Annotated in this window: 52 protein-coding genes, 1 pseudogene and 1 riboswitch; of the genes and pseudogenes, 24 read left to right on the top strand and 29 right to left on the bottom strand. The window is 61.6% G+C overall.

Annotated features, from left to right (window positions below; all coding sequences use genetic code 11):
• Positions 1–199: 199 nt before the first annotated feature.
• The gene (locus KVT38_RS09245) at positions 200–2,320 is read right to left on the bottom strand and encodes a catalase (RefSeq protein WP_217593418.1); all 2,121 of its coding nucleotides are present in this window, start codon (positions 2,318–2,320) and stop codon (positions 200–202) included.
• A gap of 284 nt (positions 2,321–2,604) precedes the next feature.
• Between KVT38_RS09245 and KVT38_RS09240 the strand changes: the two genes are divergently transcribed.
• The 3 genes from KVT38_RS09240 to KVT38_RS09230 all read left to right on the top strand — a co-directional run bounded on the left by KVT38_RS09240 (position 2,605) and on the right by KVT38_RS09230 (position 5,674).
• A complete protein-coding gene (locus tag KVT38_RS09240; RefSeq protein ID WP_217593417.1) occupies positions 2,605–3,717 on the top strand; it encodes an NADH:flavin oxidoreductase in 1,113 nt (370 codons plus the stop codon).
• Positions 3,718–3,853: 136 nt separating this feature from the next.
• The gene (locus tag KVT38_RS09235) at positions 3,854–4,807 is read left to right on the top strand and encodes a nucleoside hydrolase (RefSeq protein ID WP_217593416.1); all 954 of its coding nucleotides are present in this window, start codon (positions 3,854–3,856) and stop codon (positions 4,805–4,807) included.
• A gap of 135 nt (positions 4,808–4,942) precedes the next feature.
• Positions 4,943–5,674, top strand: a complete 732-nt coding sequence (locus KVT38_RS09230; RefSeq protein ID WP_217593415.1) for an SDR family oxidoreductase — start codon at positions 4,943–4,945, stop codon at positions 5,672–5,674.
• Between the two features lie 32 nt (positions 5,675–5,706).
• Here KVT38_RS09230 and KVT38_RS09225 read toward each other — a convergent pair whose 3' ends face one another.
• Positions 5,707–6,720 (bottom strand): HD-GYP domain-containing protein, encoded by a 1,014-nt coding sequence (locus KVT38_RS09225; RefSeq protein ID WP_217593414.1) that lies wholly within the window; start codon positions 6,718–6,720, stop codon positions 5,707–5,709.
• On the opposite strand from KVT38_RS09225, the gene KVT38_RS09220 reads away from it, so the two are divergent.
• Positions 6,712–7,074, top strand: coding sequence for a hypothetical protein (locus tag KVT38_RS09220; RefSeq protein ID WP_217593495.1), 363 nt, complete (start codon positions 6,712–6,714; stop codon positions 7,072–7,074). The two genes, KVT38_RS09225 and KVT38_RS09220, sit on opposite strands and share 9 nt — an antisense overlap.
• Positions 7,075–7,097: 23 nt before the next feature.
• Positions 7,098–7,259 carry a hypothetical protein gene (locus tag KVT38_RS09215; RefSeq protein WP_217593413.1) on the top strand — a complete coding sequence of 54 codons (162 nt, stop codon included), beginning with the start codon at positions 7,098–7,100 and terminating at the stop codon, positions 7,257–7,259.
• A 101-nt stretch (positions 7,260–7,360) separates the two neighbouring features.
• Here the strand turns inward: KVT38_RS09215 and KVT38_RS09210 are convergent, their stop codons facing one another.
• Positions 7,361–7,651, bottom strand: a complete 291-nt coding sequence (locus tag KVT38_RS09210) for a DUF6509 family protein (RefSeq protein WP_217593412.1) — start codon at positions 7,649–7,651, stop codon at positions 7,361–7,363.
• 132 nt (positions 7,652–7,783) lie between these two features.
• On the opposite strand from KVT38_RS09210, the gene KVT38_RS09205 reads away from it, so the two are divergent.
• Positions 7,784–8,008, top strand: coding sequence for a hypothetical protein (locus tag KVT38_RS09205; RefSeq protein WP_217593411.1), 225 nt, complete (start codon positions 7,784–7,786; stop codon positions 8,006–8,008).
• Between the two features lie 49 nt (positions 8,009–8,057).
• Here KVT38_RS09205 and KVT38_RS09200 read toward each other — a convergent pair whose 3' ends face one another.
• From KVT38_RS09200 to greA, 5 genes are all read right to left on the bottom strand, one after another.
• Positions 8,058–8,693, bottom strand: a complete 636-nt coding sequence (locus KVT38_RS09200) for a hypothetical protein (protein ID WP_217593410.1) — start codon at positions 8,691–8,693, stop codon at positions 8,058–8,060.
• Positions 8,694–8,844: 151 nt separating this feature from the next.
• Positions 8,845–8,985: a paeninodin family lasso peptide gene (locus KVT38_RS09195; RefSeq protein ID WP_217593409.1), complete on the bottom strand. Its 141-nt coding sequence runs from the start codon at positions 8,983–8,985 to the stop codon at positions 8,845–8,847.
• A gap of 201 nt (positions 8,986–9,186) precedes the next feature.
• Positions 9,187–9,729, bottom strand: a complete 543-nt coding sequence (locus KVT38_RS09190) for a GNAT family N-acetyltransferase (RefSeq protein ID WP_217593408.1) — start codon at positions 9,727–9,729, stop codon at positions 9,187–9,189.
• Positions 9,730–9,830: 101 nt separating this feature from the next.
• On the bottom strand, positions 9,831–10,088 hold the full coding sequence (locus tag KVT38_RS09185) for a hypothetical protein (RefSeq protein WP_217593407.1): 258 nt from the start codon (positions 10,086–10,088) through the stop codon (positions 9,831–9,833).
• Between the two features lie 72 nt (positions 10,089–10,160).
• A complete protein-coding gene (gene greA, locus KVT38_RS09180) occupies positions 10,161–10,631 on the bottom strand; it encodes a transcription elongation factor GreA (RefSeq protein WP_217593406.1) in 471 nt (156 codons plus the stop codon).
• 170 nt (positions 10,632–10,801) lie between these two features.
• Here greA and KVT38_RS09175 point away from each other — a divergent pair, with 170 nt between their 5' ends.
• From KVT38_RS09175 to KVT38_RS09165, 3 genes are all read left to right on the top strand, one after another.
• Positions 10,802–10,948 (top strand): hypothetical protein, encoded by a 147-nt coding sequence (locus tag KVT38_RS09175; protein ID WP_217593405.1) that lies wholly within the window; start codon positions 10,802–10,804, stop codon positions 10,946–10,948.
• A gap of 151 nt (positions 10,949–11,099) precedes the next feature.
• Positions 11,100–11,564, top strand: coding sequence for a MarR family winged helix-turn-helix transcriptional regulator (locus KVT38_RS09170; RefSeq protein WP_217593404.1), 465 nt, complete (start codon positions 11,100–11,102; stop codon positions 11,562–11,564).
• Positions 11,548–12,906: an MFS transporter gene (locus tag KVT38_RS09165; RefSeq protein ID WP_217593403.1), complete on the top strand. Its 1,359-nt coding sequence runs from the start codon at positions 11,548–11,550 to the stop codon at positions 12,904–12,906. The genes KVT38_RS09170 and KVT38_RS09165 overlap by 17 nt, the downstream gene beginning before the upstream one ends.
• 42 nt (positions 12,907–12,948) lie before the next feature.
• Here the strand turns inward: KVT38_RS09165 and KVT38_RS09160 are convergent, their stop codons facing one another.
• From KVT38_RS09160 to uxaC, 6 genes and pseudogenes are all read right to left on the bottom strand, one after another.
• Positions 12,949–13,977 carry a glycoside hydrolase family 88/105 protein gene (locus tag KVT38_RS09160; RefSeq protein ID WP_217593402.1) on the bottom strand — a complete coding sequence of 343 codons (1,029 nt, stop codon included), beginning with the start codon at positions 13,975–13,977 and terminating at the stop codon, positions 12,949–12,951.
• 26 nt (positions 13,978–14,003) lie between these two features.
• A pseudogene (locus tag KVT38_RS09155) lies at positions 14,004–14,126 on the bottom strand (carbohydrate ABC transporter permease); the annotation flags it as partial.
• Between the two features lie 424 nt (positions 14,127–14,550).
• Positions 14,551–16,245: a glycoside hydrolase family 3 protein gene (locus KVT38_RS09150; RefSeq protein WP_217593401.1), complete on the bottom strand. Its 1,695-nt coding sequence runs from the start codon at positions 16,243–16,245 to the stop codon at positions 14,551–14,553.
• A 272-nt stretch (positions 16,246–16,517) separates the two neighbouring features.
• Positions 16,518–18,140 (bottom strand): UxaA family hydrolase, encoded by a 1,623-nt coding sequence (locus tag KVT38_RS09145; RefSeq protein ID WP_217593400.1) that lies wholly within the window; start codon positions 18,138–18,140, stop codon positions 16,518–16,520.
• Complete coding sequence (locus tag KVT38_RS09140; RefSeq protein WP_217593399.1) at positions 18,137–19,684, bottom strand: tagaturonate reductase; 1,548 nt, start codon at positions 19,682–19,684, stop codon at positions 18,137–18,139. The genes KVT38_RS09145 and KVT38_RS09140 overlap by 4 nt, the downstream gene beginning before the upstream one ends.
• Entirely contained in the window at positions 19,681–21,135 is a 1,455-nt protein-coding gene (gene uxaC, locus KVT38_RS09135; RefSeq protein WP_217593398.1) for a glucuronate isomerase, read from the bottom strand. Before uxaC ends, KVT38_RS09140 begins: the two co-directional genes overlap by 4 nt.
• Positions 21,136–21,292: 157 nt before the next feature.
• Between uxaC and KVT38_RS09130 the strand changes: the two genes are divergently transcribed.
• Positions 21,293–22,156: an AraC family transcriptional regulator gene (locus KVT38_RS09130; protein WP_217593397.1), complete on the top strand. Its 864-nt coding sequence runs from the start codon at positions 21,293–21,295 to the stop codon at positions 22,154–22,156.
• Between the two features lie 93 nt (positions 22,157–22,249).
• Here the strand turns inward: KVT38_RS09130 and KVT38_RS09125 are convergent, their stop codons facing one another.
• Entirely contained in the window at positions 22,250–23,539 is a 1,290-nt protein-coding gene (locus KVT38_RS09125; protein WP_217593396.1) for a Gfo/Idh/MocA family protein, read from the bottom strand.
• A 129-nt stretch (positions 23,540–23,668) separates the two neighbouring features.
• On the opposite strand from KVT38_RS09125, the gene KVT38_RS09120 reads away from it, so the two are divergent.
• From KVT38_RS09120 to KVT38_RS09105, 4 genes are all read left to right on the top strand, one after another.
• The gene (locus tag KVT38_RS09120; protein WP_217593395.1) at positions 23,669–24,529 is read left to right on the top strand and encodes an AraC family transcriptional regulator; all 861 of its coding nucleotides are present in this window, start codon (positions 23,669–23,671) and stop codon (positions 24,527–24,529) included.
• A 125-nt stretch (positions 24,530–24,654) separates the two neighbouring features.
• Positions 24,655–28,089: a response regulator gene (locus KVT38_RS09115; RefSeq protein WP_217593394.1), complete on the top strand. Its 3,435-nt coding sequence runs from the start codon at positions 24,655–24,657 to the stop codon at positions 28,087–28,089.
• Positions 28,090–28,114: 25 nt separating this feature from the next.
• The gene (locus KVT38_RS09110; RefSeq protein WP_217593393.1) at positions 28,115–29,365 is read left to right on the top strand and encodes an ATP-binding response regulator; all 1,251 of its coding nucleotides are present in this window, start codon (positions 28,115–28,117) and stop codon (positions 29,363–29,365) included.
• A 219-nt stretch (positions 29,366–29,584) separates the two neighbouring features.
• The gene (locus tag KVT38_RS09105) at positions 29,585–30,496 is read left to right on the top strand and encodes an Rpn family recombination-promoting nuclease/putative transposase (RefSeq protein WP_217593392.1); all 912 of its coding nucleotides are present in this window, start codon (positions 29,585–29,587) and stop codon (positions 30,494–30,496) included.
• Positions 30,497–30,566: 70 nt separating this feature from the next.
• Here KVT38_RS09105 and KVT38_RS09100 read toward each other — a convergent pair whose 3' ends face one another.
• Entirely contained in the window at positions 30,567–32,654 is a 2,088-nt protein-coding gene (locus KVT38_RS09100; protein ID WP_217593391.1) for an S-layer homology domain-containing protein, read from the bottom strand.
• A 27-nt stretch (positions 32,655–32,681) separates the two neighbouring features.
• Positions 32,682–32,885: a hypothetical protein gene (locus KVT38_RS09095; RefSeq protein ID WP_217593390.1), complete on the bottom strand. Its 204-nt coding sequence runs from the start codon at positions 32,883–32,885 to the stop codon at positions 32,682–32,684.
• Positions 32,844–33,032, bottom strand: a riboswitch (cobalamin riboswitch). It overlaps the preceding gene by 42 nt.
• A 236-nt stretch (positions 33,033–33,268) precedes the next feature.
• Here KVT38_RS09095 and KVT38_RS09090 point away from each other — a divergent pair.
• Positions 33,269–34,129 carry an SDR family oxidoreductase gene (locus KVT38_RS09090; RefSeq protein ID WP_217593389.1) on the top strand — a complete coding sequence of 287 codons (861 nt, stop codon included), beginning with the start codon at positions 33,269–33,271 and terminating at the stop codon, positions 34,127–34,129.
• Between the two features lie 62 nt (positions 34,130–34,191).
• Here KVT38_RS09090 and KVT38_RS09085 read toward each other — a convergent pair whose 3' ends face one another.
• The 3 genes from KVT38_RS09085 to KVT38_RS09075 all read right to left on the bottom strand — a co-directional run bounded on the left by KVT38_RS09085 (position 34,192) and on the right by KVT38_RS09075 (position 36,417).
• Positions 34,192–34,926 carry a DUF4245 domain-containing protein gene (locus tag KVT38_RS09085; protein WP_217593388.1) on the bottom strand — a complete coding sequence of 245 codons (735 nt, stop codon included), beginning with the start codon at positions 34,924–34,926 and terminating at the stop codon, positions 34,192–34,194.
• The gene (locus KVT38_RS09080; protein ID WP_217593387.1) at positions 34,919–35,458 is read right to left on the bottom strand and encodes an RNA polymerase sigma factor; all 540 of its coding nucleotides are present in this window, start codon (positions 35,456–35,458) and stop codon (positions 34,919–34,921) included. The genes KVT38_RS09085 and KVT38_RS09080 overlap by 8 nt, the downstream gene beginning before the upstream one ends.
• 77 nt (positions 35,459–35,535) lie before the next feature.
• Positions 35,536–36,417 (bottom strand): LysR family transcriptional regulator, encoded by an 882-nt coding sequence (locus tag KVT38_RS09075; RefSeq protein ID WP_217593386.1) that lies wholly within the window; start codon positions 36,415–36,417, stop codon positions 35,536–35,538.
• A 122-nt stretch (positions 36,418–36,539) separates the two neighbouring features.
• Between KVT38_RS09075 and KVT38_RS09070 the strand changes: the two genes are divergently transcribed.
• The 4 genes from KVT38_RS09070 (at position 36,540) to KVT38_RS09055 (ending at position 39,978) form a co-directional block, all read left to right on the top strand.
• Positions 36,540–37,280: an SDR family NAD(P)-dependent oxidoreductase gene (locus tag KVT38_RS09070; protein WP_217593385.1), complete on the top strand. Its 741-nt coding sequence runs from the start codon at positions 36,540–36,542 to the stop codon at positions 37,278–37,280.
• Positions 37,281–37,446: 166 nt separating this feature from the next.
• Positions 37,447–37,953: a hypothetical protein gene (locus KVT38_RS09065; RefSeq protein ID WP_217593485.1), complete on the top strand. Its 507-nt coding sequence runs from the start codon at positions 37,447–37,449 to the stop codon at positions 37,951–37,953.
• A 90-nt stretch (positions 37,954–38,043) separates the two neighbouring features.
• Complete coding sequence (locus KVT38_RS09060; protein WP_217593384.1) at positions 38,044–38,910, top strand: AraC family transcriptional regulator; 867 nt, start codon at positions 38,044–38,046, stop codon at positions 38,908–38,910.
• Positions 38,911–39,084: 174 nt separating this feature from the next.
• On the top strand, positions 39,085–39,978 hold the full coding sequence (locus KVT38_RS09055) for an Rpn family recombination-promoting nuclease/putative transposase (protein ID WP_217593383.1): 894 nt from the start codon (positions 39,085–39,087) through the stop codon (positions 39,976–39,978).
• A gap of 37 nt (positions 39,979–40,015) precedes the next feature.
• Here the strand turns inward: KVT38_RS09055 and rlmN are convergent, their stop codons facing one another.
• Both rlmN and KVT38_RS09045 read right to left on the bottom strand, forming a co-directional pair.
• Positions 40,016–41,083 (bottom strand): dual-specificity RNA methyltransferase RlmN, encoded by a 1,068-nt coding sequence (gene rlmN / locus KVT38_RS09050; protein ID WP_217593382.1) that lies wholly within the window; start codon positions 41,081–41,083, stop codon positions 40,016–40,018.
• A 17-nt stretch (positions 41,084–41,100) separates the two neighbouring features.
• The gene (locus KVT38_RS09045; RefSeq protein WP_217593381.1) at positions 41,101–41,460 is read right to left on the bottom strand and encodes a winged helix-turn-helix transcriptional regulator; all 360 of its coding nucleotides are present in this window, start codon (positions 41,458–41,460) and stop codon (positions 41,101–41,103) included.
• Between the two features lie 141 nt (positions 41,461–41,601).
• Here KVT38_RS09045 and KVT38_RS09040 point away from each other — a divergent pair, with 141 nt between their 5' ends.
• Both KVT38_RS09040 and KVT38_RS09035 read left to right on the top strand, forming a co-directional pair.
• Complete coding sequence (locus KVT38_RS09040) at positions 41,602–42,843, top strand: MFS transporter (RefSeq protein WP_217593380.1); 1,242 nt, start codon at positions 41,602–41,604, stop codon at positions 42,841–42,843.
• Between the two features lie 15 nt (positions 42,844–42,858).
• Complete coding sequence (locus KVT38_RS09035) at positions 42,859–43,725, top strand: aldo/keto reductase (RefSeq protein WP_217593379.1); 867 nt, start codon at positions 42,859–42,861, stop codon at positions 43,723–43,725.
• Positions 43,726–43,813: 88 nt separating this feature from the next.
• On the opposite strand, the gene KVT38_RS09030 is transcribed toward KVT38_RS09035, so the two are convergent.
• The 3 genes from KVT38_RS09030 to KVT38_RS09020 form a co-directional block, all read right to left on the bottom strand.
• Entirely contained in the window at positions 43,814–43,975 is a 162-nt protein-coding gene (locus KVT38_RS09030) for a hypothetical protein (RefSeq protein ID WP_217593378.1), read from the bottom strand.
• A 123-nt stretch (positions 43,976–44,098) separates the two neighbouring features.
• A complete protein-coding gene (locus KVT38_RS09025; RefSeq protein ID WP_217593377.1) occupies positions 44,099–45,538 on the bottom strand; it encodes an HD-GYP domain-containing protein in 1,440 nt (479 codons plus the stop codon).
• 103 nt (positions 45,539–45,641) lie between these two features.
• On the bottom strand, positions 45,642–46,562 hold the full coding sequence (locus tag KVT38_RS09020; protein WP_217593376.1) for a methyl-accepting chemotaxis protein: 921 nt from the start codon (positions 46,560–46,562) through the stop codon (positions 45,642–45,644).
• Positions 46,563–46,746: 184 nt separating this feature from the next.
• Between KVT38_RS09020 and KVT38_RS09015 the strand changes: the two genes are divergently transcribed.
• Both KVT38_RS09015 and KVT38_RS09010 read left to right on the top strand, forming a co-directional pair.
• Positions 46,747–47,682, top strand: a complete 936-nt coding sequence (locus KVT38_RS09015; protein ID WP_217593375.1) for a MerR family transcriptional regulator — start codon at positions 46,747–46,749, stop codon at positions 47,680–47,682.
• A gap of 144 nt (positions 47,683–47,826) precedes the next feature.
• Entirely contained in the window at positions 47,827–49,767 is a 1,941-nt protein-coding gene (locus KVT38_RS09010) for a sensor histidine kinase (RefSeq protein WP_217593374.1), read from the top strand.
• Here the strand turns inward: KVT38_RS09010 and KVT38_RS09005 are convergent.
• The 4 genes from KVT38_RS09005 to KVT38_RS08990 all read right to left on the bottom strand — a co-directional run bounded on the left by KVT38_RS09005 (position 49,744) and on the right by KVT38_RS08990 (position 52,526).
• Positions 49,744–49,980 carry an NHLP leader peptide family RiPP precursor gene (locus tag KVT38_RS09005; RefSeq protein WP_217593373.1) on the bottom strand — a complete coding sequence of 79 codons (237 nt, stop codon included), beginning with the start codon at positions 49,978–49,980 and terminating at the stop codon, positions 49,744–49,746. The two genes, KVT38_RS09010 and KVT38_RS09005, sit on opposite strands and share 24 nt — an antisense overlap.
• A 71-nt stretch (positions 49,981–50,051) precedes the next feature.
• Positions 50,052–51,014, bottom strand: a complete 963-nt coding sequence (locus KVT38_RS09000) for a hypothetical protein (RefSeq protein WP_217593372.1) — start codon at positions 51,012–51,014, stop codon at positions 50,052–50,054.
• A gap of 225 nt (positions 51,015–51,239) precedes the next feature.
• Positions 51,240–52,010, bottom strand: a complete 771-nt coding sequence (locus KVT38_RS08995) for a spermidine synthase (protein ID WP_217593371.1) — start codon at positions 52,008–52,010, stop codon at positions 51,240–51,242.
• Between the two features lie 150 nt (positions 52,011–52,160).
• Positions 52,161–52,526 (bottom strand): zinc ribbon domain-containing protein, encoded by a 366-nt coding sequence (locus KVT38_RS08990; RefSeq protein ID WP_217593370.1) that lies wholly within the window; start codon positions 52,524–52,526, stop codon positions 52,161–52,163.
• 207 nt (positions 52,527–52,733) lie between these two features.
• Between KVT38_RS08990 and KVT38_RS08985 the strand changes: the two genes are divergently transcribed.
• Positions 52,734–55,216, top strand: a 2,483-nt coding sequence (locus tag KVT38_RS08985; RefSeq protein WP_217593369.1) for a PAS domain S-box protein, incomplete at its 3' end; no start/stop codon positions are given.

Raw genomic sequence — 55,216 nt, 5'->3', positions numbered from 1 at the left:
ATTCGAGAGCGCAACTTTGTTCCTGACCGAGACTTCTTGACGCACCCCCGCATACGAGAGCACCAGTTTGTTCCTGACCGAGACTCTGCCGTCCCCCGAGACCTCCCCTGAGGCTGCTGGCCGCATGAAGGTAAATCCGCCAGAACGCAAAAAGAAGCAGCCCCCTCAGAGGCTGCTTCTCCCCTCTTCCCGTTCCGCGTTATTGCACCTTCCGCTCCCAATGGCGGTGCGCGGCGATCGCTTCGACGAACGACTTGGCGAAGGCGCCGTCCGGCTCGGCCGCGACGACGACGCCGGGCTCGTTCCAGGCAGGCTGGTTCACCGAGCCCGTCGCCTTGGCCCCTGCCGGCGTCGGCGAACCGACGCCGGCGGCGGCCAGCAGGTCCGCGCCCTCGCCGATCGCGGCGATCGGCTTGTAGTGGCGGTACGCCTGGCGGACGAAGTCCACCGCCAGCGGCTGCGCCAGCAGCGCGTCTGCGCTCTCGCGTCCGCCGGCGACGTAGACGGCGTCGAACAGGACGGAGTCCGCCGACTCCAGGTGATGCATTACTTCGACTTGCCCGTCGGCATCCGTCGGCAGGAACCCGAGCTTCGTGCTCACAAGCTCCGCCGTGACACCCTCCGCGGCCAGCGCCGCCAGCACCTCCCGCAGCTCGGCGTCCGCCAACGTCTTGGCCGTGAGCACGGCTACCTTGCGCGTCTTCGCCGACTTCGCCTTGTTCATGATGCTGAGCGCCGGCGACCGCATCGTGACGGCCGGCGCAGCCATATCGGCCGGCGGCAGCGCCCCGATCGCGTCGGCTAGCTGCGCCGCGAGTCCCGGATCGACCTGCGCGAACACGTCGACCGTCCGCTGGCGCACGTCCTTGTCCATCACCTTGCTCAGCTCGAACTGGAACGCCTTGATGATGTGCAGCTGCTCCACCTCGGACAGGCTTTGATAGAACATCACCGCCTGACTGAAGTGATCTTTAAAGCTGTCGCTGCGCGCGCGGACTTTGCGTCCTTCCACTTTTTCCGCATAGTGCTTGTAGCCGCCCTCGGCTTCCGGCGCAGGCGACGGCGTGTTGCCCGACAGTCCGTTCTTGTGATAGGACACCTGACCCGGATTGATCGTCATGCGCGCCATGCCGTCGCGCTGATTGTTGTGGACCGGCGCGACGGGACGATTGATCGGCAGCTCGTGGAAGTTCGGACCCCCGACGCGCTTCAGCTGGGTGTCCGTATAGGAGAAGAGGCGGCCCTGAAGCAGCGGATCGTTCGAAAAGTCGATGCCCGGCACGACATGGCCCGGGTGGAAGGCGACCTGCTCCGTTTCTGCGAAAAAGTTGTCCGTATTGCGGTTTAGCGTCATCTTCCCGATCAGCCGCACCGGCACGAGCTCCTCCGGCCACAGCTTGGTCGGATCGAGGATGTCGAAGTCGAAGTTAAACTCCTCGTCCTCTTCGATGAGCTGCACACCGAGCTCCCACTCAGGGAAGTTGCCCTGCTCGATCGCATCCCACAGGTCGCGGCGGTGGAAGTCTGGATCCTTACCCGCGATCTTCTGGGTCTCGTCCCAGACGGTCGAATGGACGCCCAGCACCGGTTTCCAGTGGAACTTCACGAAGCGCGCCACGCCCTCCGCGTTGACCAGCCGGAACGTGTTGACGCCGAAGCCCTCCATCATGCGATAGCTGCGCGGCAGCGCGCGGTCGCTCATCGCCCACATGACCATATGCGCGGCTTCTGTATTCGTCGTGACGAAGTCCCAGAACGTGTCGTGCGCCGACTGCGCCTGGGGCACCTCGTTGTGCGGCTCCGGTTTGACTGCGTGCACGAAGTCCGGGAACTTGATCGCATCCTGAATAAAAAATACGGGAATGTTGTTCCCGACCAGATCGTAATTGCCTTCTTCGGTATAAAATTTAACGGCGAAGCCCCGCACGTCGCGTACCGTATCGGCCGAACCGCGGGAACCGGCGACGGTGGAGGAGCGGACGAAGACCGGCGTCTTGACGGACGGATCCTGCAGGAAGCCCGCCTTCGTAATGTCGGCCTGCGGCTCGTACACCTGGAAGAAGCCGTGCGCGCCGAAGCCTCTGGCATGAACGACCCGTTCCGGGATGCGCTCATGGTCGAAGTGCGTCATTTTCTCGCGGAAATGAAAGTCCTCCAGCAGCGTGGAGCCTCGCTCGCCAGCCTTGAGCGAAAATTCGTCCTCCGCCATGCGCAGGCCTTGATTCGTCGTCAGCTTCTGACCGGTCGCGTCTACCGTGAATTGCTCAAGCTGCTCATCTTTGACTGTTTTCTCCGGCTTGCCGTTGTCCTTCTTGGCCATTCGATCGCTTCCTCCTCGATATAGGGCTCGTTCAGCCGCGCCTCGCGCATTCGTATGTAAAAAGTTCGTGCCGCGGTTAACGGAATTCTTTACCCCCGACCCGAGCAGATTAAGCAGCAGGCATGACAGACAACGGACATACTATAGCCGCAAAGGCCGGGCATCCGCCGGTGATGCTGATTCCGGACGGCGCTGCCACTTGCGTTGACCTTATTGCATCGATATATTTATAATTATAGATATATAAAAATAAAGGGCCGCGCCCTTCCAAGGAGAGACTATCCATGACCGTGAATCAAACCGCAACGCCGTTGTTCGAACGATTTTCCAGCGAGAAGCTGGAGCTGGACAGCCGGATCGTCATGGCGCCGATGACCCGCAGCTTTTCGCCGAACGGCGTTCCGGGCGAAAATGTCGCCGGCTACTATCGCCGCAGAGCGGAAAATAACGTCGGTCTGATCATCACCGAAGGCACCGTGATCAACCACACGGCTGCAGCAGCCGACCGCGACGTCCCTCACTTCTACGGCGAAGCTGCGCTTGAAGGCTGGGCGCGCGTCGTCCGCGAAGTCCACGAGGCAGGCGGCAAGATCGCTCCGCAGATCTGGCACGTGGGCACCGCTCGTCAGCGCGATACGTTCCCCGAATCGGACGCCGCGCCGATCGGCCCGTCGGGCTTGGCGCTCACCGGCCAGAAGGTGTCCGAGCCGCTGACGAAGGAAGAGATCCGCGGACTCGTCGCGGAGTATGCGCAGGCGGCGGCCGACGCGAAGCGGCTCGGCTTCGACGCCGTCGAGATCCACGGCGCGCACGGCTACCTGATCGACCAATTCTTCTGGGAAAACACGAACAAGCGCGACGATGAATACGGCGGCGACTTGGTCGGCCGCACGCGGTTCGGGGTCGAAGTCATCGAGGCGGTCCGCGCGGCCGTCGGTCCCGACTTCCCGATCATTTTCCGCTTCTCGCAGTGGAAGCCGGTCGACTACAACGCCAAGCTCGCGCCGACGCCGGAAGCGCTGGAGCAGTTCCTCGCGCCGCTGTCCGCGGCAGGCGTCGACATCTTCCACTGCTCAACGCGCCGCTTCTGGGAGCCCGAGTTCGAAGGCTCGGACCTGAATCTGGCGGGCTGGACCAAGAAGCTGACCGGCAAGCCGACCATCACGGTCGGATCCGTCGGCCTCGACTCCGAGTTCACGAGCCTCTTCGCCGAAGGCAAAGGCGCCGAGAACGTAGGCCTGGATGCGCTCGTCGAGCGTCTCGAACGCGGGGAGTTCGATCTTGTCGCCGTCGGCCGGGCGCTGTTGAACGATCCGTCGTGGGCGAGCAAGATCCGCGAAGGCCGTGCCGAAGAGCTCCGGTCGTTCACGCGGGAAGCGCTCGGCTCGCTGAGCTAATACGAATACACGCCATCGAAGGCGCGCGGCGCGAGCCGCGCGCCTTTCGCATGCTTCCGGGACAAACGGCGTGTTATAATTCGAAGATGCGCGGCCATCGCCGCGGCACATCCAAGAATAAAGGAGCCTGTTTCCCTTGACTCAAGTCCGCAAAGTCATTATCGACGCCGACACCGGCATCGACGATGCGCTCGCCATTTTATACGCGCTCAAGTCCCCCGCGCTGCGCGTCGAGGGCATCACGACCGTCTTCGGCAACGTCGACGTGCAGCAGGCGACGGAGAACACGCTGCGCATCGTCAAGCTGGCTGCGCCCGCTTACGAAGTGCCCGTCGCGATCGGCGCAGATCGTCCGCTGAAGCGGCCGCCCACCGGCTTCTCCGCCCACGTGCACGGGCACAACGGCATCGGCGACGCCGAGCTGCCGCCTTCCGATCAACGCCCGCTCGCCGAGCGCGCGGAAGACTTCATCGTCCGCAAGGCGGACGAGCTGGACGGCGAGCTCGTCCTGATCACGCTCGGTCGGCTCACGAACGTCGCCCTCGCGCTGGCCAAGGATCCCGCGCTGACGCGCAAAATCAAACAGGTGTACGTGATGGGCGGCGCCGTCCAGGTGGCCGGCAACGTGACGCCGGTTTCCGAGGCGAACATCTGGGGCGACCCCGAGGCCGCCGACATCGTCTTCGCTTCCGGACTCGACATCGTGATGATCGGCCTCGACGTCACGATGAAGACGCATCTCGCCCAGGAGCATCTCGACTTCCTGCAGCGGCGCTGCCGGCCGGAAAACCGCGAGATCGTCGACTTCCTGCGAACCTCGATGGCTTACTACTTCGAGTTCTACCGGCAGGCCAACCACTTCGTCGACGCGGCGCCGATGCACGACCCGCTCACGGTGCTCGCCGCCGAAGAGCCCGGCCTCGTCACCAACCGCACGATGCGCGTCACCGTCGAATGCGAGAGCGCACTGTGCGCCGGCATGACGGTCGCGGACCTGCGGCCAAGCCCGAGCGTCGGCACGCCGATCCAGGTCAGCGTGGACGTCGACGCCAGGACGGCGGTCGGCAAGCTGCTGTCGGTCTTTATCTGAAAATAGGCGTCCAGCGTCAAGTCATCGAATCTGTCAGCCTCGAGCATGACAGATTCGGTGACTTGTTTCACTTCCGGGTGAATCGCGATGACAATTAAAATGGGGAGGACAACCGACGCAAAGGAGAGCGCTTCCATGAACGACGATGTTAAAAAAATCGCGCTGGTCACAGGCGGCAATCAAGGCATCGGATTCGAAATCTGCCGTCAGCTCGGCCAGGCGGGCGTCCGCGTCCTCGTCGGTGTGCGCAACGCGGGGCGCGGAAGCGAGGCGGTCCGCCTGCTGAATGCGGAAGGCGGCGATGCCGCATGCATCCCGATGGACGTCACCGATGCGCTGCAAGTGTCTGCCGCGGCCGAGAATATCGCGCGGAGCTGCGGGAGGCTGGACATTCTCATCAACAACGCCGGCGTGCTCCTGCCCGAGTCGCGCCCGGGTGAATCCGGCGCCGAGCTTGTCCGGCAAGTATACGAGACCAACGTGTTCGGAGTCGTGCGCGTCACGCAGGCGATGCTTCCTTTGCTCCGCAAATCGGCCGGCGGGCGGATCGTCAACCTCTCCAGCTCGCTCGCCTCGCTTCGGCTGCATGGCGACCCTTCGTTCGAGCTGGGCTCGTTCCTCATGCTCGGCTACAACTCGTCCAAGACGGCGGTCAACGCGCTGACCGTCATGTGGGCCAAGGACCTCGCCGAGGACGGCATCAAGGTCAATGCGGCGGATCCCGGCTACTGCGCAACCGCCATGAACGGCTATGCCTCCTCCAGATTCGCCGCCGAAGGCGCGCGGGAGCCCGTCCGTCTGGCGCTGCTGCCGGACGACGGTCCGAGCGGCGGCTTTTTCGGAGACAAAGGTCCGATTCCCTGGTAAATGCGGGGAACCGACCAGCCGCTTAACCAAGCTTAAATGATGATCTCCTCGATATTCAGATGCCGCTCCCGCTTCAGATCGATGAAACTGTCGCCGACCCTCACGAGCGGATGCATGTCCTCCTGCGGATCGAGATAGACGACCTCCCCCCAGCGTCCGTCGCTCAGCTTGACCTGACGGCCCAGCAAGTGCCGGATGATCTGCTCGAGGAACACGCCGACGATCTGCGGGTCCAGCTCCCCGAACGAGCCGTTGCGCATCTCGCTGACGACTCTGTAGAAGGGCATCGGCTCGTGATAAGGACGCCTGGACGACATCGCGTGAAAAATGTCGGCTACGGCGACGACCCGGCTCATGATGTCCATCCCGCCGTTGCGGATGCCGTACGGATAGCCCCGCCCGTCGTCGCGTTCATGGTGCTGCAGCGCGACAAGCGCCACGCGCGGATCGATTTTCGGATTCGCCTTCAGAATCTCGTACCCGTACACGGTGTGCAGCTTCATCTCCGCATACTCGTCCGCCGTCAGCCTCCCCGGCTTCAGCAATATCTCGTCCGGAATCCGGACCTTCCCTACATCGTGCAGCGACGCGGCGAGCGACAGCAGGGCGACCTGATCGTCCCTCCACCCCAGCCAGCGGCCGATCAGCGTGGACAGTACGCTGACGCCGATATTGTGCTGATGCGTATATTCATCCTTCGCCTTGACGGTATGGAACAGGCTGAACATGTCCTTGTTCTGCGACATCTGCAGCACCATCGGCGTCAGCGTGTGCTCAATCTCCTTCGGATCGAGATGGCCGACCTCCCGCACCCGCTCGAACATCTCCTTCGCGAACTGTACGGCCTGGGTCATTAGCGCGGCCGACTCCCCGTCCTGCGGCCTATTTTCCTGCTCGGCCGTTTGAATCTCTTCGGGATCCACCCGGTAATTCTCCAGCAATTCGATGTGCGCCTTCTCAAGTGCAACTCCTGCCGGCACGAGCACCAGCCCGTTATGGACGATGTCGTGCTTGGCCTTTTTGCCTAGGAGCTCCGCATGTCTCATCCCGGCTTTCCTCCTGTGCCCATTTGTTTTTATGGACGTACCTTCCAGTTTAATCCTTTTGGCGCCGCACTTAAAGCGAACAAATATGATACCTTCGGCGACGCGCCCGGCTTGATTGGCCGGAACGGAGCGCGGGTAATGGAGGATATCAACGCGATGCATGAGCCGGAAGGAGGTGCGGCGATGTCGATGCCCGAACAATATCTGGGTCAATCGGACCTGCTGGAGGAGGACTACGAGCGTCCGCGCGACGGAGAACCCGTTGCCGTCTCGTTCATCGAGTATTCCGCTTACTTCGCGATCTTGCTTGGTTTGCTTTATTTCCTTACTCAATACGTGCTCCCGAGTTTTTAACCATCGACTAGGAGGGTTCGACCATGTCCATCGAGCAGCGCAACGTCGAGTACGAACAACACAACGTCGAAAAAAAATACGATTCGAGCCTCGTCGCCTCGACCTTCATCAAGTATGCCGCGTACGTCCTCATCTTTTTCGGCGTTCTGTATTTCCTGGCCCGCTATATCATTCCGAAGTTTTGAGGCATGCGCCGCCCGTGTTACGTTACGAAAAAGCAGGCAAGGCCGAACGCCCCTTCGTTCGTCAGGGACGCTTGGCCTTGCCTGCTTGCCGTGCATCGGGATTACTCGTCTTCCGGCAGGTGCGACGCGCAAAAGGCGGCCAGCTCGGCGAGCTCCTCGGGCTCCGCGTCCAGCGGCAGGTAGCGGTTCGTCGTCTTCTCCGTCCAGTCGCAAGTCAAAATGCCCGACGCCTCGCCATCGTCCTTGTAGACGACGCGCGCGTAGACGCCGTGCTCCGAATAGAGCTCGTCCTCTTCGTCCACTTCGACCTCCAGCTTGAACTCGTACCTCCGCCCGCTCAGAATGCCGAACGGGTCCTTGACCAGCTCGACCGAATATGCCGTGATGTTCATCCGTCGCCCTCCCTATCAATTGACTGCGTTAACAGTATACAACGCCGGCACGCAAATACAACCGGCCGCCATAGCGTCTATTCCCGGCGGCATCGGTCAATAATGACGATTAAAAGGAGGCTGAGCGGCGTCATGAGAGATGCGAAGGATCAGCGACAGGAAAACGAACGGTTTTTCGAGGAAGTGAAACGCAAATATTTGGCCGACATGAAGACGCGGTTCGGCTTCACGGACCTGCAGGCGACGCAGGCCGAGAGCCTGGCGAACTGGGCGTTCGACAGCGGCTTCGGAAGCGGCGTCAGCTATGCGCGCTACGACGAAGCGATGTCGCTGCTGCGACCGGGAAGAAGGGCATAGGAGCAAGTTGGAACGGCTGACGGAGGCGTCGGCAGCATCGCGACGAGCCTTAGACTCTCTTGTCGACCGGGCGGCGGCCGGCGGGTACCCTGCGGCCGTCCGGCTCCCCTGGCCTGCGCTTCGCTTCGTCCAGCAGACGCGCGACTCTAACCTTATCCTGCATGATCCGCTCGATGTCGATCAGAACGGGGATAAGCGCGGAAGTCGGTCCCTGCATGACCGGTCCCCGCTGCTCGACGCCCAGTCCGAAGACGATCCGCAGCATGCGGTACAGCCTGCGCTCGATTAGCGCGATATAATAACGGGGAGCGAATCGCTCCGCGTGGTCGTAGAAAATCTCAAGGAACGTGCCGAAGCGCCCCTGGCGCTGGTAGGCTTCCGCGATGCACAGCTTGTCGATCTCCCAGATCCGGTAGGGAGAACTTCGAATCTCCGGCTCTTTGGAAAAAGGATGCTTGTACGGCCCTTCGACCGTACTGCGCGGATTGCCCGGGCGATAAGGGATGAATTCGATCGTTCCGATCGTTCGCCGACGGATAAAAGGCAAGCGCCCGCCGCGCAACAATACGTATCGTATGCCCTCGATGGCGCAGGGGTCGTTGCCCCATCCGTATTTGCTGCAGAAATACGCCCAGGTACGGCGGAACGACCGGTCCTGGCGTTTGCTCCCGACAAGCGCGTACATGGCGGCTCCCCTCCCGTCATCATGGCCGGACACGCAGCCTTCCGCATCCGCTTCCTTTTTATAAACACTTTTCGACCGATTCGAACGAGGCCGCGCCGCGAGCTGCGGCATATGCCTTTGCAGCCGCGGCGCCGCTTCGTTTGCGGGCTGCCTAGCTGTCCATGTCCGGCGGACAATCGTCGCCGCCGCCAGGACCGCCTGGACCGCCCGGAGGATGAACCGGCGGGAAGAACTTCATCGTCATTTTGACTTCCAGCACCTCAAGCACCGGACTCGCCCAATCCTTTTTCATAGAGACAACTCCCTTCAAAGCAGAATGTAGGTCTTCCTATTCAGATACAATATGTATCATATAGGGCAAGTCCAGATTAGCACCGCGCTATAAGACTGTCAATAGAAAATACCGATTCCAACGAACCGGTATTTTGCGTGTCCTCGGACAGGTTAGCCTGCCGTTGCACCCCTGGGTGTCATGCCCTCGCTCCCGGCCGGATTACGTCGATCGAACCAGATGCTCCCGGGTCAGGCTGTAAATACGGTGATGCTCCCAGATGCCGTGGATTTTCAAATAGTACTCGGCCAGCCCCTCGTATTTGAATCCGTTTTTCTCGATGACCCGGATCGACGCCAAATTGCGGGGCATGACGGCCGCCTGAACCCGATGCAATCCCGCATCCCCGAACGCGAAGTCCACCGCCTGCCCGAGCGCCTCCGTCATAAGGCCGCGGCCGCCTTCAGCCTCATCCATATAATAGCCGACCGTACAGCTCTCCCATGCGCCGCGCACGACATTGCTCAGATTCACGCGGCCGACCAGCTTGTCGGCGTCGCGGCTGAAGATGCCGAAGCCATAGCCGCTTCCTCGCTTCCAGTGCAGCTCGTCCTGATCCAGCATGTCGCGAATGCCGGCCGGCGTGTAGTCCCGGTCCGCGCGAATCGGCTCGAACGGCTCGAAAAACGCGCGATTGCGCCGCCGCAAATCGAGGAGCGCCGCGGTATCTCCCGCCTTCAGCCTGCGTAAGTATACGTGTGTCATCGCCTTCCCGTCCTCTCCCGTCATCCAAGTTCTGCGACTGAAAATAAAAGCTTCGCCTCTCCGAAGAAAGGCGAAGCCGTTCGGGCATCCTGCCCGCCGCTTTAATCCAACGTCGCTTTGTCAGGGCCCAGCTCCCCGGTCGGCCATGTCTCCTGAAGGCCGCGCACTTCGATATCCAGGCCGTCCGGGCCATGCGCCCGCGCGGACATCCGAACGCCTTCCGGCAGCGGCTCGCCGGTGAGCAGCCTGCAGGCCATCTCCGGGTCGTTCAGCGCGAGCAGCCGGAAAGCCTCGTCCTCCGCCGCACGCTCCTTGATTTTGTTCACGTAGGCGTACGCTTGCTCCAATGACCAGCTCATCGCCGTCACTCCTCGCCATTCGGATTTCCGGTACTGTTATTATTTATCCAGAAATCCGGCTCGCATACCACCTTAAGCTTTGATCTCCAGCAGCTCGTACTGGATCATGCCCACCGGCGCCTCGACGCTGACCGCCTCGCCTACGGCCTTGCCCATGAGCGCCTTGCCGAGCGGGCTCTCGTAAGAGATCTTCGAGGCCATGACGTCCGCTTCGGCGGGACCGACGATCCGGTATTCGATAATCTCGTCGAATTCCTTGTCCTTCAGCACGACCGTAGAGCCGACGGATACCGAATCCGCGCCCGCGCTTTTGACGACGCGCGCTTTTTTCAGCATCCGTTCGATCGTCAAAATCCGCGTCTCCATAAACGCTTGCTCTTCCTTCGCGGAGTGGTACTCGCTGTTTTCCTTCAAGTCGCCGTAGCTGATTGCCGTCTTGATGCGGGCGGCGAGCTCCCGGCGCTTCACCGTCTTCAATTCCTCCAGCTCCTGCTCAAGCTGCGCTAACCCTTCCGCGGTCAAGATAACTTCATCGGATACCATCGGTCTGCCTCCATTAATCGTGATTTGATTGGCGTAACTTCGAACGGACCGGCTAAACGGTCGATAAAAACGGATCGGCAAAAACGGCCGGTTTTGTATGCGCGGTTACAGAAATGAACGGCCCGCTTCGCCGATAATGGAGAGCGAAGCCGTTCAAAGGAGAACCCTCTATGTACCGAACCGTTAAAAAATTGCTGCTCATCGGCATCTGCGGCGCAATCGCGCTCGCCGGTACGTGGCGTCTCGTTAACGAAGCCTTCTGGGACGGCCCTGCCGATCGGCAGGTGTCTTCCTCCTCGCTCAAAGAAAGCCCCTGATTCGTTCGAACACCTCATTATAGCATAGCCCAATGTTCGTTTCCCCGTTCAAGCAGAGGCCGACAAGCGGAGGCCGGGGCACATGACCGTTGACAACCGATCGGATGTGCTTTATTTTTGTTGTACATACAAATGAATCGAGGGATGCGCGATGAATGACGCCTCGCCTGACGAAGGCTTTTTACAGAGCTGCCTGTTTTTTACCGCCAACCGGCTTGGCCGCGCCATTACGCGTATCGCCGAGGAGGAGTTCGCGCCGACCGGATTGACGCCGATGTACGGCTACGCGATCCGTCTCGTCAACGGCCGGCCCGGCATTACCCAGAAGGAGCTGGCGGAAAAGCTGAGCATCGCCCCGTCCACACTGACGCGGTTCGTCGACAAGCTGGAGGTCAAGCAGCTCGTCCGCCGCAGCGTGCAGGGCAAGACGGTGATGCTCTATCCGACGCCCAAGGGGCAGTCGCTGGAGGGAGAGATTCGGCTGGCTTCGAAGCGCTTGAAGGCCAGATACAAGGAGATTTTGGGCGATGCGGCCGCCGATGCGCTGTCCGACGGCATTCTGGCGGCCGGCACCCGGCTGGAGAAAGGAGCGCCCGCCGATGAGATCGACGCCTAACCCGAAGGATGCGGAAAATGGCCTACAGAGCGGCCGAGCGAGCGAAGATTTTTCGAGCGACGCTGCTGCAAGCACAGCTTCCGGACGCCGCCGGAGATTCCACTACGGCTGGACCGTGCTTGCCGTCACCTTCGTTACGCTGCTCGTGTCCGCCGGCGTGCGCTCGATGCCGAGCATTTTTATGCTGCCCTTCGAGCAGGAATACGGCTGGAGCCGGAGCGGCATCTCGAGTGTCATCTCTATCGGCATCCTGCTGTACGGACTGACGGGGCCGTTCTCCGCGGCGCTGCTGCTGCGCTTCGGCATTCGCCGCATGACCGCGCTCTCGCTCGCCGTGCTGGCCGCCGGCCTGCTGTTCACGCCGTACATGACGGCGCTGTGGCAGTTCGAGCTGCTGTGGGGCGTCGTGTCAGGGCTCGCCACCGGCATGATGGCCAACGTGCTCGGCGTCACGGTCGCCGGCCAATGGTTCGCGCATCGCCGCGGGCTTGTCGTCGGCATCCTGACGGCCAGCGCGGCGACCGGCCAGCTGCTGTTCCTGCCGCTGCTCGCCCGCATCACGGAGGAGGCCGGCTGGCGGTACGCCGTCTACGCAGCCGTCGGCGCAACGCTCGTCGCGCTCGCCGCCGTCGCGATCTGGATGCGCAATCACCCCTACGACGTAGGAGCGGCGCCTTACGGGGATACGCGAGTCGTGAAGCCGGCGCCGTTCCGCGGCAATCTGTTCCTCGCGCCGCTCGCGGCCTTGCGGGAGGGCGCGCGCACGAAGACGTTCTGGCTGCTGAGCGGCACGTTTTTCTTCTGCGGCTTCTCGACGAACGGCTTGATCGGCGCGCATCTCATCCCCGCTTGCGGCGACTTCGGCATCCCCGAGGTGACGGCCGCGGGCATGCTCGCCCTCATGGGCATGTTCGACCTCGTCGGCACGACGCTGTCCGGCTGGCTGCCCGACCGCTTCGACAGCCGCAAGCTGCTGTTCTGGTATTACGGGCTGCGCGGCCTGTCCTTGCTCTTCCTGCCCTACGCCCTCGGCGCGGGCCAGCCGCAGTTGACGCTGTTCACGGTGTTCTATGGGCTCGACTGGATCGCGACCGTGCCCCCGACCGTCAAGCTGTCGCAGGACGCCTTCGGCAAAGAGCGGGCCGGCATGATCTTCGGCTGGGTCGTCGTCACCCACCAGCTCGGCGCCTCCGTGGCCGCCTTTGCGGCGGGCACCGTCCGGGAGTGGCTCGGCAGCTACCAGGTGCCGTTTTTCGCGGCAGGCTTCGTTTGCCTGGTCGCGGCGCTCATGGCGCTCCGCATCGCGAAGCAGCGCGCGGCCGTGCGCGGAGCGGCGGCCTGAAGCGCGTGACCCTTGCGCTTCGTCGCCCCCCCTATTTCCGCTCTACCACTCCTGTCCCGATAGCAGCGACGACAGGAACACCAGCGCGAGCCCCTGACCCCAGCCCTGGATGCGCTTTTCCGACGTATCCTTGTAGCCCTGGACATCGCGCATGACCGCCGTGCCGGCCGATACGCCCGAGACCATGCCGTCCTCGGTGATGCGATCCAGAATGCCGCGTACGGAGCGGTTCACGTATTTATTGTACAGACGCCCGCGAGACAGCAGCGCCGCGGCGATTCCTGCCGAGCCCGACGTCTCGAGATACGACGACGGATCGTCCAGCACGGTGTGCCACAGCCCCGTCTCCTCGTCTTGCAGCCGCACGAGCGAGCTCAGCTGATCGCGAAGCGAGCCCTCGATGATCATGAACGATGCATGGTGTACGTCGACGAGCTCGAGCGCCCGCGCCATCGTCAGCGCAGCCCAGGCGTTGCCCCGCGCCCAGAAGACGCCGGACATGTGCGAGCCGCCAACGTTGTCCCAGCCGTGGTAATACAGGTTCGTCTTCGGATCCTGCAGGCAGTTCTCGTGGCCGTGGTATTGGCGAATGCCGTCCATGATGTAGTCCTGCCGCCCGAGCAAATGGCCGACCCGCAGCAGGAAGTAGCCCGCCATGAACATCGTGTCCACCCATGCCTGCTCGGGGAAGTCGTACGTATGCGAGTTGACCGTATGCTGGAAAATGCCTTCCCCGAAGCGCACCGCCTCGTGTGTGAGGAATTCCGCCATCTCCGTCGCCTTGTCCAAATACAGCTGCTCGCCTGTCGCCTTGTGCAGCGTGAGCAGCGAATGACCCACCGAGACCGCGTTGACCGTCAACTTTGGAATGCCATCCTCCAGCTGTTCGTCGACCCACGCCTTTAACTTTTCCAAATACGCCGTGTTCCCTGTCGCCTCATAAGCCTCGCATACGCCATAGAAAGCGACGCCCGCCGGCCAATCCCAATTGAAATCCATGCGAAACGTGCGGTCGACTACACGATCGATTGCCGCGCGTACTTCCGCTTCGTCGAAGCGCAATGCTGGCATGTCCGTTTCCCCCTTGGCGCTAATCATTAATTGAGACCGCTGGTGCTGATGCCTTCCACGATATAGCGCTGGAAGACGAAGAAGATGACGAAGATCGGGACGAGCGACAGCGTGGCCATCACGAACATGCCGCCCCGGTTGTTGACGGCAGGATTGGGCATAATTCCGGCCTACCTGACCCGCGCCTCTATCGTACCAGGACGCGCGAACGGCGACAGCGCATAATTCCGGGATAAATGTTCAAAATTCAGAGGAATTCGCCAGTGCCGGCGGCATGTGCGAGAGTAGGTGCCGACTGCGCGAGTCGGGCTGAATGTGTTTCTATGTACGAATTTTTGGGAGTGTTGGGCACAAAGCTGGCCAAATGTGTTTCTATGCAGAAATTCCTGGGAGCGTTGGGCGCAATGCCGACCGAATGTGTTTCTATGCAGGAACTCCGGGGGAGAAGGGCGCAACGCTGGCTGAATTTCTTCCTATATAGGAACTCTTGCGAGCGCTGGGCACGACGCAATTGAACGACATGCAAAACGGGACGAAGCAGGAAAACCAATCTGCTTCGTCCCGTTTTTCTAGTTAAAGATTGTCGACAGGCGCGACGCCTGCGAACGGAATCTCGCCGAACAGGGCGCGCACGAAAGCTTCGTGGGATGCCGGTACATTGCTGTAGGCGTTGACGGCCACCGGCGCCATGTCAAAGTAATCGGCGATGGCGTACGGCGAGCCGAAGCCGGCGACGACCGTCTTTTCCCTGCCGGCCGTCAGCGCGCTCCAGCAAGCCGAGGCTTCCTCCCCGCTGAAGGCGAGCGGTCCCATCGGATGATGGTGGCGCAGGATCGGCGCATACACGATCAGGTCGACTCCGGGCTCCCGCGCGATGAGATCCTCGTACCAGACGTTGCGGATGAGCTCCGTCTCGATGCCCCGCCGCTCGAACGCCTCCTTGAGCGTGACAAGATCGTCGTAGTCGGCCGTGGACGGGCTGATGCCGATGATGAGCGCCTTCCGCACCGCGCCGGCAACGAGCGGCAGCAGGCCGTTCTCGTCGCGGACGAGCGTCAGGCCGCCCTCGGCCACGCTCTGCGCCGTGCGTTCCGCGAAGGCGGCGATGTCGGCTTGCCCCGCCGGGGCCTTCACCTCGTAGGCGGGCTCGCTCGCCGCGGATGCCTCGCTGCGCGCCGCGGTCGCAGACGCTTCATCGCCGGCCGCCAGCACGCCAAACCGCCGCTTCATTTGCAGCACGCGCTCGACCGCATCGTCCAGCCGCTCCATCGTCAGCTCGCCCGTCTCGAGCGCCCTTTCCGCCGCCTCGAAGTACGTCAGCTCCGGCCAGAGCAGCATGTCCGTCCCTGCGTTCAGCGTGTGCAGGTAAGCCTCGTTGCGCTCGTACCATTTCAGATAACCGCCCATGATCAGCGCATCGCTCACGATGGCGCCCTTGAAGCCCATCTGCCGCTTCAGCAAGTCGTCGCTCAGCTCGGCCGACAGCGTCGCCGGTAGGAAGCGGCCGCCAAGCGCGGTCTGCGACTGGAACGCGGGCAGCGAGATATGCCCCGTCATGATGGAGGCCAGCCCGTCGTCGACGAGCGCCTGGAATACCGCGCCGTGCTGCGCGAGCCATTCCTCGCGCGACAGCGAGTTGACCGTCGTCGTCATATGCTGGTCGCGATAGTCGATGCCGTCGCCCGGGAAATGCTTGGCCGTCGCCGCCAGCCCGTGATCCTGCATGCCGCGGACGACCGCCTTCAGCAGCGGGATCGCCCAGGAGGGTTTGTCTGAGATCGCCCGGATCGCGGTGATCGGGTTAAAGCGGTTGACGTTCAGGTCCGCCACCGGCGAGAACGTCCAGTTTACGCCCGCGAGACCCGCTTCGAGCGCGGTCGCCTTGCCGTAGTCGTACGCGAGCTGCTCGCTGCGTGTCGCGCCGAGCGCCATCGGGAACGGCAGCTTCGTGAGGCCTGGAATCATGCTGCCGCAGCCATTTTCCAAGTCCGAGGCAAAAATGAGCGGGATGCGCGTCGCCGCCCGGTACTGCTCGGTCGCTTCCTTGACCTGCTCAAAGCCGTTGCTCGTCATGACGTCCTTGATGATCTCCGCGCCGACGAAGAAGCCGCCGACCGGGTAGCGGTCCAAAAAGGCTTCCAGGCTGCCGTGCTTTTCGATCTCCTGGGACCGGCTGGACAGCAGGACGACCGTCTGGCCGATTTTCTCCCGAACGGACAAGTCCGCGAGCCGGACGTCGCGAAGCGCAGTATCGTTGTTCGTATGCATGTTGCTCTCCCCTTCCAAGCGTGCATGCCGGCCGTGCCGGCCAACTGCTTGTATCGTGCTTTCATCGACATTATGGGCTGTTGGGAGAGGTGCGCCTACTGTAAAATATCCATTTTGTTGCCCTGCGGACTGTTCATATTTAACTTTACTGTACGGAGACGGACACGACGCGAAAAAAGGAGCGGCCTCGGCGTCATAAGCATGACGACAGAAGCGCTCCTTCGACAGTCGGTACTTTTTACGCAATGGACACGGATTCCCCAGAGGCTTGATTACAGGATGACCCCGTCCTTAAAAATCGCGATCTCGCGGAAGCCGTTCCGCTCGTTGTTCGTCTGCTTCTCGCCGGAAGCCAGGTCCACGATCTGCGCGAGCAATTCGTCCCGAAGCGCATCCATGCTCATGCCTTCGATCAGACGACCCGCGTTGAAGTCAATCCAGTTTTTCTTCCGGTCCGCAAGCTGGGAGTTGGTGGCGATCTTCACGGTCGGCACCGGCCCGCCGAACGGCGTGCCGCGCCCGGTCGTGAACAGCACGACGTGCGCGCCCGCGGCGGACAAAGCGGTGACCGAGACGAGATCGTTGCCCGGCGCCTGCACGAGGTTGAGCCCCGGCTTGCGGGAAGGCTCGCCGTACGCCAGCACGTCGGTGACCGTCGCATGTCCGCCCTTTTGCGTGCAGCCGAGCGACTTCTCCTCGAGTGTCGTGATGCCGCCGTCCTTGTTGCCCGGCGACGGATTCTCGTAGATCTCCTGACCGTGGCGGATGAAGTAGTCCTTGAAGTCGTTGACGAGCTTCACGATGTCCCCGAACACGGCTTCGTCCGCCGCCCGCTCCATCAGGATCGTCTCCGCGCCGAACATCTCCGGCACCTCGGTCAGCAGCGCCGTGCCGCCGACCGAAGTGATGGCGTCGGCTACGCGGCCGACGAGCGGATTCGCGGTGATGCCGGAGAAGCCGTCGGAACCGCCGCATTTAAGCCCGATGCGCAGCTTCGACAGCGGCACGTCCGTCCGGACGAAGCGCTCCGCATAATCGACCAGCTCGCCGATCAGCGACAGCCCCTCCTCGAGCTCGTCTTCGACCTCCTGCGACTTCATGAACTTCACGCGTTCGGGGTTGTAGTCGCCGATGACTTTCTTGAACGCGTCGACCTGGTTGTTCTCGCAGCCGAGACCGATGACGAGCACGCCGGCCGCGTTGCCGTGCCGCACGAGCGCGGCCAGCAGCTTCTGCGTCGCGGTCAGGTCGTCGCCGAGCTGGGAGCAGCCGTACGGATGCGGAAAATGGAACACGCCGTCGATGCCGCGCCCTTCGAACTGCCGCGTCGCCAGGCGGGCGAGCGTCTCGCAAGTCTTGTTGATGCAGCCGACGGTATTCACGATCCAGATTTCGTTGCGGATGCCGACCTGTCCGTCATCGCGCACGTAGCCTTTGAAGGTCGACTGTCCGCCGGGAAAAGAAGCTGCCTGGGTCACCGCCTCCGCGCCGGATGCGGCGATTCCTGGCTTGTACGTGTACTCCAGCACTGCGCCCAGACCGGTCTTGAGGTTATGCGTATGCACCCAGTCGCCGACCGCGATGTCTTCCTTCGCGATGCCGATCGAATAGCCGAACTTGTTCACATGCTGTCGGGCCGCGACAGGCCGGATTAATAGCTTGTGCCCGCGCGGCACGTCACGCAGCGCGCGCACCGCGCCTTCGCCGCCCGCGCCGTCCGACCAGTCCACGGTCTCGCCGGCGCGGATGTCTCGCAGCGCGATAGCCACCTGGTCGCGCGGATTCAGCACGACAGTGTCGCTCGCCGCCGCGACCGCTGCCGTGCCGGCAGCCGCGGCGCCGTTGGCGCCGTTGGTTCCGGCCGCTGCCGCCTGCGTCGTATCCTTCTCGCTCATCGTGCGCTCGCCTCCATTTTCGTCAGCGCGCCGGCCAGCGCCGCGCGCAGCCCTTCGATTTCGCCCAGGTTCCGTCCCCACCAATCGATGCGCCCGAGGATATCCGCGACGAGATCTTCCAGCGTCATCTCTCCAAGCTCCAGCCGCGCCCATAGTGCAGCCAGCTCCGTCAGCGCGGCCGCATCGTCCCGCAGCGCGACCGGACTGCCGTCCAGCCGGCTGCCTGCAAACCCGCCGTCCCCCGTCTCCCGCGCGCGGTACAGCCTCAGCAGCGAGGCGAACGCCTCCACGATGCGCGGCGGCAGCTCCCCCGTTCGCGCGGCATATGCTTCAAGCGTCGGCAGCAGCCGCACCTTGAACTTGGACAGGCTGTTCAAGGCGATATCGGCCAGCTTGTGCCGGACATGCGGGTTCGCGAAGCGCTCCAGCACCTCGTCGGCATAACGGCGCATGTCCGCCTCCGGCAGCGGTACGGACGGCACGATCTCATTCATAATCGCGTCGCGGATCAGCTCGCCGTACATCGGATGCGAGACCGCCTCGCGCACCGTCTCCAGCCCGTTCAGCAGCCCGACGCTCGCCATCAGCGTGTGCGCGCCGTTGAGGATGCGCACCTTGCGCAGCTGGTACGGCCGCAGGTCATCCGTCCACAGCGCGTTCAGCCCCGCGCGCGCCAGCGGCAGCCTCGCGTCCAGCGTGGCCTCGCCCTCGATCGCCCACAGATGGTAAGGCTCCGCCGCGTTCAACAGCCGGTCTTCGGCGCCTTGCGCCGCGAACACGCGCTCGGCCTCCTCGGCCGGGTACCCGGTCACGATCCGGTCGACGAGATTGTTGAGGAAGCGATTATGCTCGCGAATCCACGCTTTGAACGCCACGGACAGTCCCCAATCTTCCGCGTGCCGCAGCACGATGTCCCGCAGCTTGTCGCCGTTGTGCTCAACCAGCTCGCAAGGCAGCAGCAGCAAGCCTTTCGCCGGTTCGCCGCCGAACGTCTCGAACCGCCTGTGCAGCAGCGCCGTCAGCTTGCCCGGGTACGACAGGATCGGCTGCTCCGGCTGCCATTCGGACGCTTGATAGACCAGCCCCGCCTCCGTCGTATTCGAAATGACGACTTCAAGCGCCGGTTCCTCCCCCAGCGCCAGGAATCGCTCCCACTCTGCATACGGGTCGACCGTCAGCGCGAACGCAGACACCAGGTCCAGCTCGTCGACCGGACGACCGTCCTGCAGGCCGCGAATCCATTGGTAATACAATCCGTCCTGCTCCCGCAGCTCCGCCAGCTTGGCCGCGCCCGACGGGCGAGGCTGACAGACGGCGACGCCACCCTCGAACAGCCCCTGCCGGTTGCAGCGGTCGATCATCCAGTCTGCGAATCCTCGCAGGAAGTTGCCTTCGCCGATCTGCAGCACTTTGACCGGATACGCCTTCATCCGGTCGTAACGCGCTACCGCTTCTCCGGTAAGCGTCGCCCGGCTCAGACGAGGCAGCGCCTCCCCGCCCGCAGCCGCCACGTTAGCGCGCTCCGCGCCCGCGCCCCCGCTCATACGCCGCCCGCCGTCCGCGCGATCTCGATGCGGGCGGAGTCGGCGCCGAAGCGGAAGTATGCTTCCGCATTGCGGTAGCAGACGCCCTCGACGATCTCGCCGAGCAGCTCCTGATCGTCCGGCACGAGGCCCGACTCGACCCAGTCGCCGAGCAGATTGCACAGGATGCGGCGGAAATACTCATGCCGCGGATACGACAGGAAGCTGCGGGAGACGGTCAGCATGCCGACGAACCGGCTCAGCAGCCCCATGTTCGCGAGCGACTTCAGCTGTGCGAGCATGCCGTCGATCGTATCGTTAAACCACCAGGCGGAGCCGAGCTGGATTTTCCCCGGAATGCCGTCCCCCTGGAAGCTGCCGATGATCGAAGCGAGCACGTCGTTGTCCCCGGCGTTCAGCGAATACAGTATCGTGCGCGGCAGGCCGCCCTGCCGCTCGATCCCGTCGAGTAGCTTGACGAGCGGGCCCGCGAGCGCACCCGCGTTGATCGAGTCGAAGCCGGTATCCGGGCCGAGGCGCTCGAACATCGCCGTGTTGTTGTTGCGGTGCGCGTGGATGTGCAGCTGCATCGTCCAGCCGCGTTCGGCGTATTGGCGCCCAAGGAACAGCAGCGTGAACGTCTTGTACTGCGCCTCTTCATGCAAGGACACCGCTTCACCGCGCAGCGCCTTCGCATAGATCGCCGCGGCCTGCTCCTGCGTCGCGTCGGCATGCATGACGGTATCGATCGCATGGTCGGACAGCAGACAGCCGGTGTCGTGGAAAAATTGCACGCGCTCGCCCAGCGCCTTCAGCAGCAAGCCGTAGTCGGACAGCTCGTAGCCGCATGCCTCGCGAAGACGCGCCAGCCACGGAAGGAACGTCGCACGGTTGATCTCCAGCGCCTTGTCCGGACGGAACGACGGGCGCACCTGGAAGCCGTGGCGGTCCTCTTCGATCAGCTTGCGGTGGTACTCGAGCGTGTCCGCCGGATCGTCGGTCGTGCAGACGACGCGCACATTCGAGCCGCGCACGAGATCTTGGGGGGTGAAGCCGCCGCCCTGGATTTTGGCGTTCGCCTTTTCCCAGATGACCGGCGCGTTCTTCTCGTTGATCAGCTCGTCGATGCCGAACAGCCGGCGCAGCTCGAGGTGCGACCAGTGGTAGAGGGGGTTGCCGATCGCCATTGGCACCGTTTTCGCATAGGCCAAAAACCGGTCGTAGTCGGAGACGCCGTCACCGCCGGTGACGTACTGCTCGGGAACGCCGTTCGCGCGCATCGCCCGCCATTTGTAATGGTCCCCGTACAGCCACACCTCGGTCAGGTTCGCGAACGGTTTATTGTCGTAGATCGCCTTCGGATCGAGATGGCAATGGTAGTCGATGATCGGCATCGGCGCAGCGAACCGCTCGTAAAGCATCGCGGCCGTGTCGGTATTCAGCAGGAAGCGGTCGTCCATGAACGCTCTCACAGGTATTCAACCTCCATATCGTAATATGCAATCGCTTTCTACCCCTCAGATTATCGCAAAAAAGGTTGGAAGTCTCCGCGATTTTTGCTTATATTATAAAAAATCAACCTATTTTGCTCAGATGCGTACGATTGGGCGCCGGAAGGAGCAAACGCGAATGTACGACGAGACGGACGCTTTGACGTACGGCGACGAAGAATCGGACTTTTATTACCACCGCATACGGCGCACCCGGCCCTTCGAGCGGACGAATCACTATCACCGCACGTACGAAATTTATTACCTCGTCTCGGGCGAGCGGCTTTACTTTATCAAGGAAGAAACGCATCATGTCGCCGCCGGCTCGCTCGTCTTCATCGACAAGCAGCAGGTGCACAAATCGTCGATGAAGGACTCGCACGCGCACGAGCGCGTCGTCATCAACTTCAGCGACGCCTTTCTCGGCATGGAGCGGCTGCCGCACTACGACGAGCTGTTCCGCGTATTCCGCGACGGCTCGCGGGTGTTCCGCCTGTCGCCCTACGAGCAGGCCGGCGTGCTCGCGCTGCTGAACCGGATGGGCGCCGAGATCGCGGGCCGCCAGCCGGGCTTCGAGACCGGGCTGCGCCTGCTCCTCGCGGAGCTGCTGCTGCTGGCTTCCCGGCTGCCGGATTCAGGCAGCGAGGAAGGGCAGGCCTCGGCCCATCCGCTCCACAGCAAGATCGCCGACGTCGTCAGGCATCTGAATGCCCGCTACTCGGATAACGTGACTTTGCCGGATCTGGCCGCCCGCTTTTACATGAGCCCCTCTCACCTCAGCCGAACCTTCAAGGCGGTGACCGGCTTTACGCTGGTCGGCTACCTGAACCTGATCCGGGTGCGCGAGGCGCAGACGCTGCTGCGCGAGACGAACCGCAAGATCATCGACGTCGCGGCGGCCTCCGGCTTTGACAGCGTGACGCACTTTGAGCGCACGTTCAAAAAGACAGCCAAACTGACGCCCATGCAGTATCGCAAGCTGCATGATCGGCCGCGCGACTAGCCCTGTCCGCATAGACAGGATTCATCAGGACGTTTCGCCAAACCGAAAAGACGCCTCCCCTTACGGAGAAGCGCCCGTCAACCAAGGTCTCTTTTAATAAAACTTCACAAGCTCGTCGACCTTGACCGCCTGACCGGTGCGGATCGACTTATTGGCCGCGATGCCCGTCAAAATGGAGCGCGCGCCGTCCACGTGGTTCGCCGCCCGATGGAACTCGTCCTCCACCGGCACGCCGAAGATGTCGTTCAGCAGTACCGGATCGCCGCCCCCGTGTCCGCCTTCGCCCACCTCGAATTCGGCCTTATACGGCTCGCCGAACATCGGGAACACGAGGATCGTGACGCCCTGCACGGCGCCCTCGAGCGCCTTGTCCCCGCCCGAATTGACGTACGACTGTTCCACGATCTTCATCTCGATGCGGCCCTTTGTGCCGTTGAACGCGATCTGGTAGCCTTCCCAAGGCAGATAAGCGTTCAGCGAGTAAGTCAGCTGCGCTTTGTTCTTGTACTTCACGAGCACGCTCATCGTGTCCTCAATCGAGATGCCGTCGCCGAACACGCTCTGGTCGCGCCGGTAGCCGTCTTCCGGCTCGGCGTCGAGGTACATCGCCTTCAGATGCGGATTGTCGTCGAGCGGCAGGGCGAACGGATCCCCGGCGGCGTTCGGATTGCCGGTCGCACGCTCGTAGAACTTGGTGACGCCGCGCCTCTCCGCGTTTTCCCGGCCGTAGAAGAGCAGGTCGCCCATCGCGAACACGGTGTCCGGCTGCGAGCCGATCCAGAAGTTCACCAGGTCGAAGTGGTGCGTCGACTTGTGTACAAGCAGGCCGCCGCTGTTGCGCTTGTCCCGGTGCCAGCGGCGGAAGTAGTCCGCGCCGTGCTGCGTGTTCAGCAGCCATTCGAAGTGGATTGACGTGACATCGCCGATGACGCCGCTCCCGATCAGCTCGCGTGCTTTCGTATGATGCGGCGCGTACCGGTAGTTGAACGTGACGCGCACGCTCCGTCCCGTCCGCTCGACCGCGTCGAGAATTTCCTGGCACTTCTCCTCGTCGACGGTCATCGGCTTCTCGGTGATGACGTCGCAGCCGAGCTCAAGCGCCCGGATAATGTACGTATGGTGCGTCCGGTCAACGCTCGTCACGATGACGGCATCCGGCTTTTCAAGCGCGATCATCCGGTCGAATTCGTTGCTCTTATAGGTACGCACCGCCGGATAGTCGTACTTTTCCGTCAGCAGCTTATTCGCGTAGTCCATGCGGGTCTGGTTAATGTCGCAAAAGGCGAGCAGCTCGCTCGTCTCGCGAAACGAAGTAGCGATCGCTGAGTAAAAAAATTCCGCTCTCCCCCCTGCGCCTACCTGTACGTACGTCTTTCTTGCCATCGTTGCCATCTCTCCTCGTCTTCAAGCATCTTATGAGGAAAATGTACCGCAAAATGTGCTTATTCGCTCCGCAATTTATGTTATTATTTTTGAAAACCCGCATTTTTTGTCCTTACGGAGGCGATTGCGTTGAACTTAAGCAGCACGCTTCGATACGGAGACCCTCACGATCCCTTTTACGTCGAATACAATCGGAGAAAAGGCCATTATTCGATGGTCGCTGACCATATGCACGGGCAGCACGAGCTTTATTATCTGCTCGGCGGCGAGCGGTTTTACTTCATTAAGGACCGCGCCTACCAGGTTCAGTCCGGCGATCTCGTGATCGTGCCCGGCGACGAGGTCCACAAGACGAGCGACACAGGCGTGCCCAACCACGAGCGCGTCGTGCTCTATTACGACGAACGTTATTTCGCGCAATTCAGCGAAGCGGAAGCCGAGCTGCTGCGCTCGCCGTTCCGCGGAAATCGCCACCTGCTGCGGCTGGACGCGCCCGAACGCCTTCGGGTTGAACAGCTGCTGTACGGCATGCTGCGCGAGATTCAGGATCGTGAGCCCGGCTGCTCCCTGCCGATTCGCCATGCAGCCGCCGAGCTGCTGCTGTTCGCGGCCCGGCATGCGCGCGGCGCGGAGGCCGAAGCCGAGGAGAACCCGTCGCCTACAGCCGCCAAGATGACGGAGGTCGCGCGGCATATCGCCGCGAATTTTCGCGAGCCGATCACGCTGGACGAGCTTGGCAGCCGCTTTTATTTAAGCCCCAGCTATCTGAGCCGCACCTTTAAAAAGTGCACCGGCTTCGGCATCGCCGAATACGTCGGCATTACACGGATCAAGGAAGCGCAGCGGCTGCTTCGCGAGACGGACGCGCGCATCACCGAGATTTCGGAAGAAGCGGGCTTCGAAAATTTCTCCCACTTCGAAAAGGTATTCAAAGCTTTTACCCGCATGACGCCCCGAAGCTACAGGACCCAGTTCCGGCGTCCGGGTTAAATGTGCAGGCCGCGTTCAGCGGGCGTTCTATATCTATCTTCCTACAGGAAAGTTATAATTGTATGTATCGTTTATCGTTCGCGTACTCTCATCCCATCCATCATCTCGACGCGAAGGCGGTTTTTATGAATATTACGAAAAAAATTTGGGGCCTCGGCCTTGCGTTTTTGCTGCTCCTCGGAGGCCTAACGGCGATTGCCTCCGTCTATACGCACGGACAAATGCTGGCGCTCTCGATCGCGCTCGGCGCGCTCGGCCTTAGCGCCGGCGCCTACCTGATCGCCACCGTTCATCGAAGCATCTTTACGGGCATGCGGCGCATCTCCCGGATCGTCGACGATATGGCTGCAGGCAGGACGGACGTATCCGCGCACGACGATTCGGCGGACGGCGAATTCGGCGAGCTCGCACGCCGTTTCCGGGAACTGGCCGTGTCTCTCCACCACAAGACGGAGCAAGAACGCCAGCTGCGCGAAGACGCGGAAAACGAGATTTGGGTCAACGCCAACGTATCGGAAATGGCTATTCTGCTTCAAGGCTCCGTGCAGGTGCAGGAAGCTTCCCGCATCTTCATGAGCAAGCTGGCCGGCGCGCTCGGCGCAAGCTGCGGGGCGTTGTACGTGAAGCGCGGCGAAGCGCTCCACTTCGCCGCCGGCTACGCGTACGACGATGCCAGGCAGGAGCGCAAGCCTATTCCGCTCGGCGTCGGACTGGTCGGACAAGCCGCGCTCGACAAGAAGCCGGTCGTCATGCGCGATCTGCCGGCGGACTACATCAAGATCAGCTCCGGGCTTGGCGAAACGCCTCCCTCCTATCTGACGCTCGTGCCAATCCTATACGAAAACGAAACCGTCGGCATCGTAGAGCTGGCCTCCCTTCACGCGTTTTCTCCGCGCGAGCGGCAGCTGATCGACCGGGTGTCCGCGAACATGGGCATCCTGTTCAACACGCTCGCCGATATTGCGCGAATCGACGAGCTGCTGCGTCATACCCAGAAGCAGAAGGAAGAGCTCGAAGCGCAGACGGAGGAGCTGCAGTCGCAGACTGAAGAGCTGGCTGCCCAGACCGAGGAGCTCCGCACGCAGACCGAAGAGCTCGACGCGCAGGCCAGACAAATCGGCGAAGCCAACGAGACGCTGCGCACGGAAGTGCTGCTTACCGCGCGCCAGAAGGAAGAGATCGCGGCGCAAGCCGAGTCCCTCGCGCGGCAAAAGGAGGAAATTGCGCAGCAAGCGGACTCGCTCGCCGACCAGGCGGAAGAGCTCCGGGTGCAGGCGGACGAGCTGCGCGTCTCCAACGAGCAGTTGAAGACGGAAATGGCGCTTACCGCGCGGCAAAAGGACGAGATCCAGCAGCAGGCCGAGGAGATTTTTATGGCCGCCCAGTACAAGTCCGAATTTCTCGCCAACGTCTCCCTCGAGCTGCGGACGCCGCTCAACAGCCTGCTGATTCTCTCGCAGATTCTCGCGGAGAACCGGACCGGCAATCTGCAGCCCAAACAGCTCGAATACGTCCATACGATCTTCTCAGCCGGCAGGGATCTGCTTCGTCTGATCGACGAGATTCTCGACCTGGCCAAGCTGGAGGCCGGCAAGATGACGGCGGTGTTCGAGACGGTCCAAGTCCAGGACGTCGTCGATCACGCGTACCGTACGTTCGATCAAGTCGCCCGCGGCAAAGGCGTCGAGCTGCGCATCCGCCTGGATCCAAGGCTCCCCGCCTCCTTGAGGACAGACGGACACCGGCTTCAGCAGATTTTGGCGAATCTGCTCTCCAACGCTTTCAAGTTCACTGATAAGGGCGAGGTGTCGCTTACGGTCAGGCGAAGCGATTCTCATCCGGACGGCATTTTCTTTGAGGTCAAGGATACCGGCATCGGCATCCCCAAAGAGAAGCTCGACGGCATCTTCGAGGCGTTCCAGCAGGCGGACGGCACGACCAGCCGCAAATACGGCGGCACGGGACTCGGCCTGAGCATCTGCCGCCAGCTCGCCTCGCTGTTGGGCGGACGCATCGAAGTCTCTTCGGAGCCGGGCAAGGGCAGCATCTTCACCCTTCTCCTGTCTGAGACGGCGGAGACGGACAATTCCGTTCGGGAGCAGGAGCAGCCGTTCGGCCTAGCGGCGCCGAAGGCCCCTTCCGTTCAGGCGGCTCCGGCCGGTTCTTCCCCCGAGGCGGATTCCGCTCCGGCGAAGGAATCGACTCGGGAACCGACGCCGAGCATGCCGTCTCCGAAGGCGGATTCGGGCGCATACAAGGCTCCCCCGCGTCCCGGCGCCGACTTTGCCGAATTTTACGAATCGTTCGTGCCCGATATCTCGATCTCCAATCCGAAGCTGCTCCAGCAAGCGGTGATGGACGACGACCGAAGCGACCTGCAGCCGGGAGACACGACGCTGCTCATCATCGAGGAGGAAGAATCGTTCGCCGCCATCCTGCTCGAGCTGGCGCGCAAGCGCGGCTTCAAGGCGATCGTCTCGCTGCAGGGCGACCAGGGGCTCGCGCTCGCCCACGCCTACAAGCCAGACGCCATAGTCGTCGACGCGGATCTGCCCGTCCTGAACGGCTGGGCGATCATCAGCAGACTCAAGAGCCGTCCCGAGCTGCGCCACATCCCCGTGCACATCGTGTCCACGGCCGACGACAGCAAGCAGGGGCTATCGATGGGCGCGCTGGACTTCTGGAAAAAGCCGACCGACCGCTCGGAGCTTGAAGCCGCGTTCCTTCGGATTGAATCGTACATTCGGCGTCCGGTCAAAAACCTGCTCATCGTCGAAGACAACGACGCGCTGCGTGCCAGCCTCGTCGCTTTTATCGCGCACCCCGACGTATCCGTGACCGCGGCAGCCTCGGGCAAGGAAGCGCTGGATCAGCTGAACGCCCAGCACTTCGACTGCATGGTGCTCGATCTCGGACTCGCCGATATCTCGGGCTTCGAACTGCTGGAGCAGGTCAAGACGAACCGCAAGCTGCAGACGCTGCCGGTCATCATCTACACGGGCCGCGACCTGAGCAAGGAAGAGGAGGAGCGGCTGCGCCATTACGCGGAGAGCATCGTGCTCAAAAACGTCCAGTCGATGGAGCGGCTCTACGACGAGACCGCGCTGTATTTGCATCGCAGGCATGCCGACCTTCCGCCGGACAAGCAGCTGCTCATCGAGAAGCTGCATAACCCGGAAGCCGCCTTCGAAGGCAAGCAGATTTTGCTCGTCGACGACGATATGCGCAATATTTATGCGCTCTCCAGCGTGCTCGAGGGCTACAACATGGAGATCAGCTTCGCGCAAAACGGCAAGGAAGCGCTGCAGCACCTGAGCGTCCACCCTGGCGTCGACCTGGTCTTCATGGACATCATGATGCCCGAGATGGACGGCTACGAGACGATGCGGCGCATTCGCCAGATGCCGCAGTACGAGAATCTGGTCATCATCGCCTTGACGGCCAGAGCGATGGAAGGCGACCGCGTGAAATGCCTTCGCGCAGGCGCGTCCGACTACATCGCCAAGCCGATCAATACAACCCAGCTCGTCACGCTGCTCAAAGCGTGGCTCATCAAGTAGAACCGCCGGAAGGAATGATTGCCGCATGGAGCCTGACGTTCACATCCTTCTAGTCGACGACCGACCGGACGAGTTTTTGTCCGCGCAAGCGATTCTGGCCGACTCGCCCTACACGCTCGTGTCCGCTTCTTCGGGAGCGGAGGCGCTCAAATGCCTGCTCAAAAACGACTTCGCCCTCATTATCATGGACGTGCTGATGCCGGACATGGACGGCTTCGAGACGGCACGCCGCATCAAAATGCGCAAAAAGTCGCAGGATATCCCGATTATCTTCCTTACCTCGCTGACGTCCGAGCTGGACAATTACAAGCAGGCTTACTCGTCTGGCGCGATCGACTTCATGACCAAGCCCGTACATCCCGAGGTGCTGAAAAGCAAGATTGACGGCTTCGTGCGCCTTTACCTGACAAGGCTTGAGCTCGAACGGCAGACCAAGGAACTGGCCGCCAAAACGCAGGAGCTTGAGGCAAAGACGCGTGAGCTGGAAGCGAAAACGATTGAGCTTGAGTCACAGGCGCGCCAGATGGAAGAAGCGAACCGCGAGCTGACGCAGATGAAGGAAACGGCGGAAACCGCCTCCCGGATCAAATCGGGGTTCCTCGCGACGATGAGTCACGAGCTGCGCACGCCGCTGAACGGCATCATCGCGATGTCGGACCTGCTGATGGAGTCGGAGCTTCCGGCGGCGGACCGCGACATGGTCGATATTATCCGCACGAGCGGCAACGCGCTCCTCTCGATAATCAGCCACATTCTCGATTTTTCCAAGATCGAGTCCGGCAAAATGGATCTGGAGCTCACCCCGTTCAATTTGGCAAGCTGCATGAAGGAAACGGCGGACCTGTTCATCGCGATGCTTCGCGAGAAGGGGCTGACGCTGGCGACGGAGATCGATCCCGCGATCCCTTCGCTGCTGCTCGGAGACCCGAACCGGCTTCGCCAGGTGCTCAACAACCTGATCGGCAACGCCGTCAAGTTCACCTCTGCGGGAGGCGTGCGCGTCTATGCGCAGCTGCTGCGCAGACAGGGCGCCGAGCTGGAGCTCGAGTTTACCGTGGAGGATACCGGCGCAGGCATTCCGGAGGGACAGTACCACAGGCTGTTCCAGCCGTTTTCCCAGCTCGAAGGGATGCAGGGCGGCAAGTCCGGCGGCACGGGCCTCGGCCTGTCGATCTGCAAGACGCTGGTGGAGCTGATGGGTGGGCGAATCCACGCCAAGAAGGACGTCGCCCAGGGAGCGATATTCGTATTTACTATTAAGGCGACCGCCGTCTAGGCGGAACAGGGCGAGCCGGAGGTTCGTCAGCTCTCTCGTTCTTGACAATTGAGCCGGTCTAAGTGAAGATGGTTTCAGATCAATCATGGCGCGAAGCACGCGCCCTGCGTCGATCCGCGCTTGTGCGCGGGACGGCGAAGGGCGCGTTTTTTTGCGTTTACGGGTGCGCGACGCGGTTCGGACAATCGCGCGATTATGATATACTGGAGGCAAAAAGCGATGAAAAAACGGTTGAATCCGAAAAACGACTACCTTTTTAAGCGGTTGTTCGGCGAGGCCGACAGCAAGCCGCTGCTGATCGGGCTGCTGAATGCGGTTCTGCGCAGAGGCGAACGGGACGCGATCGCGGACCTCGTCGTGCTCGACGGCAAGCTGCTCACCAAGCGCCTCGTCGAAGACAAGGAGGGCGTGCTGGATATCCGCTGCGAGACGGCGGACCGGGAGCAGATCAACGTCGAGATGCAGGTCGGACGCTACCGGCACATGGAGAAGCGAAGCCTGTTTTATATGGGCCGGCTCCTCGCGGATTCGATTCGCGAAGGCGAGGATTACGGTCAGCTCAAGCGGACGATCTGCATCAATATGCTGGATTTTTCCTTTCTGCCGCTCGATGGATTTCATCGCTCGTTTCATCTATACGAGGATGCGGAACGGCAGTTCAGGCTGACGGATCTGTTCGAGCTGCACTTTATCGAGTTTCCGAAGTTCCGCTCGGCGCCCTACGCCATTGCGGACCCGCTGCACCGTTGGCTTAGGTTTCTGGACGAACGTACGACGCACGAACAATTGGAGGAGCTGATCGCTATGGATCCGACGATTCGGACGGCCGAGGAGCGGCTGAGTCATCTGAGCGAGGACGACATGACCCGCATGCTGTATGAGGCCAGGGAGAAGGCTAACCGGGATCGGATTAGCTTTTTGAAGGACGCGCGGGAGCAGGGGCTGGAGGAAGGCAGGGAGTTGGGCATTGCGCAGGGCAGGGAGCTGGGCATTGCGCAAGGCAGAGAGCTGGGAAAAGTCGCCGTCGCCTTGAATTTGCTGAAGGCCGGCACCGATATCGCCGCCGTCAGCCGCCTGACGGAATTGCCTGTCGACCAGGTTCGGCAGCTAGCCGCACGGCTGGAGGAATAGGCGAACGACAAACAGACGGCTCGGGCATTTAGCCTGAGCCGTCTGTTTTGCTGTGTTTATGCTTTCTTTTTTACTTCGAAATCAGCCCCTGCTTCAGCAGGTTCGACGCGATAACAGCCGCCATCTCGCGGGTCACCTTGGCCTTCGGATCGAACGCGGTGCCGGAGGTGCCCTTCAGCAGTCCCTTGTCGTAGACCGCGCGGACCGATGCGAGCGCGTAGCCGGAGATTTGGCCTTGGTCGGAGAATGCGGTCTTCGATCCCGAACCGTCGAGCTTGAAGGCGCGTGCCAGGACAACCGCCAGATCCTGACGGGAGATCGCGTCGTTCGGCTTGAACGACGTCGCCGTAACGCCGCCGATCAGTCCTTTGGACTTCGCCGTCATGACGGCATCGAAGTACCAGACGCCCGGCGCGACGTCCGCGAACGTCTGCTTGGCACCCGAAGCCGGCGTCTCGCCGAGCAGGCGCAGGATAAGCGCCGCGAACTGAACGCGCGTCAGTTGCTGCTTCGGCGCGAACTTCGGCTCCGTCGCGCTTACGCCTTGAAGCCAGCCTGCGGCATATGCCTCGCTGACAGCTTCGCTCGCCCAGGAAGAGATGTCCGCAGCGTCGGCGAACGAATCGCCGCCCGCCTGGCCTGCGCCCACGGTCAGCGTGCCTGCGTACTTAAGCACAAGCGGAGCGGCGCCCGCGCGGTAACCCGTCACGGTATAAGCCAGTTCGCCAGCGGACAAGCCCTTGAAGGTTGCCGTGCCGCTCGCGTCCGTCTTCGCCGTCTGGCCGCCGATCGCGACCTGCACGCCTGCCGCCGGTCCCGTCACTTCCTTGAAGCTGCTGTCGTAATAGGTGTACTGCACGTTCACGGCCGTTGCGCCGCCCGCCGCAGCCTTCGCCGTGACCGACTTCACAAGGCCGCTGTCCGCGCCCGACAGATATAGGTACACCTCGTCGCCCGCCTGCAGGCGGAACTTCTCAAGCGAAGTATCGATCGGCGCATACGCGCCGCCGCGCTTAACCGCGAACAGCCAGTAGACGCTCTGGTCGCCCTTGGCGTCGCCGATCGCGGACAGGAACTTGCCGTATTGCGGATCTTCCGTATAGCCGAGCTTCAGCTTGTTGCGGTCGGCTACTTCCACGAGCGCATCCCAGGCGTATACGGCCTGCGTCGCGCTAAGCGCCGCAAGCGGACCGTTCAGCCCTTCGATGGCGACGCCGGTCGCGACCCACTGGCTGGCGGCGTTAACATAGACGGAACGATGCGAAGCGGAGAACAACTGGTAAGCGGCGAGCGCGCGCAGCGCCTGCTCGGTCGCGAAGGCTTTGTCCGACGCAGCGTCGGCCGGCTGGTGCTTGAAGCCGCCGTCCGTATTTTTGAACGCCAGCAGGCGCTGGATCAGGCTCGATCCGTCCTTGGCGAACTTCGCGTCCGCCGGATCGATGCCGTAGGCGGCAAGGCCGACGATCGTCTGCGCGATCGCCTCGCTGTTGTCGTTCGCGAGATTGGCGGACAGCCAAGAGACAGCCTTGTCGGCCGCGGCAGCCACCTCGGGACGGTCCTTGTACTTGCCCAGCGCGCTAAGCGCCATGCCGTACAGATCCGGGACCGTGGAGCCGTCGATGCCCGAGACGATGGCCGCGACCAGGTCGCCGCGCGTCCATGCGGTGCCGGCAGGCAGCTCGTAGTTGCCCGAGTCGAGCGCCAGCAGCACGAAAATGTCTGCGTACACGTTGGCGAAGGACGGATAACTCGCCAGCTTCGCGATCAAGTCATGGCCGCCGATGCTGCGTGCATCCAGCCCGATCGCGTTCGCGACCAGCGCGTAGCGCGCCAACGCTGTCGGGTCCGGCGAGGCCTTGGCCCACTCAGCCTCTACGCCGGCAGCCAGCTTACCCGCATATTCGGCGGGCACGGCTTGTCCCGCTCGCGCGAAGCTGAAGGCCAGCCAGTCCGAAGAGACGCCGCCGTTTGCTTTAATGTAGCCAACCGCGGCTTGGATATCCGCCTGGACATTGACGGAAGCCGCCGCGGCGACCGTCGTGGCGCCGCTCTCCGCATAGCTCTTGCCCGCGGGCAGCGCAACCGACAGCCCCGCGAACGCGAGGGATACCGACAGCGCGAGCGAAGTCAGCGATTTGAAGCGTTTGAAGCTCAACATGAGTCATACCCCTTTTCCCGATAATGATCAGTCCGATTGCCCGCGCCGCTCGTCCGTCCCGCATGAAAAAAACCACTCCGCAGGGAGTGGTTCAAGCTCGCAGCAAGACGCCGCGCCGCAGGCCATGTCCGCCCGGTGAGCGGCATAGCTGGCACAGCCGGTCCCGCCGCTCACTCCGCGAAGCGGACGGGATACAGTCGTATCGAGGCAGGTCTCCTGGCTCTGCTTCATCGCAGCTCCGGCGCCTTCCCATTCGGCTGAACAGTGGCATCGTTCGGAGCGCTCGGCATATACAGTGGCGGGACCGCGCCGGACTCTCACCGGACTTCCCTATTAAGCGGCATGGCAGCATGCGCGCGCCTGGTACGAGGATATGCAGTTATGCCCTAATGATAGCGGGTCGTCCGACCTTTGTCTATGAAAAGGAAAACCTACCTTCGGAAACTCCCGCTAACGTACGCCTTCCATGCCACGAAAATCAATTCGCCGATCTAAAGCCTTGACTCATGCCCTCGTTGTATCTATTATAGTTACAACGGATGCCGACGTCAGCCGCATCATTTCGCGACGGGCGTCAAGGCTATCGAATAAGAATCCCTGGAGGTTGATTTTCTATGAAATTGCTAGTAACCGGCGCAACGGGCCACCTCGGCTCCCTAATCGTAAAGGCGCTTCTCGAACGCGTGCCCGCAGAACGGATCGCCGTCAGCGTTCGCGACCCGCAAAAGGCGGCGGCATTGGCCGAGCAAGGCGTGGACGTCCGGCGCGGCGACTTCGACGATCCCGCTTCGCTTGAGCAAGCCTTCGCCGGCGTCGATCGCCTGTTGATCGTGTCGACCGACGGAGATACGCAAACCCGTATTAGACAGCATGCGAACGCCGTGGAGGCAGCCCGCAACGCAGGCGTCGGCTTTATCGCTTATACCAGCGCTCCGAACGCCCAGGAGAGCGAGCTGTTCCTGGCGGAAGTACATCGCGAGACCGAAAACGCGATTCGCGCGACAGGTATCCCGTATGCCTTTTTGCGCAACAATTGGTACATCGAAAACGAAGCCGGCGCGATCCAGGGCATCGTGGCAGGCGCTCCGCTCGTCACGTCCGCCGAGAACGGCAAAGTCGGCTGGGCTGCGCGCAGCGACTATGCGGAGGCGGCTGCAGCCGTGCTCGCCGGCGACAGGCACGACAACAAGGTTTACGAGCTCGGCGGGCCGTTGCGGTCGTACGCGGATCTGGCTAGCGCAACATCCGAAGCGCTCGGACGCGAAGTTCCCGTGCAGCAGGTCGACGACGACGCTTATGCGGACATCATGAAGAGCGCCGGCGTGCCGGAGTTCGCCCTGCCGATCGTCGTCGCGATCCAGCAGGCGATTCGCGCGGGCACGCTCGCCGTGGAGAGCAACGATCTGGAAAACCTGATCGGGCGTCCGGCAACGCCGCTGACACAGGCGATCAAGGAGATCGCGGGCGTGCAATAAACGAATAAACAATTAACCGGCCGATAATGGCGCCTAGCGCGCCGTTACCGGCCGGTTTTCCATTAAGACGAAGGCGCCTCCAGATATAGATGCGCGAGCGCAACGGCCTCGTCCGGATCCATGCTCCAGATGCTGATGCAGGTCACAATTTCTTTTGTGGCCTCCTTGTGGTAAAGCATCATCTGCCATCTCCCTTTCTGCAGATCGATCAGAATCGCGAGATCGTCGCCGAAGCCCTTAATGAACTTGGATTCTTTCGGATAACCAACGAAAAAAGTCTCGTTCGGCTTCTTCCTTAAGGACATCGTGTAACTGCTGTCGAACGCTTGACTTACGACGACACGCCTGCCTTGGGGATCGAGCAAGGAGCTCCAATATTCAGCGTTGCCCGGATTCACGCCTGTGGATCGGACCTCCGTCCACCCGTCCGGCAAGGTCGGGATTCTTATCGGAATCGGGGCTTTTTTTCTCGTCTCTTCCAGCGACAGCAATGGATTATCGCGCAACAAGGCCATGCCGTCGAACCTTTCCAACGGCGTCAACATCTCCGTCAAATCGTCTTTCTTATCGCTAAAAGAGACGGTCGTGTTGGACCAGTTCGTCACGCTTTGGTAAACGGCCGTACAGGCCCCCGCCAACAGCGCCGCGAGCAAGGGCAGGGCGATCAGCCAATAGCGCCGCAAGGGTCTGCGCGCCAGTCCCTCCGCTCGCATCCAGAGCTGGTCGAAAGACGCAGCCGGTTTTTCAGATTCGAGCGCCTCATGAATCACCCGTCGATACTTCGAGACATCACTCATGGCTACCCCCGCTCCCGTATGCGAAATAGCGATCTTTATTCGGCAAACGCGCCCTCAGATTGTTAAGCGCCGAATGGAGCCGGGACTTGCAGGTCCCAAGCGGTATTCCCAACAAATCGGCCGTCTCCTGAAGCGTCATCCCCGCATAAAAGTGGAGCGTTACGACCTCCCTCGTTTTCAGCGACAGCCCTAGCACCTCGCGCCATAACTCCCGATCGCGCTCGTCCGACAGGACGACGTCTTCGATCGAATCCGGGGCCGCCCGCTCGGGCGTATGGCCGATCAGACTGAGCCAGCGGCTCTTCCGCAGCGAATTGCGCGTTTGATTGATCGCGATCCGGGACAGCCACGGCCGCGCCGAACCGGTTCGCTGCGGATCATAGCTGCCGTATTTGCGAAAGGCTTGCATAAAAACGTCTTGGGTAATGTCCTCCGCCAGCGCTCTGGATTTTGTCAGCATCAGCACGAGACGGTAAATATAAACGGCGTTTTCTTCGTAAAGCCGCTGCGCTTCCGCTTTTGCGATGTCCATGCAGCCTCCTCTCCTCCCTTCCAAGCGTATCGCCACTAATACACTTCAACCTGGAAAAGAGTTCGGTTCGGCGCCGCCTATTCCTCGAGTTCATCGCGCAATGCCGCATACAGCTTCGCCCCCGCAGGCGTCAGCGGTGTCCCCGAGGTCCGGCTGAGCACCCCGCACGCCATATCCACCGCCGCTCCCTGAATCGGCCGGGAGAGGACGCCGTTAGGCGGTTCGTCCGCCAACACACGAGGAACAAGGGCGACGCCAAGACCCATCGCAACATAAGATGCGAGGGCGGTCATACTGCCTATTTCCATCGTCTCCGCCGTCGGCGCGCCGGACTCGGCGAGCAGGAGCTCAAGCTTGCGGCGGTAAGGACAGTTCGACGCCGTGACGAGCAGCTTGCAGGCGGCAAGCGACTCCAGCCGGACGACCGCCTGCGATGCCAAAGGATGATCGGCAGGCAAGAGCGCGGCGAACGGTTCGCGGTACAGCGGCTCGAAGTGCAGGCCCTCCGTATGCTCCGGCATGGCGCAGAGCGCCAGGTCGAGCTCCCCTTTGCGCAGCCGCTCGCTCAAGACCGGCGTGCTCGCGGACTCGACCGACACTCGAATCTTCGGATACCGTTCCCCGAAGCGCTTAAGCACCCCCGGCAGCCGGCAGCTGACGGCGGGCTCCGTCGCGCCGAGCCTCACCTCGCCCGCATCCCCTTCGCGCATCTCCGCCAGCGTTCGGCGCAAACGGTCCATATCCTGCAGGATCGGCAGGCTTCGTTCGCGCAGCAACCTGCCTTCCTCGGTCAGCCGCAGTCCCCCGGAACGCTCGAACAGGACAATGCCGAGATCCTCCTCCAACCGCTGGATTTGCATCGTAACCGTGGACTGGGCATAATTCAACTCCTCGGCCGCGAGGCGGAAGCTTCCGAGCGCCGCGATCCGGTGAAAAGAGCGAAGCGATTTGGGATCCATGCGTTTCATCTCCGATCGATTTTCGTGAATAAAATCTTCAATTCATTCAATTATACGAAACAGGCGATCGCTTTTACACTTAATAACGAGCAGGTGGAACTAAACCTTAGGGAGGAATAACGATGGATTTAAAAAATCGTACGGCGATCGTTACGGGCGGCGGCACGGGAATCGGCAGAGCGGTATCGCTGGAGCTCGGGGCGAACGGCGCGGCCGTCGTCGTCAATTATTCGAGGTCGCGAAGCGGCGCGGAAGAAACGGTCGAGACGATCCGGGCATTCGGCGGAAAGGCGATCGCGGTGCGGGCGGACGTATCTTCGGACGCTGAGGTGAAAGCGATGTTCGCCGACGCCGATCGGGCGTTCGGAACGGTGGATTTACTCGTAAATAACGCGAGCATCACCCGGCACATTCCGCTGCAGGACCTGGAGGCGGTGACGGACGACGCATGGGACGAACTCATAGGCGTTAACGTCAAAGGGATGTTCTACTGCGCCAGAGCGGCAGCCCCTCTCATGAACCGAGGCGGCGGAGGCGCGATCGTGAACGTTGGCAGCATCGCCGGCAAAACCGGCCGTGGCTCCTCGCTGCCGTATGCCGTCTCGAAGGCGGCCGTCCACGGCCTCACGCTGTCGCTGGCGCATGCGCTCGCCCCGCTCGTCCGCGTGAACGCGATCGTTCCCGGCGCCGTTAGCACGCGCTGGTGGGCCGGGCGCGAGGAGCAAATGCGCAAGCTTGCGCCCTCGACGCTGCTGAATGCGATCTCGTCGCCGGAGGATATCGCTCGCGCCATCCGCTTCGCGCTCGAGCAGGAGGCGCTGACCGGACAACTGATTACCGTGGATAGCGGTCAGACGCTCTAACTTCGCAAGCCGGAGCGCCGCTCGCATCTTTACCATAACGTCGGACCCGGCGCCTCCGTCTTTGGTCTGATTTTGCGCTATGCCCGAGTTGGACGACAATACCGAGCGCAAGGTGTTAAGCTGTAAGCAACCAAGCTTTGCTTACAAGGAGCGATCTCTTATGAAAATCCATCGCGGCACGCTGCTCGGTCCCCTCCTGCTTCTGGCCGGCCTCTTTCTGCTGTTTCGCGGCGATCTGCATTTAGGCACGGGCTCAATTTTCGCTTACTTCTGGCCGACCCTGTTCGTGCTGCCGCTGGCCGTCTTTTTCCACTGGCTGTACTTCTCCGTGCTCGGCGGCAAAGGCGTCGGCGTGCTCGTCCCCGGCGGCGTGCTGCTCACGGTGTACGGCGTCTGCCAGATCGCCATGCTGCTGGACAACTGGTCGATGATGTGGCCCGGCTTTATTCTCGCCCCTGCCGTCGGCCTGTTCGAGCTGTACTGGTTCGGCGGCCGCAACAAGTGGCTGCTGATCCCGATCAACATCCTGACCTTCCTTTCTCTGCTCTTCTTCGCGATCTTCTCGGTCGGCTACGTGCTCGGCAAGCTGACGGGCGGCTCTTCCCTTCTCGCCATCCTGCTCATCGGAGCGGGCGCGCTGGCGCTCATGTCCCGCAGGCGGGAATCGATCTGATCGGCAATATGGGGCTGTCCGCGAAAAGCACGCCATGACAGGCGAGCGCGGTCGCCCGATGATAGAGTGGAGTCAGAGAGGGGAGTGCGCATGGAGTGGCTTGAGCGAATGCGGCACGCGCTGGACCGGATGGAACAGATGATGGAGGAGCCTTTCGATATCGCTGAGATCGCGCATGCGGCGTGTACCTCGCCTTATCATTTTCAACGAATGTTCCACATGCTGACGGGCATGACGGTCGCGGAATACATGCGCAAGCGCAAGCTGACGCTGGCGGCTCAGGAGCTCGCGATGGGTGCGGCCAAAGTGCTGGACGTGTCGCTGAAGTACGGCTACGAATCGCCGGAGTCGTTCGCGAAGGCGTTCCGCAAAGCGCACGGCATCGCGCCCTCGGAGGCCAAGGCCCAAGGCGCCGCGCTTAAGGCCTACCCGCGCATTTCCTTCCAACTGTCGTTGAAGGGAGACAAAGAAATGGACTATCGGATCGTCAAAAGAGAGGCGTTCAAGGTCATCGGCAAAATGATCCGGGTGAGCACCGAGAACGGGGAAAACAACCGGAGAATTCCGGCTTATTGGGGAGAATGCGAGGCCGACGGTACGCTGTCCACGTTAGCGGAGATCGGCGCCGGCAACCCGCTGCTCGGCATCTGCTCGATGCCTCCAGGCGAGGAGCTGCTCACCTATCTGGTCGCGGTCGAATGCGACGCGAAGGCGGAGACGCCGGAAGGCTGCGTCTCGTGGACGGTGCCTCAGGCCACCTGGGCGGTATTCGACTCGGTCGGCCCCGTGACACCCTCGATTCAGAAGCTATGGGGACGGATCTACAGCGAATGGTTCCCGTCCTGCGGCTACGAACATGCCCCGGCGCCCGAGCTCGAGGTGTACCTGGAGGGAGACACGAACGCGGAGGATTACCGCTGCGAGGTATGGATTCCCGTCGTCGCGAGCCAGTCATAGTTCCTTCGATTGACAAACGCTTCCGGTCCGGCGAAGATAGATGCAAGCAAACAAGCGGACGCGAAGCACGCGCCGCCGTTCACCCTGATTTTGAAGGGTTAACGGTCGGCGCGTGCTTTTTTGCGTTCTCCATACGCGCAAAAGGCTATGGTATACTGAGGGGAGAACGGAAGCATGAAGAAGCGATTGAATCCGAAAAACGATTACTTGTTCAAACGGCTGTTCGGGGAAGCCGACAGCAAGCCGCTGCTGATCGGACTGCTGAACGCGATTCTGCGGCGGTCGGACCGAGCGGCGATCGCCGATCTGGCCATTCTGGACGGCAAGCTGCTTACGAAGCGCCTCGTCGAAGACAAAGAAGGCGTGCTGGATATTCGCTGCGAGACGGCGGACCGAGAGCAAATCAACGTCGAGATGCAGGTCGGACGCTATCGGCACATGGAAAAGCGCAGCTTGTTCTACATGGGGCGCTTGCTCGCCGACTCCATCCGCGAAGGCGAGGATTACAGCCAGCTCAAAAAGACGATTTGCATCAATATTTTGGATTTTGCCTTTCTGCCGCTTACCCATTTTCATCATTCGTTTCAGCTATACGAAGATATGGAAAGGCAATACCGGCTCACCGACCTGATCGAGTTGCACTTCATCGAATGCCCGAAGTTCAGAGCCGGACCGTATCGCCTCGAGGATCCGCTGCATCGCTGGCTGCGGTTTTTGGACGAATGGACGACCCCAGAACAGTTGGAGGAGTTGATCGAGATGGATCCGACGATACGCCATGCCGAAGAGCGCCTTGCTCACCTCAGCGAAGACGACATGACCAGAATGCTGTACGAGGCCCGGGAAAAAGCGCAGCGGGATCGGATCAGCTTCCTGAAGGACGCTTGGGAGGAAGGCCGGGAGACAGGCTGGGAATCGGGCAAAAAAGAAGGACGCGAGGAAGGACAGGAATCTGCGAAAGCGGAAATCGCGCTTCACATGCTGCGAGAAGGTATGGACCTCGATACGATCGCCAGGCTAACCGGGCTGCCCCCGCAGCACGTTCGTCAGCTTGCCGAGCCTAAATAGAAGAAAGGGGCCGTTCGACACGGCCCCTTTCGCTTTATTAATTCGCCTTCGCGATCTGCTTGCTCCGCAGCTGCCCGCAGGCAGCGTCGATGTCCGCGCCGTGCTCCAGGCGCACGCTGACGCTGACGCCGCGCTTTTTGAGCGCGTCGTAGAAGCCCCGCACCGCCTCCTGCTCGCTGCGCTGGTACTGGCTGTGCTCATCGACCGGATTGTACGGGATGAGGTTCACGTTCACCTGGCTCCGCCGCGTCTCGCCGATCAAGTCGGCCAGCTCCTCGGCATGCTCCCGGCGGTCGTTCACGTCCCGCAGCAAAATATATTCCAGCGTGAGCCGCCGGTTCGTCCGCGCCAGATAATAATCGATCGCGTCCATCAGCTTCGCGATCGGAATGGCGCGGTTGATCTTCATGATGCGCGTGCGCAGCTCGTCGTTCGGCGCGTGAAGCGATACGGCCAAATTCGTCTGCAGGTCCGAGTCCGCGAATTCCCGCAGCTTGTTCGCCAGTCCGCTCGTGGACACGGTGATGTGGCGCGGTCCGATCGCCAGCCCCTTATGGTCCTTCATGACGCGGATGAAATCCGCCATGTTGTCGTAATTGTCGAACGGCTCGCCGATGCCCATCACGACGATGTGGCTGACGCGCTCGCCGTCGCCGGCGGCGTCAAGATGCGCCTGAACCTGCATGATCTGCTCCGCGATCTCGCCTGCGGACAGATCCCGGCTCTTGGCGAGCAAGCCGCTCGCGCAGAAGCTGCAGCCGATGTTGCAGCCGACCTGGGTCGTCACGCAGACGGACAAGCCAAACTTGTGCCGCATGAGCACCGTCTCGATGAGATTGCCGTCGGACAACCGGAACAGAAACTTCACGGTGCCGTCGGCCGACTGCTGCTTGACGTGCTCCGTCATCGTCCGCAGCGTGAAGCTCTGCTCGAGCAGCGCCGTCACGGCAGGCTCGAGCGCAGGCTCCATCTCCGCGAATTCAGCGACGCGGATGCGGTACAGCTGCTCCCACGTCCGGTCCGCGCGGGACTTCTTGAAGCCTCGCTCCGCCAGCCAGGCGGCCAGCTTATCGTAAGGCAAGCCGTATATCGATGGCTTGTTCATCTCCATTTACCTCTCTTCTAGCGGTTCAGCACGTTATCCTCGAGCACCGCGTATTTGTCCCCGTATTCCTTGATAATATGCTGCTCGCCCCAGTTGCACAAGGAGTCGAGAATCGACTTCAGGCTCCACCCGTAAGCACTGAGCTCGTACTCGACGCGGGGCGGCACTTCGTTATATACGATCCGGTTGACGATGCCGTCGTCCTCGAGCTCGCGCAGCTGCTGCGTGAGCATCTTCTGCGTGATCGCGGGCATGAGGCGCTTGAGCTCGCTCGTGCGCTTCTTGCCGTGCGTCAGATGGCACAGGATGACGCACTTCCACTTGCCGCCGATGACTTCGAGCGTCGCTTCCACGGAGATGTTGTATTTTTTGGCCATTGCGATCGAACTCCTTTCGCATGCCGCCATGGGTACTTTTTAGTACCTATATCACTTAAAAGTACGTACTGTCCTTTCAGGCGACATTCATCCATAATAGCATTCACCGGCCGGGATATCTACTACGGGAGTGTTGCTCCAATGACGGTTGCCTTTAACAAAAGCACGGCCGCGCTGCTCGCGCTTGCGGTCAGCGCGTTCGCCATCGGCACGACCGAATTCATCAGCGTCGGGCTGCTGCCCCTCATCGCGGATGATCTTCATATAACCGAATCCATGGCGGGCCTTACGGTCACGCTATACGCACTGGGCGTTATGGCGGGCGCGCCGATTCTAACTTCGCTCGCCGCGGGCGTGCCGCGCAAGACGCTCCTGCTCTGGATCATGGTCGTCTTTATCGCGGGCAACGTCCTCGCCGCCGCTTCCGGCGGCGTCGTCCCGCTGCTCGTCGCCCGCGTGCTGTCCGCCTTCGCCCACGGCGTCTTCATGTCCGTCGGCTCGACGATCGCGGCGGATCTCGTGCCGCGTGACCGCAGAGCCAGCGCGATCTCCACGATGTTCTCGGGCCTGACGATCGCGACCGTCACCGGCGTGCCCCTCGGCACGCTGCTCGGTCAGCATCTCGGCTGGCGAGCCGCCTTCGCGGCCATCGCAGCCGTCGGCATCGCAGCCTTCGTCGCCAACCTCGCGCTCGTGCCCTCGGGGCTGCGCAGCGCCGTCCGAACGAAGCTGCGCCACCAGCTGCCGCTGCTCGGCAACCGGAGGCTGCTGCTTGCCTTCGCCATCACCGCGCTGGGCTACGGAGGCACCTTCGTCGTCTTCACTTATTTGTCCCCGCTTCTGCGGGATATAACCGGATTCGGCGAGTCGTCGATCGCCCTCATCCTGCTCTTCTACGGCATCGCCATCGCGGTGGGCAACGTCGTTGGCGGCAAAGCCGCCAACAAGCGTCCCGTACCGGCGCTGCTCGTCATGTTCGCGCTGCAGACCGTCGTCCTGCTGGTTCTGAACTTCGCCGCAGCCTACCATGCGGCCGGGCTCGCGGCCGTCCTGCTCATGGGCCTGCTCGCCTTCATGAACGTGCCCGGGCTCCAGCTCTATGTCGTGATGCTCGCCGAGCGGCACGCCAAAAACGCCGTCGACTTCGCCTCGTCGCTCAACATCGCGGCGTTTAACGCGGGCATCGCGATCGGGGCTTTCCTCGGCGGCATCGTCGTGGAACGGCTCGGCGTGGCGCATACGCCATGGGTCGGCGCCGTCATGGTCGCCGCCGCCGTGCTGCTCACGGCCGCAAGCCTGCGCCTCGAAAACGCGGAAGCCCGCGCGAACAACGATAGCCGAACGCCGGACGCTCCAGTCTCTAACAACCTAAACTTCCACTAAGGAGGACTCTCTATTATGACCGCAAAAGCAGACCTTCAAAGCCTTCAAAATCTTCAGAGCGCATTTCCGCTTGCGAACGGCGTCCGCATGCCCTGGCTCGGCCTCGGCGTATTTAAGGTGCCGGAGGGCGACGAGGCCGCGAACGCGGTCAAGGAAGCGATTCGCCAGGGCTACCGCAGCATCGATACGGCCGCGATTTATGACAATGAGACGAGCGTCGGCGCAGGCATTCGAGAGGCGCTCGCCGAGACGGGGCTTGCCCGCGAAGCGCTGTTCGTCACGTCGAAGGTCTGGAATGCGGACCTCGGATACGAGGAGACGCTGGCCGCCTATGAGACGAGCCTGCGCAAGCTGGGGCTCGATTACCTCGACCTGTACCTGATTCACTGGCCCGTCGCCGGGAAATACAATGCTGCCTGGCGCGCCCTCGAAAAGCTGTACACGGACGGCCGGGTTAAAGCGATCGGCGTCAGCAACTTCCACATTCATCACCTCGAAGACCTTCTGCAGACCGCAAGCGTTGTGCCGATGGTCGATCAAATCGAGCTGCATCCGCGGCTGCAGCAGCCCGAGCTGCGCGCCTATGCGGCCGAGCGCGGCATCCGGATCGAAGCCTGGTCGCCGCTCATGCAAGGCGGGCTGCTGGACGATCCGACGCTGACCGCGATTGCGCAAAGACATGGCAAATCCGTCGCGCAAATTATTGTGCGCTGGGACCTCGAGCTCGGCATAGCGACAATTCCCAAGTCGACCCGCGCGCGCCGAATCGCGGAAAATGCCGATGTCTTCGGCTTCTCGCTCACCGCGGAGGATCATCGCCTGATCGCCGCGCTGGACCGCGGCGAGCGTGTCGGTCCCGATCCCGACAACTTCGACTTCTAAATCCATCAATAAACGGCGCCGCTTCCCCTTCGGGAGCGGCGCCGTTTGTCGATTCGCCGGAGACCCGGCGGTTTATCGATTCGGGGGCTTATCGATTAGGCTTGTCCTGCTCTTGCTGCGACTGCTTGGCTTCCCACTCTTCGGCCTGGGGCTCGATGTCCTGCCCGCGGCCGATCTTCTGCTCCTGCTCGAGCGAATTGTTGTCTTGATCCTCGGCATTGCGCGCCTGATCGCCGGTCAGCTTGGTCATGGTCCTCATCTCCTGTCGGTTGGGTTGGTTATACAGGACCTTACCCGCTGCCCGCCCCCGGCAAACCGCGCCTAGGACACAACCGAAGCCGCGCCTTCTCTCCAACGCGCCTATGCGCTGCCATCAGGCGAGCGCCGATCTGCCCATTCCCCGCTCCCAGAGCGCAGAGCCCTCCCGGATCATCTCCGGCTCGGCCTGGCAAGCCTTCTCCCACGCTTCGACGCAGGCCGGCTCGAAGTGCGTCCCCTTGCTCGCGTTCAGGATGGCCATCGCGTCCTCGTGCGACATCGCCCGCCGGTACGCCCGGTTGCTCGTCAGCGCGTCGTATACGTCCGCAACCGCCACGATTCGCGCCATCCGGGGAATCTTTTCGCCGGCCAGCCGGTCGGGGTAGCCTTCGCCGTTCCACTTCTCATGGTGCGACCGGATGATGCCCAGCTCTTCTTCCATGAACCCGAGGTTTCGGCACATCTCGTACCCTCTCACCGGATGCTCCTCGATGATCGTCCGCTCCTCCGGCGTCAGCCTCCCCGGCTTGTTCAGCACCGCGTCGGGCGTCTCGATCTTGCCGACGTCGTGCACGATCGTGCCGCCGACGAGCGCGCGCAGCTGCTCCGGGCGAAGCTGCAGCTGCTCGGCGATCTTAAGCGCGTACAGCGTCACGCGAAAGTTGTGGCCCGCCGTGTACGGGTCCTTGCTCTCGGTGGCAAGCATGAGCGCGCGGACGCTCGGCTGCAGCGCGTTCGTGATGCGCTCGACCGGGTCCGTCGTGAACAGCCCTTTGATGGCGCCGGCGAGCGATCGCTTGGACGCGTATTGCCGGTAAAGTCCGGTCAGCACGACCAGCATCGCCGCCAACAGCAGGAAATGGTACAGCCACCAGCTGCTGCGCCATACGTCGCCTTGCGTCATGATGAGCTGGGCTGCGATCAGCCATGCCGTGGCGTAAACGATCGCGAGCTCCAGCGGAAACCGCGAGTAAAGATACGACCGATAGTACCGATAGCCCGTCACGATATTGACGGCAATCACGAACATCGTCGCCGAGCTGTTCAACGGATAAATATCGAGACGGATGAAGCCGACGATCTCCGGACGCAGCAGGGCGATTGCGCCGGCGAGCGCCAGCAGCGCGGTCCAGAGCGGCAGAAGCACACGCTCTCGGCAGGATAAAAAGCGAATCAAAGGGTGGTCGGAGCGCCAGGAGGACAGCCAGAGCCAGAGGGTGGCGAAGATGACGCTGAGCGGCGCGCTGATCTTCGGCAGCGTAGTGACGCCCAGTAGTATGCTGGGCGTGGACAGTCCGTGCACCATGAATAATACAGACAAAGAGACGAAGGACAACGCGAGGAAGCTGACTTTGATGTTGCGCACGCGCCGGCCGGCGACGGCGACGAACACGGCGACGACGAGCGCGAGCAGCGCGACGGAGCTGACGATGTAAAAGTGTGCGTTCGGCAGCACGAATAAGCCGTCCCATGCGGGATTTCTGCTCAATATGACGAATGCTGCATATGGAAGAATCGAGGCGGCGAGCGGTCCAAGCGGCGAGCGTACGTTCATCGGTTTGGTCTCCGTTTCTCCGATCTAGGACATAAGGCCTGTCTCTCTCCATCTTAAATCACAGCGTTCAAAATGAAAATACTAGAATAACGCGAGCCGCGCTTTAACGCTCCGCGAACGAATCGGAAGACGCGTTCAGCCGCCGCGCCGCATCTTCGATCCGCCGGAAGGCATCGACCGCGTCTTCCAGCCTGCGCAAGCTCTCCCCCGCCGAAGACTGCGCTCTCTTCGTCCCTTTGCCGATCTCCGCGATCCGGGCGGCGAGCTCCTCAACCTCGCCGTTCGCGAGCTTCGAGGCTTCCTGGACTTGACCCGCCAGCTTGCGAACCTCCGAGGCGACAACCTCAAAGCCCAGTCCGAACTCGCCCGCGCGAGCCGCCTCGAGCGCCGCGTTCAGCGACAGGAGCTGCGTCTGTGCCGCCACCTCACGGATGGCGCGCACGATGCCGCGAATAGCGACGGCTTGACGCTCCAGTTGACCGAGCCTTTCCAGATTGTCGAGCGAATCCGCGCGCACTTGGTGAATGGCTGCCTCGATCTCCCCGCTTTTCCATACGCCTTCTTCCGCCTGCTCGGACAGCTCCTGCGCCATGCGCTTCAGCTCTGCCGCCTGCCGGCTCTCCGCCTGCTCACGGGACGTGATATCCGTCGCCACCTTGACCACGGCTTCGAAGTTCCCGTCCGCCCCCCGCACCGGCATATACGTCGCTTCCAGCCAGAGCAGGCTGCCGTTCTTGGCGACCCGCTGGATCTTTTGCTGAAAAGGCTTGCCGTCCCGCAGGTTCGACCACAATTCGCGATAGGCGTCGCTAGCCGCGAACGCCGGCGTGCAAAAATGCCTGTGCGACATCCCCCGAATCTCCGTTTCGCTATATCCGAGCGCTTCGGCGAAGTTGCGGTTGGCCCGCAGCACGGTCCCCTCCATATCGAACGCGACGATCGCCAAAGATCGTTCCATCGCTTCAAGCACGGCCTGCGCATGCAGCGCCTGCATATGTTCTTCGCCATACGCCCGTTCGACCATTTTACCTCTACCGTCCTTTATCTTTGATTGTATGTATATATTTTGTATAGTTTTTCCTCCGTATTGTACATAAACTATACAAACAAAGCAATTAAATCGATCTTTTATATATCGGGGACTTCTTTTTCCGGCTATAATAGAGAAGTTTTGTATCATTTATGTATAATGTTGGCGGAGGTACGCCATGTACAGCATTCAGAAGGTTTCGGACATGCTCGGCATTCCAGGCGTTACGCTACGCGCCTGGGAAGCGCGCCACGGCATCGTTCATCCGCTCCGGAGCGTCGGCGGGCATCGCCTGTACAGCGAAGAGGACGTCGCTACGCTCAGGCGAGTCAAACGGCTGATGAAAGAGCAGGGAATGAAGATCGGCGAGATCGCGCACCGGCTGAAGAGAGAAAAATCGACAGATCGAACCGTCCCCCGTTCGGCCGAGGTCCCCCCTCTCTTTTCGATTGCGTCCGAGCAGGAGCGGTCCGTCCGGATCGATGCGCACATCGCGGATCGCCTGTATCCCGCGCTGGTCGCCTTTAATGCCGAGGAAGCCAATCGGGCCATCGATCTTGCGATATCCTTGTACGGCTATGAAATGACATTCCATCGCATTCTCGCGCCGCTTCTCGTCCGGATCGGCAACGACTGGGAATCGGGCAACCTGGCCGTCGCCCAGGAGCATTTCGCCTCGCAGCTCATTTTGCAGCGGTTCATGCAAGTGTTCCGATCGCTGCCCGTCGATCCGGGTATGCCGTGCGCTGTCGCTTTTTGTCCGCCCGACGAGCACCATCAACTCGGGCTGCTTCTCTTCAGTCTCTATTTGCGAAAGCGGGGCGTCGACGTCATTTATTTGGGTCCGGATACGCCCTATGAAGGGCTTGGCCGGCTGATCGAAATGAAGGACGTGCGCGTTGCCGCGATATCGGTCACCGATCCGGCGCTTATCGTACCGCTCTCGGAGTGGCTGGATCGGACGACGGCACAATATCCGGAGCTTCACGTCCTGCTCGGCGGCTCCGGCTTCGGCTTGCAAGGCGAACCTAGAAGGCAATGGGAACGCGTCAGCTACGAGGACGACGTCGACTGGGAAGCATGGTGTCTCGCCGTTTTCGCACCTAGGCAATAAGGCCCAGCTGCGCTTGAACTTTTGCCCGACGATTTGGCGGATCTTACAGGAGTTTGATTCATGCTGTCGAATTTTAGTTGATAACAGGCAAATTTTCCCGCGCCTATATTTTCCGATGAATGCGCATGTAAAATGGGGTGCAATATGAAAGCGGTTCGCTTAATCGCAGCGTTGGCATGTGCGGTCGTCATCGCCGCGCTGTTCATTATAGGGCCGAATCGAAGCTGGGCGGCCGTGCCGGAAGCGAATATCGACCACTGGCAGGTCATGTGGATCCCGGACGGCGAGCGGCCCGGCGTCTCGCCTCCCGAAGGCGGCGAATGGATCGATGCACAGGCAGGCTCGTCGCTGGTCGATCTGCCCGCGGACGCCCAAGGCGCATGGATTCGCCTCCAGGTGCCGCCGACGGACGGCTGGCAGCGGCCCGGACTGCTGGTCCGGCGATTATACGGACTCGAGCTGGCTGCCTTCAGGGAGGGCGATCTCCTTTTCGAATCGAAGCGCGACTTCGACTTTCACCTGAACCGGCTGCTGCTGCCGCTGGGCTCGTACGATCGTGCGTCCAACATTGACGTCCGTATCCTGACGACAGGAACGCGCGCAGGATTTATCACGAACGCTCGCGTCGGCGAATTCGCCCCGCTGGAGGAGAGCTACATCCGCCGGGAGCTGCCCGATCTGATGCTCGGAGGCTCGATCTCCTTCCTGGCGTTGATCATGCTCATCTGCTCGAGCTATCTCAACCGGCGGCAGCGGAGCTCATGGATCTCGCTCTGTCTGATCGCGCTGACGATCGGCACGCTGATATCCGTCTATTCTCCGATGCTGTATATCTATTACAAGTCGTACGCCAATCTCTTTTTGTCATTGTTCGACCTGTCGATGTTCGTGCTCTTTCCCGCGCTCAGCTATTACGTCGACGAGGTGCTGGGGAACCGCTTCCGCTTCTTTACGAGATTCCGCAAGTGGCAGGCCGGCTTCTCCGTCTTTTGTTTTCTGGCCTTTGTCGCGTACAAAGCGACGAACGAGCGTTACTACGACTTGTACTATCTGCTCACGAACCCGATCCTCGGTTCGCTGATCCTGGTTCAGCTGCTGATCATCGCCGTGCTGTCCGTGATCAATGCGCTGCGCAAGAACAGGGACGCGATCATTTTATCCGCCTCCCTCTTCCTGTTAGCGCTCTCTGGCGCTACGGATCTGATCCTCTACTATTCAAGCGGCAAGAGCTACATTCTGTTCTTGTGGAAAATCGGAGTCGTGCTGCTGATCGTCGGGCTCGTCATCATCCTGGCGAGACGGATATCCGCCGATTACCGGATGCTGCTCTCTTACTCCAAGCGTCTGGAGCTGTTCAACCATCGGCTGGAGCGGACGGAAAAGCTGAAGATCATCAGCGATCTGGCTGCATCGGTCGCGCACGAGGTCCGCAATCCGCTGCAGGTGACGCGAGGTTTTCTGCAACTGCTCGCGGGGCGGGGAGACAACGAGAGCAAAAAGCATTTTAACATCGCGGTGAGCGAGCTCGATCGCGCTTCGGGCATCATTACCGACTTTCTGACCTTCGCGAAGCCGGAGCTTGAGACCGTCTCTCCCCTGAATCTGGCCGAGGAGCTGGCGCAGCTCGAAGTCATCATCGCCCCGCATGCGGCGATGCACGGCGGCAGGCTGCAGATTAACGCGGACTCGGGATTGACCGTCATCGGCAGCTCGTCCAAGTTCAAGCAGGCGCTCATTAACCTGCTGAAAAACAGCATCGAAGCGTTCAAGGAAGACGGCTATATCGAGATCAATGCCTATGAGGAAGACGGCGAAGCGACGATCTGGATCAAGGATAACGGGGAAGGAATGGACGAAGCGCAAATCGCCAAGCTGGGCGTGCCGTACTTCTCGACCAAGTCGAAGGGGACTGGACTAGGCACCATGGTCACCTTCCGCATCATCGAGGTCATGAAGGGGACCATCGAATTCAAGAGCCGCAAGGGGCAGGGAACCGAAGTGTTAATTCGGCTCCCGCTTGCCGGCGAAGCCGCCGGGGAAGAGACGGCCGCTGCGGGCGTCTTACCAAACAACCTCGACGTTTGATTGGCCGCTGCCGATGTCCTCCGGATTCGGCGGAATGACCAGGTAGTAGTGCGAGGCGGTCTCTTCGACGGTCGTCACTTGAATCTCCTGCGGCAGCTCGACGCCGAACGCGTCCTTGACCGCTGCCTTGGGGTCGGCAAGCAGCTGTTGCTTGAATGCGGGATCTTCCCATGCCTTTTTGATGACCTGGATTTTAAGCGTTTCGAGGGACATTCGATTCACGACCTTTTCGTATGTTTGGGTCTATCCACCCATATCCTACCATACGTTTAGGCGATTCGTCCCTATAATTCTTTCATTTTTGATAAAAAATATGAAAAACCGCCGCCGCTAGCCAATTTATCCGTTGTCTCCCGGGCAGATCGGACATCGCTCAAGATTCCCGCGACGATGTCCTGCTGGAAGCGGATCAGTCCGGGCGCGACATTCGGCATTGCCGACAATCGCTCGGCGTGGCCGAGCACGATGGACGCCAGCTGCTCCAGCGCGCCTTTGCGATAGATCGCCTGTAGGACCGATCGCTCCTGCAGCGGTTGATCGTCCGGCATGGCAAGGCTCTCGCGTCTGACCAAGGTCAGAAAGGCGTTGCTGCGCTCCTCTCCGGGCAGGTCGTCCCGCCAGTCGGCCCAGTCGTCCGCAAGCTGCAAAGACGCAAGCGTCAGCTCGATTGCCGCTTCCGCATCGACGATCCGCTCCGAAAGCCCCGCGGCCAGCAGAACCGCGGCGGCGCCGAGCTTCACCGGAGCCGACTTGCGCGCCAGTGCGCGAGGGGCGCGCGGATCCGCCCGCCGCAGCCCTTCATCGGAGACGGCCGCCGCCCATTCGGCCAGATACGTCCGGTAATAGGCCCACAGGGGGGAGTCCGGCGTATAGTGGCGGCCGTAACGTTCGATGAACAAGGCGTGCAGGAGCTGGCCGGCCGCCAGGGCGCTTCGGCCTTCCATGCCTGCATCGCCGCCGTCCATCGCGTCGTCGAGCAGAAAAAAATGCAGCATCGCATAGACGTTGCCTACCGCAAGATCGCGGCACAGCGCGGGACTCGTCCCCGTCTGCTCTGCGATCCATGAAGGCAGCATAAAGGCGATATAGTTGGACTTGCGGTCCCGCCCCGTCGGGTCGGCCCGCAGGACGAGCCCGCGGAGCAAGGCGCCCAGCGGCTCGGGATATGCATCCGCTCCCGCCGCGGCTTCCGCGAAGACGCCGGCGATCTCCCGGGCGACGTCCGGCTCGGCTTGTACGGTTTTCATGAAGAGGCCTCCAGTATGTAGAGCACCCATCTACCGTAGTCGCGTGTGCAGGCATGCGGATCGGGGGGCGCGTTCGATTGCTTCTATCATACCGTACGGCGCGCGAATATTCTGTAACTCTATTCACATTTTTTAGAAATCATATGCCATTTTTCCCATGACGATCAAACCTCGCGGGGACAGGACTCGCGAATCAATTTCAAAACGAGTGACAGACGAAGCCGTTTATTCAGGCCCGCCTTGTCCTTCTCCGCTTCGCGCCCTGTCTCTGCGCACGTATCCCGGCTCGATCTCCGCCGGCTCGCAGCCCGCCGGCATGCCGACGCGCGCCAGCGCCCGAGGACCGGCCATCAGGATCAGATTATCCCCCGCTTCTCCGCCCGGCGCCGCAGCCGATATCGCGGCCGTGTACGGGAATACCGCCTGCAGCGTCGCCAGCATCGAGGCGATCCGCTTATCCCCTTTGCCGCGGCCGATGACGTTCAGCAGCATCGCGCCCCCCTCCCGCAGCCGGTCGCGCGCCAGCTTGTAGAACTCCAGCGTCGCCAGATGCGGCGGCGTACCTTCGGCAGTAAAGGCATCGACGATCACGTAATCCAGGCTGCCCGGCTCCATCCCGGCGAGCAGCACGCGGCCGTCGCCGATCGCAACGTTCGCGTGCCGGCAGCCGAAGTAGACGCGGCTCCACTCCGCGACCAGCGGGTCGATCTCCGCCGACCGAATACGCTCGGTCCCGTAATGCCGCGCGATCGTGCCCGCTCCGTGGCCGATGACGAACGCCCGCCCGAAGGATGGCCGGATCGCGTCCATGAGACCGACCAGCGCCCGCTGATAGGCCAGCACGATGCGCGAAGGCTGTCTAAGATCGATCGCCCCCTGGACGGCCCCGTCCGCGAATTGAAGGATACGGAATCTGCCGAGTTCGCCGTACAGCTCCGTCGTATCGAAGATTTTCAGTTCCCCGTGAAGCCCCTCTTCGCACGCGATTAGCTGCATTGCCGTCCCCCTTCTCTCTCATTTATTTTAAGGCAGGCGGCTATAAGCTCCAGGCGCGATCGGGAAGCTGCGGCAAGCCAAATGAAAAAAGCCCGCCGGCAAGAGACTTGTTCGCTCTCCCGGCAGGCTTTTTTTAGGCGATTCGCTCCTTCAAAGGCCCGGCGCCGCATCAAACGTCCTGCCGCAGGCGGAGCAGAACTTCGCTTCGAGCGGAGCCGACTTGCCGCAGACACATTCCTTTTCGTCGGACAGAGCATTGATCTGCGCCTTGTTCTCCTGGATCTCCAGCTCAAGCGCAAGGATACGATCGTATTTGGGCTGCAGCTCGTGAATCGCGACCTCTACGCGCCGGCCCACGGCCGCCTCGAATACCAGCTGGCCGATCTGCTGCTGGATCTCCTCGATCTCTTTCCTTTTCGAGCTGTTCTGAAGCTTGAGGCGATTCACGTCGACCAGAACCTTGGCTTTGTTGCCTGCGTCGTTCAGCCCGGATTTGACTTTGTCCAAAAATCCCATTGTCACGGCCTCCTCTATTCTCGCTCGGACTATTGTCCACTGCTGCCAGTATACTATATTTATGGAAAGCCGAGACGATATATGCCGCAGTCCGATGCGATATCGACAATTCCCGCGCACTTCGCGGCGAACTTTGTTCGCCATTGCCGCTAGGCCTCAGGCGCTCTTCCTGATAAACTCAGTATACAGCGGGAGGAGGAACTTCTTATGGAGCACGCATTCACGAACCCGGCCTTGCCTTACGAACAATTATACGACCATTCGCCGGTGGGCACGGCTTTCCTCTCCCCCGACGCGTCCGTCTGGATCGGCGCCAACCCGTCTTTTTGCGAGATGCTCGGATATGGCGAGGAAGAGCTGAGAGGCATGTCCTATACGCAAATCGCGGTTCAAGCTTCCGGCGAGTTCGACGTGCGTCTTGCGCAGCTGCTGGGGGGCAGCCTGCCCCGCCTTGAATTAACCGAGACCTGCGCGCGCAAGGACGGATCGTCCGTTACCGCCCGCCTCCATCTGTTCCCGATTCGAAGCGACGGCGCCATTCGGGCCATCGCGGTTCAAGCGACGGAGACCGTAGCGACCTCGCCGGCCGATTCGCTGTCCGAGGAGACGCTTGCACGGCTCGTGCTCGATCACGCGCAGGACCTGATCACCGTCGCAACGCTTGACGGGATCACCCGCTACGTATCCCCTGCCGTCCAACCATTGCTCGGTTACGAGCCGGCCGAGCTCGTCGGCCGCAACAATATGGCGTTGTACCATCCCGACGACGTCAAGCAGCTGCAGACGCAGACCTTCCGCGACGCCGACGTGTTCGAGTGTCGGGTGCGTCATCGGGACGGTCGTTATCTCTGGTTCGAGACGACGTTCGAAGTGCTGCGAGCCGCGGACGGCGAGCTGGACAAGATCGTCGGCATCGGGCGGGACATCACCGCGCGCAAGAAGTCCGAGGAAAATCTGGCCGAGGCGCAGCGGCTCGCGTGCATCGGCTCGTGGGACTGGGAGATCGCCGGCGGACGGTTCTCTTGCTCCGACGAGATGCACCGCATGTTCGACGGCCGAATCGACCGGCACCGGATCGATCTCGACGCCTTTTTCGCCTGCCTGCATCCCGGAGACTGCAAGCGCATTCAGGGGAACTTGCAGGAAGCGCTACTGGGCGGCTTTCACGAGGCGGACTTCCGCATCTTGACCGTGGACGGGGATACGCGCCTGATCCATGCCCGGATCCAATCGATCATGAAGCCGGAGACCGGAGAGGTCGACCGCTTGCTCGGCACGCTCCAGGACATCACCGAGCGCCGGCAGATGGAAGAGCAGCTCCGGGAGAGCGAGCAGCGCTACAAGTCTCTGTTCGACTACAATCCTTCGGGCGTGTATTCGTTCGACCTGGAGGGCAACTTCACTTCCCTCAACGGGGGGCTGGAGAAAATGCTCGGCTACAAACGCGAAGAGCTGATGCCGGGATCGTTCGTCCATCTCGTTAACCCGCCGGACCTTGCGCGCACGCAAGCGAATTTCAATCGCGCCGCGCAGGGCGAGCCCCATAACTATGATCTCGTCGCCCTGCACAAAGACGGCTCGCTGCTTGACCTGAACGTCACGAACGTGCCGATCTTTGTGGACGACCGCGTCGTCGGCGTCTTCGGCATCGCCTCCGATATTACCGAGCGCAAGCGTCATCTCGAGCAGATCGAGAAGCTTGGCCATGAGCATGCGCTTATCCTGAGATCTGTATCCGAGGGCATCTTCGGCGTCGACCGGGAAGGCAGGGGCATCTTCCTGAATCCGCCGGGCGCCCGCATGCTGGGCTGCGAACCGGATTCGTTCGCGGGGCGGCCGTACCAGGAGCTGGTCCATCATACACGCGCCGACGGCAGCCGCTACGCCGATGGCAAATCTCCCGTCCATCTGACGATCCGGGACGGACGGCCGCGCGCAGCGCGAGAAGACGTATTCTGGCGGACGGACGGCTCAAGCTTCCTCGCCGACTACCGCGTGACGCCGATCACGGATCGCGGCGAGATTCGGGGCGCCGTCGTTGTGTGGCGGGACATCACGAGCGAGGTCGAAGTGCTGAAGGCCAAGGAATCGGCCGAGCGCGCGGACCATGCCAAGTCGGAGTTTCTCGCGATCATGAGCCATGAGCTGCGGACGCCGATGAACGGCATCATGGGCATGACCGACCTGCTGCTCGACACCCCGCTCTCGGAGACGCAGCGCGAGTACGCGGACATCGTCATGAAAAGCAGCCGCAGCCTGCTGCGCATTCTGAACGACATCCTGGACTTCAGCAAGATCGAGGCCGGGAAGCTCGATCTCGAATGCGAGCCCGTCGATCCGGCCCAGCTGCTCGACTCCGTCCGCGAGCTGTTCGCGGTCAAAGCGGAGGAGAAGGGCATCGCGCTCGACATCCGCATCGAGGAAGGCGTGCCGGACACCTTCGGCGGCGACGCCGTCCGCATTCGGCAGGTGCTCGTCAACCTGGTCGGCAACGCGGTCATATTCTCCGACGCGGGCAGCGTCTCCGTCCGGCTGCGCGGGGCGCCCGGCGCACGGCATGCGCCCGATATGCTGGAGTTCGAAGTGTCCGACACGGGGAGCGGCATTCCGGCGGACAAGCTCGGCCGCTTGTTCCAATCGTTCTCGCAGCTTCACCCGGGTATCAACCGTAAGTACGGCGGCACCGGCCT

It is taken from the genome of Cohnella sp. GbtcB17 (assembly GCF_019091135.1).
Classification (GTDB): domain Bacteria; phylum Bacillota; class Bacilli; order Paenibacillales; family Paenibacillaceae; genus Cohnella.
Note: the sequence above shows the minus strand (reverse complement) of the source record. Positions and strands in the feature narration are given on the sequence as shown.

Bases quoted from the DNA above. Each gene is read 5' to 3' on its own strand.
- KVT38_RS09245 (WP_217593418.1), bottom strand. From the start codon at position 2,320: ATGGCCAAGAAGGACAACGGCAAGCCGGAGAAAACAGTCAAAGATGAG.
- KVT38_RS09240 (WP_217593417.1), top strand. From the start codon at position 2,605: ATGACCGTGAATCAAACCGCAACGCCGTTGTTCGAACGATTTTCCAGC.
- KVT38_RS09230 (WP_217593415.1), top strand. From the start codon at position 4,943: ATGAACGACGATGTTAAAAAAATCGCGCTGGTCACAGGCGGCAATCAA.
- KVT38_RS09220 (WP_217593495.1), top strand. From the start codon at position 6,712: ATGTCTCATCCCGGCTTTCCTCCTGTGCCCATTTGTTTTTATGGACGT.
- KVT38_RS09225 (WP_217593414.1), bottom strand. From the start codon at position 6,720: ATGAGACATGCGGAGCTCCTAGGCAAAAAGGCCAAGCACGACATCGTC.
- KVT38_RS09215 (WP_217593413.1), top strand. From the start codon at position 7,098: ATGTCCATCGAGCAGCGCAACGTCGAGTACGAACAACACAACGTCGAA.
- KVT38_RS09210 (WP_217593412.1), bottom strand. From the start codon at position 7,651: ATGAACATCACGGCATATTCGGTCGAGCTGGTCAAGGACCCGTTCGGC.
- KVT38_RS09205 (WP_217593411.1), top strand. From the start codon at position 7,784: ATGAGAGATGCGAAGGATCAGCGACAGGAAAACGAACGGTTTTTCGAG.
- KVT38_RS09200 (WP_217593410.1), bottom strand. From the start codon at position 8,693: ATGTACGCGCTTGTCGGGAGCAAACGCCAGGACCGGTCGTTCCGCCGT.
- KVT38_RS09195 (WP_217593409.1), bottom strand. From the start codon at position 8,985: ATGAAAAAGGATTGGGCGAGTCCGGTGCTTGAGGTGCTGGAAGTCAAA.
- KVT38_RS09190 (WP_217593408.1), bottom strand. From the start codon at position 9,729: ATGACACACGTATACTTACGCAGGCTGAAGGCGGGAGATACCGCGGCG.
- KVT38_RS09185 (WP_217593407.1), bottom strand. From the start codon at position 10,088: ATGAGCTGGTCATTGGAGCAAGCGTACGCCTACGTGAACAAAATCAAG.
- greA (WP_217593406.1), bottom strand. From the start codon at position 10,631: ATGGTATCCGATGAAGTTATCTTGACCGCGGAAGGGTTAGCGCAGCTT.
- KVT38_RS09175 (WP_217593405.1), top strand. From the start codon at position 10,802: ATGTACCGAACCGTTAAAAAATTGCTGCTCATCGGCATCTGCGGCGCA.
- KVT38_RS09170 (WP_217593404.1), top strand. From the start codon at position 11,100: ATGAATGACGCCTCGCCTGACGAAGGCTTTTTACAGAGCTGCCTGTTT.
- KVT38_RS09165 (WP_217593403.1), top strand. From the start codon at position 11,548: ATGAGATCGACGCCTAACCCGAAGGATGCGGAAAATGGCCTACAGAGC.
- KVT38_RS09160 (WP_217593402.1), bottom strand. From the start codon at position 13,977: ATGCCAGCATTGCGCTTCGACGAAGCGGAAGTACGCGCGGCAATCGAT.
- KVT38_RS09150 (WP_217593401.1), bottom strand. From the start codon at position 16,245: ATGCATACGAACAACGATACTGCGCTTCGCGACGTCCGGCTCGCGGAC.
- KVT38_RS09145 (WP_217593400.1), bottom strand. From the start codon at position 18,140: ATGAGCGAGAAGGATACGACGCAGGCGGCAGCGGCCGGAACCAACGGC.
- KVT38_RS09140 (WP_217593399.1), bottom strand. From the start codon at position 19,684: ATGAGCGGGGGCGCGGGCGCGGAGCGCGCTAACGTGGCGGCTGCGGGC.
- KVT38_RS09130 (WP_217593397.1), top strand. From the start codon at position 21,293: ATGTACGACGAGACGGACGCTTTGACGTACGGCGACGAAGAATCGGAC.
- KVT38_RS09125 (WP_217593396.1), bottom strand. From the start codon at position 23,539: ATGGCAAGAAAGACGTACGTACAGGTAGGCGCAGGGGGGAGAGCGGAA.
- KVT38_RS09115 (WP_217593394.1), top strand. From the start codon at position 24,655: ATGAATATTACGAAAAAAATTTGGGGCCTCGGCCTTGCGTTTTTGCTG.
- KVT38_RS09110 (WP_217593393.1), top strand. From the start codon at position 28,115: ATGGAGCCTGACGTTCACATCCTTCTAGTCGACGACCGACCGGACGAG.
- KVT38_RS09105 (WP_217593392.1), top strand. From the start codon at position 29,585: ATGAAAAAACGGTTGAATCCGAAAAACGACTACCTTTTTAAGCGGTTG.
- KVT38_RS09100 (WP_217593391.1), bottom strand. From the start codon at position 32,654: ATGTTGAGCTTCAAACGCTTCAAATCGCTGACTTCGCTCGCGCTGTCG.
- KVT38_RS09095 (WP_217593390.1), bottom strand. From the start codon at position 32,885: ATGAAGCAGAGCCAGGAGACCTGCCTCGATACGACTGTATCCCGTCCG.
- KVT38_RS09090 (WP_217593389.1), top strand. From the start codon at position 33,269: ATGAAATTGCTAGTAACCGGCGCAACGGGCCACCTCGGCTCCCTAATC.
- KVT38_RS09085 (WP_217593388.1), bottom strand. From the start codon at position 34,926: ATGAGTGATGTCTCGAAGTATCGACGGGTGATTCATGAGGCGCTCGAA.
- KVT38_RS09080 (WP_217593387.1), bottom strand. From the start codon at position 35,458: ATGGACATCGCAAAAGCGGAAGCGCAGCGGCTTTACGAAGAAAACGCC.
- KVT38_RS09075 (WP_217593386.1), bottom strand. From the start codon at position 36,417: ATGGATCCCAAATCGCTTCGCTCTTTTCACCGGATCGCGGCGCTCGGA.
- KVT38_RS09070 (WP_217593385.1), top strand. From the start codon at position 36,540: ATGGATTTAAAAAATCGTACGGCGATCGTTACGGGCGGCGGCACGGGA.
- KVT38_RS09060 (WP_217593384.1), top strand. From the start codon at position 38,044: ATGGAGTGGCTTGAGCGAATGCGGCACGCGCTGGACCGGATGGAACAG.
- KVT38_RS09055 (WP_217593383.1), top strand. From the start codon at position 39,085: ATGAAGAAGCGATTGAATCCGAAAAACGATTACTTGTTCAAACGGCTG.
- rlmN (WP_217593382.1), bottom strand. From the start codon at position 41,083: ATGAACAAGCCATCGATATACGGCTTGCCTTACGATAAGCTGGCCGCC.
- KVT38_RS09045 (WP_217593381.1), bottom strand. From the start codon at position 41,460: ATGGCCAAAAAATACAACATCTCCGTGGAAGCGACGCTCGAAGTCATC.
- KVT38_RS09040 (WP_217593380.1), top strand. From the start codon at position 41,602: ATGACGGTTGCCTTTAACAAAAGCACGGCCGCGCTGCTCGCGCTTGCG.
- KVT38_RS09035 (WP_217593379.1), top strand. From the start codon at position 42,859: ATGACCGCAAAAGCAGACCTTCAAAGCCTTCAAAATCTTCAGAGCGCA.
- KVT38_RS09030 (WP_217593378.1), bottom strand. From the start codon at position 43,975: ATGACCAAGCTGACCGGCGATCAGGCGCGCAATGCCGAGGATCAAGAC.
- KVT38_RS09025 (WP_217593377.1), bottom strand. From the start codon at position 45,538: ATGAACGTACGCTCGCCGCTTGGACCGCTCGCCGCCTCGATTCTTCCA.
- KVT38_RS09020 (WP_217593376.1), bottom strand. From the start codon at position 46,562: ATGGTCGAACGGGCGTATGGCGAAGAACATATGCAGGCGCTGCATGCG.
- KVT38_RS09015 (WP_217593375.1), top strand. From the start codon at position 46,747: ATGTACAGCATTCAGAAGGTTTCGGACATGCTCGGCATTCCAGGCGTT.
- KVT38_RS09010 (WP_217593374.1), top strand. From the start codon at position 47,827: ATGAAAGCGGTTCGCTTAATCGCAGCGTTGGCATGTGCGGTCGTCATC.
- KVT38_RS09005 (WP_217593373.1), bottom strand. From the start codon at position 49,980: ATGTCCCTCGAAACGCTTAAAATCCAGGTCATCAAAAAGGCATGGGAA.
- KVT38_RS09000 (WP_217593372.1), bottom strand. From the start codon at position 51,014: ATGAAAACCGTACAAGCCGAGCCGGACGTCGCCCGGGAGATCGCCGGC.
- KVT38_RS08995 (WP_217593371.1), bottom strand. From the start codon at position 52,010: ATGCAGCTAATCGCGTGCGAAGAGGGGCTTCACGGGGAACTGAAAATC.
- KVT38_RS08990 (WP_217593370.1), bottom strand. From the start codon at position 52,526: ATGGGATTTTTGGACAAAGTCAAATCCGGGCTGAACGACGCAGGCAAC.